The sequence below is a fragment of the Sphingopyxis sp. 550A genome, assembly GCF_053569535.1.
In genome coordinates, this window is sequence record NZ_CM131615.1 from 820583 (window position 1) to 878253 (window position 57671).

Below are 57671 nucleotides of genomic sequence, written 5' to 3' on the forward strand. Positions count from 1 at the left end.
CCAACGCGCCCGACATCACCTCGGCGATGCTCGCCGGGCTCGATACCTATCTCGCCACTGTGCCCGACAGCTATTTCGACAGCGGCAAGGGTGAGGATGTGAAGCAATTCTCGCAGGAATTGCGCCTGCGCTTCGACAATGGCGGGCCGTTGCGCGTCGAGGGCGGCGTCTATTATTTGCACGAGAATATCCGCCGCGCCGAGGATGTGAACTTCCTGTTCGCCGACTATCAGGCGATCGAGGAATTCGCCTTCGCCATGGCCTATGGCGGCACGCCCGCGACGCCGTCGCCGGGGTCGAACCACACGGTCACGACGTCGAAGAACGACAATGTCGGCGTCTTTGGCGAACTCAGCTACAGCATCACCGACAAGCTGACCTTCGAGGCCGGGCTGCGCTATGCCTATGACCACAAGCGCTATTCGAACAATCGCTCGGGCGTCTCGTTCGAGGGCGAGGCGGTCAATTTCACCGTCGGCGAGACGCGGAGCTGGGACGCCTGGCTGCCGAGCGCGACGCTGCGTTTCGAGCCCAGCGACAATGTCACCCTCTACGGCCGCTATGCCAAGGGCTACAAACCCGGCGGCTGGACCGGCGAGGATGCCAACACCCCGTCCGAAGCGCTGGTGTCGTTCGATCCCGAAACCGCCGACAGCTTCGAGGTGGGCGCGAAACTGGCGCTCGCCGACCGGCGCCTGTTCATCAACGCCGCGGCCTATTATACCAACTACGACAATCTCCAGACCAACCAGTTCCTGTCGCCGGGGCCGGGGATGCCGCCCGACAATTTCGTGTTCAATGCCAAGAACGGCACGCGCGCCTATGGCCTCGAGCTCGATTTCCAGGCGCGGATCACCGATGGCTTCACCCTGTCGGGCAACTATGCCTTCTCGAAGTGCAATTTCACCGGCGAACTGATCATCGATGACGAGGGGACCGACCTCGACGGCAACACTTGCCGCCGGACGCCGAAGCATGCCTTCAACGTCGCAGCCAATCTGGAACAGCCGGTCAGCGAAGGGCTGGTGCTCGTCCTCGGCAGCGACTTCCAGTACACGGGAGCCAATTTCTTCGACAATCCGAACACGCCCATTCTGAAGTTCGATTCCGAAATCCTGCTCAATGCGCGGATCGGACTGCGCGATGCCGACGACAAGTGGGAGCTGACGGCCTGGGCGAAGAACCTGACCAACGAGCTCAACTATACGAGCAAGCTCGAATTGTTCGGGACCATCTATTCGACCTATATCCCACCGCGCACCTATGGCGTGACCGCGCGGTTCCGCTTCTGAGCATCGACGGTTCGACGGATAACGGGTCCTTCCTCTTCGGGGGAAGGACCTATGAAAAGAAAGGGTTCGCAATGAAGCGCGGGATCAGGATCATGGCGGGCGCGGCAATCGCCGCCTGTCTCGGGGCGACGGCGCTCGCCGCGGCGGACTGGGGTGCGAAGGAACCCGGTCCGGTCGACATCCGCGACCCCTGGCTCAAGGCCTGGATCGCCGCGACCCCCGACAATCCGCCGCGCCCGCCCGTTCCCGGCGCCGATTACGGCATGAACCCCGACGGCAGCTTCCGCCATCCGGTCGCGACGCCGCTCACCAATGACGCGCCGGCATTTCCCGGCCAGCTCGATCATTGGGACCAGAACAGTTACGCGAAGAATGTGAAGGTCATCGCTTTCTATCCCGCGGTGACCTCGCCCTGGCACGCATGGGCGAACATCGCCGATTTCGGCGGCAAGCGCTATCTCTACGCCCACGACCGCGACTATCTGCGCATTCTCGACGTCACCGACCCGCGCAAGGCGAAGACGGTGTGGTCGCAGGGCGGCGTATGGGGTCCGAAAGGGTCGAGCGAGGATTGGGACGCGGCGGCGGTCACCGACTATTTCGGTGGCGTCACCATCGCCTGGAACAAGACGCTCCAGCGCAACATCCTCGTCGCGTCCTACGAGATAGGCCGATTCGGCCTGATGGAGGACAAGAAGCGCGAGCCGGACAAGGTGGCCGAGCAGCGCCATTATAATTCGCTCAAGGGTTTCAAGGTCTTCGTGATGGACGGCCCGACGCCCGACAAGTGGAAGCTGATCGCGACGCGCACCACCGATTACCAGCACCCCGACGCGCCGATCGGCGAGCAGCAGGGATCGGGCGCACTCGACTCGGTGGCGTGGTGGGGCGGCAAATATATGCTGCTCTCGGCGGCGCCCGACGACAGCTATTCGGCGACCGAATATCCCGACTATCTCTATTCGCCCGGCTATCAGGTCTGGGACATGTCGGACCCGGCCGATCCGAAATTTGTTTCGCAGATCACGGTCCCGGGGCAACGGCTCGGCGACAAGGAGAGCGAGGATGCCTATCGCGCCAATCCGCGCGCGGGCAACCGGACGAGCTGGATGGGGTCGCGAACCGCGTTGCTGCTCACCAGGCCGATCGAGGACGGCGGCAAGATCGGCTTCGGCGGCATGGGCGGTCTCGGCTTCTACAGCTTCGACCTCTCCGATCCCGCGAATCCGAAGACATTGGGCCATGTGACGGTGCCGCCGAGCTATGCCGGGACCGAGTTCGACAATGTCGACATCAGCCAATACGATCGCACTGGCTTCGTGTTCGGCAACGGCTATCCGATGAACGGCAATTGCTACGAGCCGTACAAGGACATTTATTCGATCGACGCGCGCGACCCCGCGCACCCGAAGATCGCGGCGCGCTTCCCGCGCCCGACTCCGCCGAAGGACGCGGGTTTCACCGATTATTGCCAGCGCCGCGGCAGTTTCGGCCCCAAAAGGTCGGGCGGGATGGGGCAGCCCGGCGAAGTCGAGGGGGGCCAGGGGCTCGCCATCTATGCCTTCTATACCGCGGGCATCCAGATCTTCGACGTCAAGGACCCGGCGAAACCGAGCATCGCGGGCTATTTCGTGCCGCGCTTCCCGACCGACGCCGAACTGCCCGACTATGCGAAGGAAAATTCGACCTTCGCGGTGTTCACCGAATATGACCGCAAGATCATCTGGGCCTTTTCGGTGAACGGCGTCTACGCGCTGTCGAGCCCGTTGCTCGGCAAGCCCAACCTCGGCGCGCCGAAGACGGTCTGGCCCGAGCGGAAATAGAAAGTTGTTCGTCACGCCGGCGAAGGCGGGGGTCTCGCCGATGAGGTGAGACGCGAGGTCGGGATCCCGGCCTTCGCCGGGATGACGGAAGCAATGTTTTAGAAGGACAAACCGATGCGTACAGCCATGATGGCGCTGGCGGGAGCCTTGCTCCTTGCCGGATGTTCGAACGCGGCCCCCGACAAGCCGGCGGCCAAGCCCGCCGAGCCCGCGGGCGACAATATCCTCCACATCAGCTGGGGCGGCATCGCCGAGGCCGATGCGGGCGAGGCGAAGCGGCACTGGTCGACCTGGACGATCAACCTCGTCGACGGCGGCCCCGCCTATGGCTGGCTGTCCGACAAGGGAATCGCCTTGCCGCATGCGCTGAATTTCGAGCTCGCGGGCACCGGCAAGATCGACGCCGTCGCGCTCGACAACCGCTTCGAGCCGGTGGTGCGCGAGGACGGGTCGATGTCGCAGACCGCCGAGGGGTCGCCGGTGCGGCGCTTCGCGCTGCTCGGCTCGACCGCGGGACCGGATGGTCCCTATGAAACGCTGGTCGAAGGCGAGGCAAAGGCCGACGCACAGACCGTCGTCAAGCTACCGAAGCCCGCGGCGGCACGCTGGCTGCGGCTGCGCATCGACAGCAATTGGGCGGGCAGCGGCCAGACGCGGCTTTCGGACCTCGCGGTCCTCGGCACGCTCGATCAGCGCGGCGGCGCGGCCATCGCCGAGGCCGGCGGCATTTACAGTCACGAATATGGCCCGATCCTGCTGCGGCAAAAGGGGAATGAGGTCTTCGGCTGTTATAACGACGGGCTCGGCACGCTGCGCGGCACGGTCTTCGGGCGGATCATGCGGCTCGCCTGGTATTCGAAGGCGGAAGGCAGCATCGGCGCGGCGACGCTGGTCGCGGCGAACGGCAAGCTCTATGGCTTCTGGTATCGCCCCGAAGACAGGATGGGCAGCCCGTGGAATGCGGTGAGGGAAAGCGGCCTCGAAGGCGCCGACCTCGGCAAATGCCGCGCGGCGCTCTATCCGCCAGCCTGAGGATTTGCCCATGCGTTTCGATGTCCCCGCTCCCACCGCCGAAATCGTCGGAAGCGGCGAGCGTTTTCCCGTCCGCCGGATATTCTGCGTCGGCAAGAATTACGCCGACCACGCGCGCGAGATGGGCGGCGATCCGACGCGCGAGCCGCCCTTCTTCTTCTCGAAGCCCGCCGATGCGCTGGTGGCGGGGACGGCCGATATCGCAATGCCGCCGCGCACCGCCAATCTGCATCACGAGATCGAGCTCGTCGTGGCGCTCGCGAAGGGTGGCGCGAATATCGCGTCCGACGAGGCGGCGGATTGCATCTTCGGCTATGCCGTCGGCAACGACCTGACCCGCCGCGATTTGCAGGCCGACGCCAAGACCGGCGGGCGGCCGTGGGACATGGCGAAGGGCTTCGACCATAGCGCCGTCCTCTCGCCGATCCGCCTCGCCAGCGAGATCGGCCATCCGTCGAGCGCGCGTATCTGGCTGTCGGTGAGTGGCGAGCTGCGGCAGTACGGCGACATCGTCGACATGATCTGGCCGGTCGCCGACATCATCGCCGAGCTGTCCACCTATGTCGAACTCAAGCCTGGCGACCTCATCTATACCGGCACCCCCGCGGGCGTCGGCCGCCTCGTGGCGGGCGATGTCGTTGAGGGCGGGATCGACGGCATCGGCACGATCGCGAACCGCTTCCTATAACTGGTTCGCCATATCATCGCGGGCATTTGATATTATTTGTGTATGGCGCCCGCGCCTAATCGGGGTGCGACTGCACTCTCGCATGAAGGATCGCGCATGACATCGACCACAGTGGCCCGCAACGTCGTGACGGGGCTGCGCGACTTGGGTGTGCGCCATATCTTCGGCGTGCCGAGCGGCGGCTGGGTCGACTATATGGAGGCGATCCGCACCACCGACGGCATCGATTTCGTGCTGACCAGCCACGAGGGCGGAGCGGGCTTCATGGCCGATGTGTGCGGGCGGCTGACCGGGGTGCCGGGGGCCTGCTTCGGCACCTTCGGGCCGGGCGCCACCAACCTTGCGACCGGAGTGGGCGGCGCGACGCTCGACCGTTCGCCGATGATCGCGCTGACCGACGAAATGCCCGCGCCGCTGCGCGGCCGCACGGTGCAGATGGCGATCGATCATCAGGCGCTGTTCGCGCCGCTGACCAAGGCGACGATGCGGATCGCGGCCGACAGCGCCGTCGACACGCTGGCCGAGGCGGCGCGTATCGCACTGTCGGGTCGCCCCGGTGCCGTGCACGTCGGGCTGCCGCAGGGAATGAGCGCGGAGGCGGTCGAGGCCGCGACGATCGGCGCGGTCGCCGCCGACCCGCTGCCGCTGCCCGATGCCGCCGCGATCGACGCGCTCGTCGCCGCCTTCGCCGCCGCCGAAAGGCCGGTGCTCGCGATCGGTCTCGGCGCCGTCCACGCACAGGCGCAGGATCGCATCGTCGCGCTCGCCGAGCGGTTCGGCCTGCCGGTGCTGCTGACCCCGATGGCAAAGGGCATGGTGCCGGAGGATCATCCCAATTACGCCGGCGTCCTCTTTCACGCGCTGTCCGACAGGGTCGGACTCACCCATGCCGAGGCCGATCTGGTCGTCGCGGTCGGTTATGACCCGATCGAGTTCAATTACGAAAGCTGGATGAAGGACGGGCTCGCGCTCGCCAGCGTCGACGTCGCGCCCGCCGACATCGATCGCGCCAAGCATCCGGTCGCCGCCGAGGTCGTCGGTGCGATCGCGCCCGCGCTCGACGCGCTGTTCGCGCTGCCCGCCGAAACCAAGGGCTGGGATCTCGCCGCGCTCGGCGAGCGCAAGGCGGCGATGTTCGCGAAGCTCGCGGGGCCGGGCGGGCGCTTCGGGCCCTGCGCGGCGCTCGACGTGCTCCGCGACGTCCTCCCCGACGACGGCATCATGACCTGCGATGTCGGTGCGCACACCCATCTGATCGGCCAGCATTGGCGCACGCCCCGACCGGGGACGCAGATCATGACCAACGGCTGGTCGGCGATGGGCTTCGGACTGCCCGCCGCGATCGCCGCGAAGCTCTGCCGCCCCGATACCCCGGTGTGCTGCGTCGTCGGCGACGGCGGCTTTCTGATGACCGTCGGCGAGCTCGCGACCGCGGTGCGCGAGAAATTGCCGATCGTGATCGTTGTCTTCACCGACAACGACCTCGCGCTGATCCGTATCAAGCAGGAAAAGAAGGCGAACCCCATCTATGGCACTCCGGTGCGTGCCGAGGGCACGATCGGCGGTCCGTCGCTGTTCGGCGTTCCCGTCACGGTCGCGCGCGACCCCGCCGAGTTCCGCGCCGCGCTCAATGCGGGTTTCGCGGCCGATGGCCCGGTGATCGTCGAGGCGCTGCTCGACAGCCGCGAATATGACGCGCTGGTGCTGCGCAAGGACAAGCCATGATGCATGTCGCGGTCGATACCGGCCGGTCGCTCCTGATCGGCGGCCGCTGGGAAGCGGCGGCCGAGACGATGCCGGTGGTCAACCCATGGTCGGGCGAAGCGCTTGGCGCGGTCGCCTGCGCCGATGCGAGCCATGTCGATCGCGCGGTGGCGAGCGCTCTGCGCGGCGCCGAGGCGATGCGTGACCTGTCGACCGGCGAACGGTCGTGCATCCTCCACGCCGCCGCGACGGCGCTCGCGGCCGATGCCGAGCGCTTCGCCGCCGCGATCACCGCCGAGACCGGCAAGCCGATCCGCGCCGCGTCGCGCGAGGTGGCGCGCGCGGTCAACACGCTCCGCCTCTCGGCCGAGGAAGCGGTACGGCTCGCGGGCGAGACGATCGCCTTCGACAGCTTTCCGGGCGGCGAGGCGCGGTCGGGTCATTATGTCCATGAACCCGTCGGGGTGATCGCGGCGATCACGCCGTTCAACGATCCGCTCAACCTCGTCTGCCATAAGCTCGGCCCCGCCTTCGCCGCGGGCAATGCGGTGGTGCTCAAGCCCGCCGAGCAGGCGCCGCTCGTGGCTGTGATGCTCGCGAAACTGCTGCTCGCGGCGGGATTGCCCGCCGAGGCGCTGAACCTCCTCACCGGGCGCGGGCGCGATTTCGGCGATGCGCTGACCGGGCATGGCGACGTGGCGATGGTCAGCTTCACCGGCGGCGCCAACGTCGGCCAGGCGATCTGCCGCTCGGCGGGGGTCAAGCGCGTCGCGATGGAACTCGGTGGCAACGGCCCGGTTATCGTGATGGACGATGCCGATGTCGAAAAGGCCGCCGCCGCCTGCGTCGCGGGCGCGTTCGGCGCGGCGGGGCAGAATTGCATCGGCGTCCAGCGCCTCTACGTCCACGATGCCATCTATGACGCTTTTCGGGAGGCGCTGATCGCTGCCACCGAGGCGTTGCGCGTCGGCGATCCGATGGACCCGGATACGGATGTCGGGCCGATGATCGGCGGCGACGAAGCGGCGCGCATCCTCGCCTGGGCCGACGAAGCCGTCGCGCGCGGCGCCACCCTGCTCGCGGGCGGCGAGCGTGCCGGGGCGCTGGTGCGACCGACTGTGCTCGCCGGCGTCCCCGACGACGCGCGCGTCGCCTGCCACGAAGCCTTTGGCCCTGTGGTCAGTCTGTTCCGCTTCGACGAGCTCGACGAAGCCATCGACGCCGCCAACCGGGCCGACTATGCGATCCACGCCGCCATCTTCACCGAATCGCTCGGGCACGCGCGCCACGCGGCGCGGTGGCTGCGCGCGGCGGGGGTGATGATCAACGATTCGACCGATTACCGCCTCGACGCCATGCCTTTCGGCGGTGCGGGGCGAGGGAATATGGGCCGCGAGGGCGTGCGCTTCGCCGCGCGCGAAATGTCGCAGACGAAGGTGATTTGTTTCCATGACGCTTGATACTCTCGACCGCGCCGCCTGCCTGGGCATGGACGCCGCCGACCCGCTCGCACCGCTCCGCGCCCGCTTCGACCTGCCCGAAGGGATGATCTATCTCGACGGCAATTCGCTGGGCGCGATGCCGAAGGGCGCGGCAGCGCGCGCCCACGAGGTGGTGACGCGCGAATGGGGCACCGACCTTATCAAAAGCTGGAATAGCGCGGGCTGGTTCGACCTGCCGGTGCGCCTCGGCGACAAGCTCGCGCCGCTGCTCGGCGCGGCGCCGGGCGAGGTGGTCGTCTGCGATTCGACGAGCCAGAATCTGTTCAAGCTGCTGTCGGCCGCGGTCGCGCTGCGCCCCGACCGCCGCGTGCTGATCCTCGAAGGCAGCAATTTCCCCACGAACAATTATATCGCTGAGGGCGTCGCCGCGGCGACCGGCGGGCGCGTCGAAGTGCGGCTCTGCGAAAAGGACGAGATTGCGGACGCGATCGACGAAGAGACGATCGCGGTCGCGATCACCCATGTCCATTACAAGTCGGGCCATGTCCACGACATGGCGGCGATCACCGCGCGCGCGCAGGCGGCGGGGGCGCTCGCGATCTGGGATCTGTGCCACAGTGCCGGGGCGATGCCCGTGGACCTCAACGGCTGCAATGCCGATTTCGCGGTCGGCTGCACCTATAAATATCTGAACGGCGGCCCCGGCTCGCCCGCCTTCCTGTTCGCGGCGAAGCGGCATCAGGGGCAGGCGCTCCAGCCCGTCACCGGCTGGTGGGGCCATGCCGCGCCCTTCGCTTTCGAGCCCGGCTACCGCCCGCAGCATGACATCCGCCAATTCCTGATCGGCACCCAGCCGATCGTGTCGATGGCGCTCGTCGAGGTCGGGCTCGACATCCACCTCGCCGCCGACATGGGCGCGATCCGCGCCAAGTCGATGGCGCTCACCGACCTCTTCATCCGCCTCGTCGAGACGCGCTGCGCCGGGCACGGCTTCACGCTCGCCTCGCCGCGCGACGCGGCGGCGCGCGGCAGCCAGGTGTCCTTCGCGCACGCCGACGGCTATCCGATCATGCGCGCGCTGATCGCCGCCGGGGTGATCGGCGACTTCCGCGCCCCCGACACGGTGCGCTTCGGCTTCACGCCGCTCTATGTCGGCTATGCCGACGTGTGGGACGCGGTCGACCGGCTGGTGGCGATCATGGACGGCGGCATCTGGAAATTGCCCGAGCATCAGGTCCGCGACGCGGTCACATGAGCGGCAGGGGAGGGGACGCAAACATGGACGAACAGGCCTATCTTGACCGCGAGGCCGGGCTCGAACGTGGGCTCAGCAAGGCGCAGATCATCATGATCGGCCTCGGCGGCGCGATCGGCACCGGCCTGTTCATGGGATCGGGGATCGCGATCGGCTATGCCGGGCCGGGCGTGCTCGTCAGCTATGCGATCGCGGCGCTGGTCGCGGTGATCATGGTGTTCAGCCTCTCCGAAATGGCGGTCGTCCACCCGACCGCGGGCTCGTTCGGCACCTATGCCGAAATCTACCTCGGGCCGATGATGGGCTTCATCGTCCGCTATACCTATTGGATCCAGCAGGTGCTGCTGATCGGCAGCGAGGCGGTCGCGGTCGGCATCTATATGGGCTGGTGGTTTCCCGACACGCCAGTGTGGATGTGGGCGCTCGGCAGCGCCGCCACCGTCGTCTGGGTCAACACGCGCGCGGTGCATAATTTCGGCTCGGTCGAATATTGGCTGACCGTGATCAAGGTGTCGGCGATCGTCGCCTTCATCGTCGTCGGGCTCAGCCGCATCTTCGGCGTCGTCGGCGATCCAGTGGGGCTCCACAATGTCACCGGGCTCGCGGGCGGCTTCCTGCCCAACGGCTTTTCGGGCGTCTGGCTGGCGGTGCTGATGGCGCTCTTCTCCTTCATGGGGCTCGAGTTCGTCGTCGGCACCGCGAGCGAGGCGAAAGACCCCAAGGTCGCAATCCCCGCCGCGCTCAGGACGATGGCGGCGCGGCTGTTCCTCTTCTACATCCTCGCGCTGTTCATCATCGTCGCCTTCCTGCCGTGGACGGAGTCGGGCGCGAAGGTCGTCACCGAAAGCCCGTTCGTGAAGATGTTCGCGAGCGCGGGCATCCCCTATGCCGCGGGCCTCATGAACTTCGTCGTCGCGACCGCGGCGCTGTCGGCGATGAACACCAGCATCTATCTGGGCTCGCGGATGCTCTTCTCGCTCGCGCGCGGCGGCTATGCGCCGCGAAAGCTGGGCGAGCTCAACGCGCAACATGTGCCGATGCGCGCGACGATCGTCACCGGCATCGGCATCCTCGCCGCCGCCTCGCTGTCGATCCTGACTCCGCTCGCTTATAATTATCTCTTCGGCATCGTGCTGTTCGGCGGGCTGCTCGTCTGGAGCGCGATCCTCGTCAGCCATTTGCGCTTCCGCCGCAAACATCGTGCGGCCGACCTGCCGGTGCGGATGCCCTTCTTCCCCTATGCGCAGATACTGGGACTGGGATTGCTCGGCGCAATCACGGTGACGATGGCGATCGACGCCGACTGGCAGGTCGCGGTGTTCGCGGGCGGGCCGTGGCTGGTGCTGATCACCGCCGCTTACTTCGTCTGGCGGTGCGTCGCGGCGGGGTCGGCGAGGACCTCCTGATCCTGACCCAGTTCGTCCCGGATCTCCGCGGCGACCTCGTGAACGACGCCCATGAAATAGGCGGCGGCGGCCGATAGCTCGACGTTCGCATGCGTCGTCGCGCCGATCCGCGAACCCGCGCCCTCCAGCGTCACCGGCAGCGCGACCAGCCCCGCCTGGCCGAGCCCGACCTGATGCGGCATCGCGGCGAGCATGTCGGTGCTGACCAGCAGCGCATGGTTGGTCAGGATCGACACCGATTCGATCACGTCGCGCGGCGGTTCCAGCCCTTCGTGGCGAAAGGCATGGTCGATCTGACGACGCAGCGACGTCTGCGTCGGCGGCATGACCCACGCCTGCTCGACCAACTCGGCAAGGGTGAGCGAAACGCGCGCCGCCAGCGGATGCCCCTCGCGCACCATGATGGACACCGTGTCGAGATAAAGCACCTCCTGCTTCAGCCCCTCGCGCTCGCGATATTCGGGCAGGCGGCCGAGCACGACATCGATGTCGCCGGTGCGCAGCCCCGGCATCAGCCGGTCGATCGTTCCCTCGGCGACCGTGACCGCGATCCCCGGCCGCCGTTCGCGGAGGAGCGCAAGCGCGCGCGGCAGCAGTGACGTCGACGCCGCGAGCAAGGTCCCGACATGGACGCGTCCCGACAATCCCTCCTCGAGCGATTGCAATTCCTCGCTCGCGTGGCGAAGCTGGGCGAGGATCAGCTTGGCGTGCTTGATCATCACCGCGCCGAAATCGGTCGGGCTGACCCCGCGCGACGAGCGCTCGAACAACTGGACGCCGAGCGCGTCCTCCAGCTCCTTGATGCTCTTGGTCGCGGCAGGCTGCGCGATGTTCAGCGCCTGCGAGCCCTTCAAAACGGTCCCCTCGTCGGCGATGGCGGTGAGCAGGCGGAGCTGGCGCAGCTTCAACCGGCTCAGCAGGAAATTCTCGTGAAATTTAGGCATGATGATCCTCCGCCATGCTCTGGCTTCGGCAACGGCCCGCTCCCCCACCCGACCTCCCATGGGCTATTATCATCGGGGAGGCCGGGTGGGGGGAGCGGGCCGGTGCCACTTCTGTTTGGATATAGCCGTTTTGTAATAGCTAGGGCAAGTCTCGGGATTATTGTTGATAGCTGACCCTCGTTACTCAACCGCATGGCCCGCGCGCTTCGGCGCGCCGCGGCAAGGCGAAATGGCGAGGATGCGGCGACAATCATGATGGACGAGGGTGCGACACAGGCGGCCGTGATCGACATGCACAGCCACTTCTTTCCCGCGATGGATGCCGCCTATCGCGCGCGCGCCGAGGCCGAAGGTCTGCCCTGGCTGCGGGACGATGGTGCGGGCAAGGGCTTCATCATGCAGGGTGCGAAGACGTTTCGCCCGGTCGAGGATATTTTGTGGGATCCCGCGCGGCGCGTCGAGGCGCTCGACGAGCAGGGGATCGATCTTCAGATCATCTGCGCCACGCCGATCATGTTCGGTTACAGCCGCCCGGCGGAGCAGGCGCTCGAATGCGCCAGGCGCTTCAACGATGCGGCGCTCGATTTTTGCGGCCACGCGCCCGGGCGGATGAAAGCGCTCGCGCAGGTGCCGCTGCAGGACATCGACCTGTCGTGCGCCGAGGTCAGCCGCGCGATAGAGGCGGGACATCTCGGCGTCCAGATCGGCAACCATATGGGGCTGCGCAATCTCGACGACGAAGGCATTTTGACCTTCCTCACCCATTGCGCGGAGGTTGGCGCGGCGGTACTCGTCCACCCGTGGGACATGATGGCGCGCGAGCGGATGCCCAAATATATGCTGCCCTGGCTCGTCGCGATGCCGGCCGAGACGCAGCTTTCGATCCTGTCGCTGATCCTGTCGGGCGCGTTCGAGCGCCTGCCCAGAAGCCTGCGCATCTGCTTCGGCCACGGCGGCGGCAGCTTCGCCTTCCTGCTCGGCCGGGTCGAAAATGCGTGGAAGCATCGCGACATCGTTCGCGTCGACTGCCCGAACCCGCCCTCGTCCTATGTCGATCGCTTCTTCGTCGATTCGGCGGTGTTCGACCCGCGCGCGCTCAGCCTGCTCGTCGACGTGATGGGCGAGGACCGCATCCTGCTCGGCTCCGACCATCCCTTTCCGCTCGGCGAACAGGACATCGGCGCGCTGGTGCGCGAGCATGGCGGCCTGTCGCCGGCGCAGAAGGCGAAGATCTTCAGCGGCAACGCGCGGACGTTCCTGAACCTGTAGCCATCGTCGGCATTGGGGTAGGAAGCGGTTGTTTCCCAACATTCGTCATTCCCGCGAAAGCGGGAACCCAGAGCATGCGTCGGCTGACCCCACACTGGGTTCCCGCTTTCGCGGGAATGACGAAGTGAGGAGGATGCAGCGCGTTTTCCATGCATCTTCGTCAAATCAAAAAAGGCCGCCGAAGCGATGGGCTTCGGCGGCTTTCGTCTGTCAGGATGGCTGCGATTTCACGCTGCCGGCGGTGTACCCTTGAAGCTCTCGGTGCCCGCCCAGCCGCGCTCGGAGACGTCGACCATGACATTCTCCGGCCCCGCCATCTTGTATTCGGCATTGTCCTTCGCGGGATTCTTGCCGAGGCCCTGCGCCAGGTTGACGTCGTGGCGCGGGGCATAGCCCGAATTCTCGAAGCGCTCGACGACGTCGGCGATATCATCGCACTGGAAGCCGATGTGATGGAGGCCGGTATAGCCCTCGGGGAACTCCATCCCCGCGGCGGGGCGGTTCTTGAAGCAGAGCAGGGCGATGTTGATGTGGCCGTCGGTGACATAATAGCCGCGCGCGTTGCGGCTGTCGATCTTGCCGGCGACGGTCCAGCCGAGGACGTCGGTGAAGAAGCCGACCGAATTGTCGGGGTCGGCGGAGGCGATCGCCACATGGCGGAGGCGGGTGGTCATCAGGAAACCTTTCTATGTTCCGATACGAATGGGGCTGACGAGATCGTTCAGCGCCGCGACGATGCTCTGCGCAGTGATGCGGCCGGTGCCGGGATTTTCGTCGGTCGGGATATTCTGAATCCCGAGTTCGAGCCGCGCGCTGTCCGAATCGACGACGATGCGGTGGGTATTGCGTTCGAGCGCCGGGTCGGCCCAGATTTCGAGCCGGGTGCGTTCGGGGCCGACGCCCGCAAGGCCGAGCGCCGCCGCGACGTTGACGTTGGCCGGAAAAGCGATCGCGCCCTCGCGCGCATTGCCCTCGAAGATCTTCAGCGGCTCGGTGATCGCGGTCAGGTCGATCTTGTTGCGCACGATATGCTCGGCCTTGATCAGTGATTTGACCGGCTTGCGCGTCACCATCGTCACCGAATGGATCGTGCCGATCGCCGCCGCGCGCACCGCGTCGAGCCCGAGCAGCGCGCCGGTCGCGAGGATCAGGCGGCCGCCGTGCGTACGAGCTAGGTCGGTGGCTTCGGGCCATTGCATCAGCGCTGCGCCGCTGACCGTGACGAGCGTCTTGCCGGCGCGGAGCGTCGCTTCGGCGATCTCGCGGAAGGCGGCGGTCGGCGCGCTGTCGACGATCACGTCGGACAGGGCGACGAGCTCGGTGGTGTCGACGATCGGAACCGGGCGTGCGAGCTTCGCCATCGCCGCCTCGGCGCGTGCGCGGTCGCCTGCGGACACCGCCGCGAGCGTCAGCGGCAGGTCGCTCGCTTCGATATGGCGCGCGACGACGCGGCCGATGGTGCCGAAACCGGCGATGCCAATGCTCTTCATATCCGCCGCGCTACGGCGTCGCTGTTATATGCGATAATATCGATTGTCCGGCCCGCTATCTCTGAACGGATATAGAGATGCCGATCGGCTGGAGCGCAATCATGCTCGATGGAATCGTCATCCCGGCCTTCGCCGGGATGACGGTGGGGGAAGCGCGGCGTTTCCGTCTGAGCTGATCATCCTCTGGCTATGTATTTTTGGTTATAGGTGGCCGCATTTTCTATCTTTGACTGCATATCGTCCGCCCCGCACAAGCAGGACTGCATTTTGGGGGAGCCATGCAGGCGTTTTTGAAACCGGAACGGGAACCAGTCGCGGCGGCGCGGATGCCGATCCGGGCCTTCGGGTGAAATGCGATGGCCGATGTCTCCCTCGACCGTCGCACCGCGCTGGCGGCGATCGGCGCCGGCTTTGCATTCGGCTGCGCCGCGCCCGGCTTCGCGCGCCATTTTGAGAAGGAAGATCGACGCATGACCCGCTTTGCCCTAGCCACCCGCGCCACGCCTGAGGGCGCGCGCCCGACGATCCGGGTCGGCGATGCTTTCCATGATCTGCACGATGCCGCCGACGCGCATGGCTTCGCGTCGGTGGCGGGCGACGTCACCGCGATCATCCGCGACTGGGACGCGCGGCGCGACGGGCTGTTCGCGCTCGCCCGCGCGCTGGAAGGCGCGGCGAGCGGAATCGACGCACCCGCGCTTGCGGCGCCGTTCGAGCCGCGCCGTATCTTCGCGGCCGCATCGAACTTCATCGAACATGCCGACGAGATGAAGACCAAGCTCGCCGCCAAGGCCGAGAGTGAGCCCTATGTCTTCCTGAAGACGGTCGAGAGCGTCGTCGGGCCGAACGAGACGGTCGTCGTCCCCCCACAGGTGTCGCGCCCCGATTGGGAGGTCGAGCTCGGCGTCGTGCTCGGCCGTGCGGGGAAAAACGTCGCTGTCGCCGACGCGCACGACCTCATCGCGGGATATACGATCGTCAACGACGTGTCGGCGCGCGACCGCACGCGGCGGACCGACTTTCCCTTTTCGCACGACTGGTTCCGCGGCAAGAGCTTCGACAGCTTCACGCCGCTCGGCCCGGTGTTCGTGCCGCGCGACTGCCTCGGCGATCCGCATGACATCCGCCTCGGGCTCAAGGTCAACGGCGAGGCGATGCAGGACGGCAACACGTCCGAGATGATCTTCAACATCTATGAGCAGATCGCCTATCTCTCGACGATCCTCGAATTGAAGGCGGGCGACCTGATCGCCTCGGGCACCCCCGCCGGGGTCGGCATGGGGCGCGGCGTCTTCCTGAAGGACGGCGACGTGATGGATGCCTGGGTCCAAGGCATAGGCGAGCTTCGCAACCCCGTCTCGGCGCCGCACCTGCCGTGCGCATGACGCCGAAGACCGCCTTTTCGCGCCGCGCGCTGATCGCGCCTTTGCTCGTCGTTGCAGCCATCGCCGCGCTGACGCTGTGGAGCGCGTTCGGCGGCAATGCGCCGCAGGTCGCGAAGCAGGCGGAGGGCGCGCGCGCCGTTCGCTTCAACATGGCGTGGCTGCCGCAGGGCAGCATGGCGGGCATCTTCGTCGCGATCGACAAGGGTTATTTCGCTGACGCCGGGCTCGCGGTCGAGCCGGTGCGCGGTTTCGGCGGGATGCGGACCGCGAACGAGCTCGACCAGGGCATGTTCGAATTCGCCTATATCGATCCGCTGTCGGTCGCGCTCAGCCGCGCGAAGGGCGGCAAGGTGCGGATGATCGGCGGCATCAACATGCGGCTTCCCGCCGGCGCCTGTTTCGTCAAGGAGCGGCACAATATCGCGAAGCCTGCCGACCTTGCAGGCCTGCGCTTCGGCGCCGGGCAAAGCTCGATGATTCAGGCGCTGCTCCCGGCATGGCTCAAGGATAATGGCGTTGACCCGGCGCGCGTCGAGCAGATCCAGCTCGACCCGGCGATCGTCGTCTCTTCGCTCGTCGAGGGACGGATCGACGCCGCCGAATGCTGGCTCGGCAATTCGATGGCGCTGTTCGACAAGGCGGCGAAGGCGAAGGGGGTGACGATCGGGCGCATCGCCTATGCCGACTTCGGGCTCGACGTTTACGGCAGCGGTTTCGCGACGCAGGACGCGCTGATCGAAAAGCAGCCCGATCTGGTGCGCGCTTTCCTGAAGGCCGCCTATCGCGGCTATGCCGACGCGGCGCGCGATCCCAAGGGCGCGCTCGCGATCATCCGCAAGGCCTATCCCTTGCTCGACGAGGCCGTCACCGAACGCCAGATCCGCGAAACCGCCGACCTGATGGCGGCCGAGGGCGGCTCGCACCGCCTCGCGCCCGAGAAGATCGAGCGCACCGTCACCACGCTGCAGGCGAGCGGCCAGCTTCAGGGCTTCGACCAGATGCCGCAGCTCTTCACCAACGCCTTCGTTCCGATGGGGAATCAGCCATGACCGATCCCGCTTCCTACCGCCCGCGCCCGACGCGGCTCGGCCACCTCGTGCTCAAGGTACGCGACATCGACCGCAGCCTCGCTTTCTATACCGAGGTGATCGGGCTCACCGTGTCCGACTGGATCGACCATCATATGGTCTTCCTGCGCGCGGGCGAGGATCACCACGACCTCGCGCTGCTCCAGCTTCCGCCCGGCCACAGCGCGATCCCCGAGGGGCATTATCCCGCGGTCGAGCATTTCTCCTACCGCCTCGAAACGATCGAGGAGATGGAGAAGGTCGCGGCGATGCTTGTCGCGCGCGGCATCTCCATCGACCGCGGCATCGGCAAGCACGGCCCGGGGGCGAACAGCTTCCTCGTCTTCCGCGATCCCGACGGCAACAATGTCGAATTCTACACCGACATGACACAGATCACCGCCGACAGCCCCTATGCGCCCTCGGTGTGGGACGGGAAAGATCTCGAAACCTTCGACCGCTGGCACCTCGAGAAATTCCTCGTGCCGCCGCCCGCGCGCATTCAGGCGCTGCTCGACAAGGGCGACGACGCGTGAGCAGACTGCTCAATCGCGATACCGCGATCAGCGCGGGCTTTTTTCTGCTGCTCGGGCTGGCGTGGGAATATGGCGTTCGCGCGTCGGGCATCGCCTCCTATCTGCTGCCGCCGCCGAGCGCGATCCTCGGCGAGCTCTGGCAGTCGCGCGGGCCGATCCTGTCGCAAAGCCTCGTCACGCTGACCGAAGTGTTCTGGGGGTTCCTGATCGCGGTCGCGCTCGGGGTGCCGATCGCGGCGCTGATCCATTTCTCGCGCACCGCGAAAAGCACCGTCTATCCGCTGTTCGTCGCGCTGCAATCGATCCCCAAGATCGGCCTCGCGCCGCTGATCGTCGTCTGGTTCGGCTATGGCCTCGCGTCGAAGCTGATCATGGCCTTCCTCTTCGCTTTCTTCCCGATCATCATCGCGACGCTCGGCGGGCTCGCCAGCACTCCGGCGCATCTCGAGGAGCATTTCCGGGCACTGCGCGCCACCCCGATGCAGGCCTTCTGGCGCCTCCGCCTTCCTGCCGCGCTGCCGAGCTTTCTCGACGGGTGCAAGGTCGCGATGCCGCTCGCGGTGATCGGGGCGGTGGTGGGCGAGTTCGTCGGCTCGAACGACGGCCTCGGCAACCTCATCCTCACCGCCTCGGGTTCGGGGCACACGACGCTGACCTTCGCCGCGCTGATCGCGGTGACGATCCTCTCTCTCCTGCTCTTCTACGGCGTCGCCTATTGGGAGCGCTTCATCTGGTGGCGCGCGGCATGAGCGTGGTGATTTCCCTCTCGAACGCCGGCAAGCTGTTCGGCGGCCGTCAGGTGCTGCAAGGCGTCAGCGCCGAGATCGGCGATGCCGAATTCGTCTCGATCCTCGGCCCCTCGGGCTGCGGCAAGAGCACGCTCCTTCGCCTGATCGCGGGGCTGGTTCCCTTCGAGGAAGGCAGCATCCGCTTCGGCGGCGCCGAGGTCACCGCGCCGACTGCCGACATGGGTTTCGTCTTCCAGACCTCGAACCTGCTGCCGTGGCGCAATGTCCGCGACAATCTGCTGCTCGGCGTCGACCTCGACCCGGCGGCGAAGCGCCCCGACGAAGCGGCAATTGCCGCGCTGGTCGAGACGCTGGGGCTGACGGGCTTCGAGGCGAGCTGTCCCGGCGAACTGTCGGGCGGGATGCGCCACCGCGTCGCGATCGGGCAGGCGCTGGCGCGCGGGCCGCGGGTGCTGCTGATGGACGAGCCGTTCGGCGCGCTCGACGCGCTGACCCGCGACCGGCTCAACATGGAACTGCTCCGCATCTGGCAGCGCGACCGCAAGACCGTGCTGCTCGTCACCCACAGCATTTCGGAAGCCGTGCTGCTCTCCGACCGCGTGCTGGTGATGTCGGAGCGGCCGGGGACGATTATCGAGGATGTCCGCATCGACCTGCCGCGCCCGCGCGACCCCAGCGCGACGCGCGAGGACCCGGCGTTCGGCGACTATGTCGTGCGGCTCAGCAAATTGATGGGAGTATCGTGATGGACAGCGGGATTCTGGCGACGGCGGGCGCCGAAATCTGGTGGCAGACGCACGGAGAAGGACCGGCGGTCGTGCTCGCGCACGGCATCGGCGGCAATCATGCGATCTGGTATCGGCAGATCGATGCGCTGGCGCGCTCGAACCGCGTCGTCACCTTCGACCATCGCGGCTTCGGCCTGTCGCGCGACCATGACGGGCGTGGGCGCGACGCCTTTGTCGACGATCTGACCGCGCTGCTCGATCATCTGGGCGTGGAGAAGGCGGCGTTCGTCGGCCAGTCGATGGGCGCGGGCACCTGCGTCGGCTTCGCCCACCGCACCCCGGAGCGCGTCGCGGCGCTCGCCATCTGCGACAGCCTGCACGGCATCGCCGAGACGGGCGAGATCAAGACGATCATGGACGCCGCGCGGGCAAAGACCGCTGACCTGTCGCAGATTGAACGCGTCCTCGGCGCCGGCGCGCCGCGCGAGCTCGCAGCGCTCTATAGCCAGATCGCGAGCTTCAACGCCGCCGATCGTCACAGCCTGGCGGGCCGTTTCGAGGCGCGCCCGGCGGCCGATCTCGGCGGCAAGGGGTTCCCGATCCTCTTCCTTTGCGGGGTCGAGGATGGGCTTTTCCCGATCGAGGCGGTGCGCCTTGCACAGGCCGATGTCGCGGGCTCCTTCCTCGTTGAGGTCAACGACGCCGGTCATTCGGCCTTCCTCGAAGCGCCAACCCAGTTCAACGACACCATATTGTCGCTGTTCCAGATGGCGGGCCATGTCGGCAAGGCCGGCCCCGCGCACAGCAATGCCGCGGGCTATGTCGCCGTCGGGGGCGCGGCATGAGCGCCTATCCCTTCGCTGCGCGGCCGGTGCTCAACTATGTCGATGGAGCCTTCGTCGAGGGCGACGGCTGGTTCGACAATGTGAACCCGGTCGACGGCAGCGTCGCGGGCCGCGTGTCGCTCGCGAGCCGCGACCTCGTCGATCGCGCCGTTGCGGCGGGCCGCGCCGCGCTCAAGGGGCCGTGGGGCAGGATGTCGCAGGCCGAGCGCTGCAAGCTGCTCGTCCGCATCGCCGAGGGGATCGAGGCGCGCTTCGACGAATTCGCGGCGGCGGAGATCGCCGACACCGGCAAGTCGCTGCACCAGGCGCGCACGATCGACATTCCGCGCGGCGCGGCCAACTTCCGCGCCTTCGCCGCGCTCGCCGAAGCGCGCGCGATGCCGAGTTTCCGCACCGACCTGCCCGACGGGCGCAGCGCGATCAACTATGCGGTCGCGCGACCCTTGGGCGTCGTCGCGATCGTTTCGCCGTGGAACCTGCCGCTGCTGCTGATGACATGGAAGGTCGCGCCCGCGCTAGCCTGCGGCAATGTCGTCGTCGTCAAGCCCAGCGAAGAAACCCCCTCGACCGCGACTTTGCTCGCCGAGGTGATGGACGCGGCGGGAGTGCCGCCGGGGGTGTTCAACCTCGTCCACGGCTTCGGTGCGGACTCGACGGGTGAGTGGCTGACCGCCAACCCCGCCATCGACGCGATCACCTTCACCGGGGAATCGGCGACCGGCGGCGCGATCATGCGCGTCGCGGCAACAGGCGTGAAACCCGTCTCCTTCGAGCTCGGCGGCAAGAATGCCGCGCTCGTCTTCGCCGACTGCGATTTCGACGAGGCGGTTGCGGGGACGGTACGCTCGGTCTTCTCCAACTGCGGGCAGGTGTGCCTGTGCACCGAGCGCATCTATGTCGAGCGGCCGATCTTCGGCCGCTTTGTCGCCGCGCTCGCCGAACGTGCGAAGGCGCTGACCGTTGGCGACCCTTGGTCAGGCGCAGACATGGGTCCGCTGATCTCGCACGGCCACCGCGAGAAGGTGCTGTCCTATTATGCGCTCGCGCGCGACGAGGGGGCGACGGTGGTGACCGGCGGCGGGGTGCCCGAACTCGACGGCGCGCTCGCGGGCGGGGCGTTCGTCCAGCCGACGATCCTCACCGGCCTCGGCCCCGATGCGCGCTGCGTACGCGAGGAGATTTTCGGTCCCGTCTGCCATATCGCGCCCTTCGACAGTGAAGAGGAAGCGATCGAGCTTGCAAACGATACCGACTATGGCCTTGCCGCGGCGATCTGGACGCGCGACGTGGGACGCGCGCACCGCGTCGCGGCGCAGATGGAGGTGGGCATCGTCTGGGTCAACGAATGGTTCCTGCGCGACCTGCGCACGCCCTTTGGCGGCATGAAGCTGTCGGGCATCGGGCGCGAGGGCGGCGAGCATTCGCTGAATTTCTATTCCGAACCGACCAATATCTGCGTGAAACTGTAAGAGGATATCATGGCCGACATCGCCGCCATCGCCGCAAGGCTCGACACCGCCGCCCGCGAGGCCAGGGCGATCCCGCAGATCACGGGGGAGGCGGGCGACCTGCCGCTCGCCGACGCCTATGCCATTCAGCGCGCCGCGATCGACCATCGTCTCGCGCGTGGCGCGACGCTGGTGGGCGTCAAGATGGGCTTCACCAGCGAAGCGAAGATGGCGCAGATGGGCCTCAAGGACCAGATATGGGGCCGGCTCACCTCTGACATGGTCGTCGTCAACGGCGCCGCGATCGACCGCGCGCGCTTCATCCATCCGCGCGTCGAGCCCGAGGTTGCGGTGCGGCTGAAGGCGCCCTTGTCGGGCGAGGTGACGCGCGACGAAGCTCTCGCGGCGGTCGATGCGGTCGCAGCGGCGCTCGAGATCATCGACAGCCGTTACGAGAATTTCCGCTTCGCGCTTGGCGACGTGATCGCCGACAATGCTTCCTCGTCGGCCTTCGTTACCGGCCCGTGGCTCGCCGCCGATACCGACGTGTCCGACGTCGCGATGGCGATGCGCGTCGATGGCGAGGTGGCGGAGACGGGGACGAGCGCCGCGATCCTCGGCGACCCGCTCCGCTCGCTCGTCGCCGCGGCGCGGCTCGCGGGCGCGGCGGGCCTCACCCTCCAGCCGGGCTGGACGGTGATGCTTGGCGGCGCGACCGCGGCGGCGGCGATCGGCGCGGCGCATAGCGTCTCGCTCGACGCGGGGCATCTCGGCCGCGTCGGCTTCACCATCGAAGGAGGTGCGGCATGAACGGCGATAGCGAAGGCAGGGTGATCCCCGGCAAGGCGCGCCCGCGCGGCCGCTTTCCGCACTATCGCCGCGCGGGCGATTTCGTCTTCGTCTCGGGCACGAGTTCGCGCCGCACCGACAACAGCTTCGCGGGCGCCTCGGCCGACGAATATGGTACGGTGTCGCTCGACGTCGCCGAGCAGACGCGCGCGGTGATCGAGAATATCGGCGCGATCCTCGCCGACGCGGGCGGCTCGCTCGCCGATGTCGTCGACGTGACGAGCTTCCTCGTCAACATGAACGACTTCGGCGGCTACAACGCCGTCTATGCCGAATATTTCGACGAGGCCGGTCCCGCGCGCACCACCGTCGCGGTCCACCAGCTTCCCCACCCGCACCTGCTGATCGAGATCAAGGCGACCGCCTTCATCCCGCGCGCATCGAAAGGATGACGCCATGCTGACCTATGGACTGCCCTTCAACTTCCGCGAATGGATCGAGGATCATCGCGACGTGCTGCAACCCCCGGTCGGCAATGCGCAGATCTGGGAGGACGCCGATTTCATCGTCACCGTCGTCGGTGGTCCCAACCAGCGCACCGACTATCATGTCGATCCGCTCGAGGAATTCTTCTACCAGATCGAGGGCGATATGAACCTGCGCCTCTGGACCGACGACGGACCAAAGGACATGCCGATCCGCGCGGGCGACATCTTCCTGTTGCCGCCGAACGTCCCGCACTCGCCGCAGCGCCCCGTCGCGGGCAGCGTCGGGCTGGTCATCGAGCGCAAGCGGCCCGAAGGCGTGACCGACGCCTTCCAATGGTATTGCGACGATTGCGGCCATATCGTCCACCGCGTCGAGGTTCAGCTTCAGAGCATCGTCCGCGATCTGCCGCCTTTGTTCGAGGCCTTTTACGCCAGCGAGGAGCTGCGCACCTGCGGCCAGTGCGGCACGGTCCATCCGGGCAAAGCGCGATGACGACGACATATGAAGCCGTCGCCCGCCGCTTACGCGACGCCTATGCGGGCGGGGTGGTGGCGCCTTTGCGCGATACGCTGGAGCCGACCGACGCAGAGGGCGCCTATGCGATACAGACGATCAACGCCCGCTTCTGGGAAGCGCAGGGCCGCCGCATCGTCGGGCGTAAGGCCGGGCTGACCGCGAAGGCGGTGCAGGCGCAACTCGGCGTCGATCAGCCCGACTTCGGGGTGCTGTTCGACGATATGCGGGTCGCCGATGGCGGGACGCTCGATCCGGCGCGGACGATCCAGCCGAAGGCGGAGGTGGAGATCGCCTTCATCCTGGGCGCCGATCTGCCCGATACCGACACGACCGCCGAACAGGTCGCGAAGGCGGTCGCCAGCGTCCATGCGGCGATCGAGATTGTCGACAGCCGTATCGCCGACTGGAAGATCAGCTTCGCCGATACGGTCGCGGACAATGGCTCGTCGGCCTTCTTCGTGCTGGCGGATCAGGGCCTGCCGCTCGCTGGGCTCGATCTCGAAGGCGCGGCGATGGAGATGGCGATTAACGGCGTGATCGCGTCGACCGGCCTCGGTGCGGCAGCGCTCGGCAATCCGCTCAACGCCGCGGCGTGGCTGGCGCGAACGCTCGCGGGTCGCGGCGAGCCGCTCAAGGCCGGCGATATCCTGCTCGCGGGCGCGCTGGGGCCGATGGTCGCGCTGGCGCCGGGCGATCATGTCGAGGCACGCATCGCCGGCATCGGTGCGTGCAGCTTCACCTATCAGGACTGAGACGATGGCAAAAACCAAGGTGGCGATCATCGGATCGGGTAACATCGGCACGGACCTGATGATCAAGATCATGCGCCTGTCGGACGTGCTGGAGATGGCCGCTTTCGTCGGCATCGATCCCGAGAGCGACGGGCTGAAACGCGCCGAAAGGTTGGGTGTGCCGATCACCGCCGAAGGGCTGGACGGCCTGATCGCGATGCCGGGCTTCGCCGATATCGGCATCGTCTTCGACGCGACCTCGGCGGGCGCGCACAAGCGGCATAGCGAAGCGCTGATCGCCCATGGCAAGCGCGTCGTCGACCTGACCCCGGCGGCAATCGGCCCCTATACGATCCCGCCGGTCAACGGCGATGCGCATCTGGATGCGGCGAACGTCAATATGGTGACGTGCGGCGGGCAGGCGACGATCCCGATCGTCGCGGCGGTGAACCGCGTCGCGAAGGTGCATTATGGCGAGATCGTCGCGTCGATCGCGTCGAAAAGCGCCGGTCCCGGCACGCGCGCGAACATCGACGAGTTCACCGAGACGACGAGCGAGGCGATCATCAAGGTCGGCGGTGCGACGCGTGGCAAGGCGATCATCGTCCTCAATCCCGCCGAACCGCCACTCATCATGCGCGACACCGTCTATTGCCTCTGCGACGACGGCGACCGCGCGGCGATTGCGGCGAGCGTCGAGGCGATGGTCGCCGAGGTGCAGGCCTATGTTCCCGGCTACCGCCTCAAGCAGGCGGTGCAGTTCGAGAGCATCGGCGGCAACGCGCCGCTGCACATTCCCGAAATGGGTGGCAGCTTCACCGGCCTCAAGGTCAGCGTCTTCCTCGAGGTCGAGGGCGCCGCGCATTATCTGCCGGCCTATGCGGGCAATCTCGACATCATGACCTCGGCGGCGCTGAAGACTGCCGAGAAGATCGCGACAAGGATGGCGGCATGACCTTCGATCCGACCACGACCAAGCTCTATATCCAGGACGTCACCCTGCGCGACGGGATGCACGCGATCCGGCACCAATATGGGCTCGATCATGTACAGGCGATCGCGAAGGCGCTCGACGCCGCAAAGGTCGATGCGATCGAAGTGTCGCACGGTGACGGGCTGCAGGGGTCGAGCTTCAACTACGGCTTTGGCGCCCACACCGATTGGGACTGGATCGGCGCGGTGGCCGAGGTGCTTGAGCATAGTGTGCTCACGACGCTGCTGCTTCCCGGCATCGGCACCGTTCATGATCTCAAGCACGCCTATGAGATGGGCGTCCGCTCGGTGCGGATTGCGACGCACTGCACCGAAGCCGACGTGTCGAAGCAGCATATCGAGGCCGCGCGGAACCTCGGCATGGACGTCGCGGGCTTCCTGATGATGAGCCACATGTCGGAGCCCGAGCCCCTCGCGAGCCAAGCGAAGCTGATGGAGGAATATGGCGCGCATTGCGTCTATGTTACCGACAGCGGCGGCGCGCTGACGATGGACGGCTATGCGGCGCGGTTGCAGGCCTACGACCGGGTGCTGAACCCCGAGACGCAGCGCGGGGTCCACGCGCACCATAATCTCAGCCTCGGCGTCGCCAACAGCCTCGTCGCGGTGCAGAACGGTGCGGGGCGCGTCGACGCCAGCCTGGCCGGGATGGGGGCAGGGGCAGGCAATGCGCCGCTTGAAGTCTTCATCGCCGCCGCCGATGTATATGGCTGGAACCATGGCTGCGACCTGTTCGCGCTGATGGACGCCGCCGAGGAACTGGTGCGCCCGCTTCAGGATCGTCCGGTGCGCGTCGACCGCGAGACGCTGACATTGGGTTATGCGGGGGTCTATTCCTCCTTCCTGCGACATGCCGAGAAAGCCGCCGCCGAGCATGGCCTCGATACCCGCGCCATCCTCGTCGAGCTCGGACGCCGCAAAATGGTCGGCGGGCAGGAAGACATGATCGTCGACGTCGCGCTCGACATGGCGAACGGTCGATAATCTCTACATCCGCCGGTTGCTGCGCATCGCGAAGCTCGACATGATCCGCGAGACGCCGGGCAGTCGCGAGAGCACGTCGCGGTGGAAGGCGCCATAGGCGTCGATCCCGTCGATCTGCACCCGCAGGACATAATCGCCGCTTCCCGACATCAGATACCATTCCTGAATCTCGGCGTGATCGCGCACGGCTTTTTCGAAGCGGACGAGATATTCCTCGGTCTGCCGTTCGAGCTCGATCTGGACGATCGCGGTCGTCCCTTCGTGCGGGGCGGCGTGCGAGACGATCGCGGCATAGCCGCGGATCACCCCCGATTGTTCGAGCAGGCGCACGCGGCGCAAGCAGGCCGAAGGCGACAGTCCGACCTCGCTCGCAAGCGCCTGATTGGTGATCCGGGCGTCGAGCCGCAGGCGGTTGAGAATGCGCCGGTCGATGGCGTCGAGGGACTGCATATTCTGCGATACCTTCGCATATTATTCGAATCGATACGCCGATTATGCCGGTTTCTACTCGAGATAAATGACAAAGTGGAAGAGTCTTTGCCTATCTCCGGTTCCGGGAGATAGGGATCATGCCGCAAATCCTGTCGTCGAGCATCCTTCGGATCGATCTCGACGCAATCCGCGCCAATTATCGAACGATCGCGGACCGTGTCGCGCCGGCGCGCGCCGGCGCGGTGGTCAAGGCCAACGGCTATGGCCTTGGCGCCGAACGCGTGGCGGCGGCGCTGTATCGCGAGGGATGCCGGGCCTTCTTCGTCGCGCGGCTCGTCGAGGCCGACACCTTGCGCGCGGGGCTGGACGCCGATGCCGACATCTTCGTACTGAACGGTCTCGACCCCGGTGCTGAGCCGCGTTGCGCCGACGCGGGCCACATCCCGGTCCTTAATTCGTCTTCGCAGGTGGCGGCGTGGCGCGGGCTCGCGGTGGCGCGGGGGATGGCGCTTCCGGCGGCGCTGCAACTCGACAGCGGCATGTCGCGCCTCGGCCTGCCGCTCGCCGAGGCCGAACGGCTGGCGCGCGATGCCGCTTTCGCGGACGAGATCGACCTGCGCCTCGTGATGAGCCATCTCGCATGCGGCGACGAACCCGATCATCCCGCCAATGCGGCGCAGCTCGATGCCTTCGCTGCGGGCCGCGCGCTGTTTCCGGGCGTCCCGGCCTCGCTCGCCAACAGCGGCGGATCGTTCCTGCCGAAGAGATTCCATGGCGATATCGTCCGCCCCGGCGTGGCGCTGTTCGGCGTCGATCCCGGACCGGCGGCCGCGGGGTTGCAGCCCGTCGCGACGCTGCACGCCCGCATCCTGCAAACCCGCGAGATCGAACCGGGCACCGGCGTCGGCTATGGGCTCGATCATATCGCGAGCGACCGGCAGCGGCTGGCCACGATCGGCATCGGCTATGCCGACGGCTGGCCGCGCAATCTCGGCGGGGTCGGCCGCGTCTGGTGGAACGGCGTGCCGCTGCCGATCGCGGGGCGCGTGTCGATGGACAGTCTGACGATCGACATCAGCGACCCGCGCGCCGCGGCGCTTGCCGAAGGCGATCTGGTCGAACTGATCGGGCCGTCGCAGTCGCTCGCCGACGTCGCCCGCGACGCGGGGACGATCCCCTATGAAATCTTGACCCGCCTAGGATCGCGCCATGCGCGGATTTTCGTCGAGGCCGGCCAATCGCTCGATGTGGGAGACAGGGCATGAAGATCGTGGTTCTCGGCGCCGGAGTCATTGGCGTCACGTCGGCCTATTATCTGGCCGAGGCCGGGCACGAGGTCGTGCTGATCGACCGCCAGCCGGGGCCGGGGCTCGAAACCAGCTTTGCCAATGCCGGTGAAATCTCGCCGGGCTATGCCTCGCCCTGGGCGGCGCCGGGCATTCCGGTCAAGGCGCTGCGCTGGCTGTTCATGCATCATGCGCCGCTGATCCTGAAGCTGCGCTTCGATCCCGCGATGCTGCGCTGGGTTTTCGCGATGCTGCGCAACTGCACGGCGGGGCGCTATGCGCTCAACAAGAGCCGCATGGTCCGCCTCGCCGAATATAGCCGCGACGAGCTTGTCGCGCTGCGGACGAGGCTGGGGATCGATTATGACCATCGCTCGCAGGGGACGCTTCAGCTTTTCCGCACCCAAAAGCAGTTCGACGACAGCGCGAGCGACATCGCGGTCCTGAAGGATTATGGGGTCGCTTATGAGCTGCTGGAGCGCGACGGCTGCGTCGGCGCGGAGCCGGGGCTCGCGGCGACGCGTGATCGCTTTGTCGGCGGCCTGCGACTGCCCGGCGACGAGACGGGCGACTGCCACCTGTTTACGCGCGCGCTTGCGGATCGCCTGCCGACGATGGGCGTCGAAATCCTCTACGACACCGCGATCGAAGCGCTCGAAACCGAAGGCGGGCGGATCGTCGGGGTGCGGACCGATCGCGGGACGATCCGGGGCGATGCCTATCTGGCGGCGCTGGCGAGCTTTTCGCCGGGGCTGCTGCGCCCGCTCGGGCTCGACGTGCCGATCTATCCGGTCAAGGGCTATTCGGTCACCGTTCCGATCGCCGACGAAAGCCGCGCGCCGGTATCGACGCTGCTCGACGAAAGCTACAAGATCGCGATCACCCGGTTGGGGAGCCGCATCCGCGTCGGCGGGATGGCCGAACTGTCGGGGTTCAACCGCGCGCTGTCGGAGCGCCGCGAAGAGACGCTGCTGCACTCGCTGAACGACCTGTTTCCGGGCGCTGCCGTCCAGGGCGCGGAGACGAATTTCTGGAGCGGGCTGCGGCCGATGACCCCGGACAGCACGCCGATCGTCGGCGCGACGCGACTGCCTAATCTTTTCCTGAATGCCGGCCATGGCACTTTGGGCTGGACGATGGCATGCGGTTCCGGGCGGCTGATCGCCAGCCTGATCGGCGGAACGCCGCCGCCGATCGACCATGCGGACCTGGCCCTTTCGCGCTATGCGCGCTGACCGTTTCAATCGAAGGAGAATGAAGAGTGACCATCGAACGCCTGCATAGCGGCCCGCGCATGAGCCAGGCCGTTATCCACAACGGCATCGTCCATCTCGCGGGTCAGATCGGCGCCCCCGGCGAGGATGCGACCGCGCAGACGCGCGCGGTGCTCGCGTCGATCGACACGCTGCTCGCCGAGGCGGGAACCAGCCGCGACCGCCTGCTCACCGCGACCATCTGGCTCGCCGACATGGGCGACTTCGCGGCGATGAACGCCGTCTGGGAAGACTGGCTCGGCGGCGCCAATGCGCCGACCCGCGCCACCGGCGAGGTGCGGCTCGCGACCGATGCGTACAAGGTCGAGATCATCGTGACCGCTGCGCTGCCCTGATAGTTCAAGTCCGGCGGGCGAGGCGCGCGACGGCGCGTCTCGCCTCAGCCCGGCGTGCCGGCGACCGCTTCGACCAGCCGCCGAAATCCCTGTGCCGCAGCGATGGTTGCGGGAGCGTCGAGGCAGCGTTCGTCATCGTCGGCGACATGATGGAAGCGATGGATGCCGAAGACCCCGGCCGCCGGGGCATAGCCGGCCTTGATGACCTCATCGAGCTCGCCCGCTGACAGTATTTCGCTCGAAACCGGAGCTTCATAGCCGATCTGACCGGCGAAAACGGCACGCGCCAGCGGGAGCAGCGCCGGTGAGATCGACAGGAAGCGCTGGCTGTCGACGCTGGGCAGCGGGGTCAGATAGCCCGGGAGGTCGTGCCAGTCGCGTGCCGCGACATTGGCGCCGATATGCAGCCAGAAACGTGTCGCGGCGGGCGGCGGCGCGATTTGCTTCATGGCTTCGGCGGCGCCGAGATATTCATATTCATGGCCGGTGTTGCAAATGAGAGCGAGGTCGTGATCGGGCAGCGCTTTCGGTGCCCAGCGCGCAAGGTCGAGCCACGCTGCGACGCCCGGCCCGCGCTCGGCGGCGCAGCCGAACCAGCCCGACCGCGGCGTCGAGATCGCCAGCCAGCGCCCCTTGCCGCGATCGATCCGGCCGACGAAATTGAAGGCCGGGCGCGTGCCGCCCCGGCCGTCGATCGTCAGGCGTGCCTCGCCCCCCCGCATCGCGGCCGCAAGGAAGGGATCGGCGTCCTCGGGAGCGATAAGCGCCACCGGCCCCGCGAACATCGGCTTGCGGCCATCGGCGTTGAGCGCGATCAGCTTGCCCGTCGGGCCGTTGGTGATCGCCACCGCGGCTTTCGCGCCACCGGCAAAAGCCGCCTCGATCGGTCCGCGCGCCGCCTTGGCGAGCATCGACGACCAGCGCGCGTGCGGCAGGTCGACGAGTGCGATCGCACCTTGCAGCGAGGCGGCGGCGCGGCCGTGCGGATCGACGCGGACCAGCGGTCCCGAAACGCCGCCGGGGCCGGTCGGGATAACGACCGGTTGGGGATAGACGGGGGTCGTCCGGTCTCCGCACACCAGTTCGGCGACGGCCGCGTCGAACCAGGGGGCTGCGAAATCCTGTCGCTCGACGGCATAGCCCACATTCCTGAGCTCATCCGCCAGCCACGCGCCGCACGCCATGTCGCCGGGGCCGCCGGCGCGCTTGTTGCCGAAACCGACATAGCGCAGCAGGTCGGCCTCGATCGTGCTGCTTGCAGGAGAAGCGGCCTGAACCCCCATGCTTGCCAGCGGCAGCAGCGCGCCCGCGCCCAGAAAGCTTCGTCTGCTGCCGTCGACCATTGCCTTGCCTCTCGCCGTTTCGGACGGAGCATGGCGCGACCCGTTTGCATTGGTCAACCCGCCATGCAACGATAAGGGCAGGAGCGAAACAAGGGAGAGCTATGTGCGGCGAATTTCGGGCCTCGCGGCGGCCGTCACGGCTTGCTGGCTCGCGGGATGCGACCCCGCCGTCACCGATGCGTCTCCTGCCGTGGCTGCGACGCATGCGGTGCCCGATCGGGACGCGGCGATGCGGGACTTGCTCGATTATGCGCGCGGGCAGCGCAGCACCGGCTTCCTCGTCGTGCGCGGCGGGCGGACGCTGGTCGAGGAAAATTGGCCGGCGCCCGACGACCGGACCTTTTCGATCTTCCTTTACGGCAAGACCGCGAGCGGCGCGCTGCTCGAGGATGTCGCATCGCAGCAGAAAAGCTTCATCGCGGCGCTCGTCGCCGTCGCGGTCGACAAGGGATTGATCGACGTCGACCGGCCGGTCGACGACTATCTCGGCGTCGGCTGGTCGAAAGCCTCGCCCGCGCAGGAAAAGCAGATCCGGGTGATCAACATCCTGCAGATGAATTCTGGGCTCGACGAGAAATTCGGTTATGTCGCTCCGCCCGGGACGCAATTCTTCTACAACACCGCGGTCTATGCGGTCTCCAAGCGCGTCCTGATCGCGGCGAGCAAGCTGCCGCTCGACGAGTTGACGCGCGACTGGCTGACCGTGCCCGCCGGCATGGCCGAAACGGCGTGGCGGGAGCGGCCGGCGGCGCTCGCCGACGTCGGCAATGCCACGGGACTCGTCACCTCGCCGCGCGATACCGCGCGCTTCGGGCAAATGATCCTGAACGGCGGTATCGCCGAAAACGGCACGCGCATCGTGTCGAAGGCCGGCCTGAAAGCGATGTTTGAGCGCTCGCCGACCAATCCCGCTTATGGGCGGCTTTGGTGGCTCAATGGCGGTGCCTATGCGGTTCGTGCGACCGAAGGACGCCGAGCCGGACCATTGATCGCCGCGGCGCCTTCCGATCTGGTCGGCGCCTTCGGCTTTCTCGACCGCCGACTCTATGTGGTGCCGAGCCTTGATCTGGTCGTCGTCCGCACCGGCGCCGATGCGCCCGACGCCGATTTCGATCAGCAACTCTGGCTGCGCCTGATGCGCGTCATCGGCTGAGCTTTTCCCGAAAGCGCTTGACCCGCTGCCGTGGAAGGCGTTGGAGCGCTCGCGATGGTCCGCCTGCGCAAATCCGCTCTCGTGATCGCCGCGGCCCGGCAGCGGCGACGGCTGCGCGAAAGCGAGGCGGCTTTCATCCTGCTGGCGGCGGTCGCGGGGCTGGCGGCGGGGGCGCTGACCAACGTTCAGCAGCTCATCGCGCATGGAATCCAGAGTCTGCTTTATGGCGTGACGATCAACCGGCTCAGCGCGCTCGGCATGATCCACCATCCGTGGAAGTTGCTGGCGCTGCCGGTGGGCGGGCTTATGCTGATGCTCTTCGCGCGCGGACTGCGCAACCGTCAGCGCATTCCCGTCGACGTGGTGGAGGCCAATGCGCTGCACGGCGGACGGATTCCCTTCGCCGACAATCTGGTCATCGCGTCGCAGACGATCATCTCGAACGGCGCGGGGGCGTCGGTGGGGCTGGAGGCCGCCTATGCCCAGATGGGCGGGGGCGTCGCGTCGCAGCTCGGGCAGTGGTTCACGCTGCGCCGGGGCGACCTGCGCACCCTGGTCGGCGCGGGGGCGGGCGGGGCGATCGGCGCGGCTTTCGGCGCGCCGCTGACCGGCGCCTTCTATGCCTTCGAGATCGTCATCGGCAATTACACCCCGGCCGCGATCGCGCCGGTGATGGCGGCCGCCCTGTCCGCGGTATTCGTGAGCCGCGCGCTGGGCGCCGATCCCTATCTGATCGCGACGACGGCGGGGCGGGCCTTTTCGGTGTCCGACTATCTGCTTTACGCGCTGCTCGGTCTGCTCTGCGCGCTGTTCGGTATGCTGATCATGCGCCTCGTCGCCTTCACCGAGCTGCGCGTCCATGGCTGGCGGCGCATCGCGGGATGGAAGCCGGTCGTCGGCGGGCTTCTTCTCATTCCACTGGCGATGCTGTCGCCGCAGACGCTGTCGGCGGGGCATGGCGCGCTCCATCTCGATCTGGTGCTGCGCCCGGCGCTGAGCTTTCTCGCGATCGTCCTGCTGCTCAAGATCGCGGCGTCGGTCATTTCGCTCAGCTTCGGGTTTCGCGGCGGACTGTTCTTTGCCTCGCTTTTTCTGGGGTCGCTGATCGGGCAGATTTTCGCGGGTCTCGTCAATCTGGGCCCGCTGGGCGCCTTCATCGATCCGAACGACGCCGCGCTCGTCGGCATGGCGGCGCTTTCGGTCTCGATCGTCGGCGGGCCGATGACGCTGGCGGTGCTGATGCTCGAGACGACGCATGATTTTGCCCTGATGGGCGTCGTGCTCACCGCGACATTGGTGTCTAGCGCCTTCACGCGCGAGATGTTCGGCTATTCCTTCTCGACCTGGCGGCTGCACCTGCGTGGTTCGACCATCCGCAGCCCGCGCGACATCGGACGGCTGATGACGCTGACCGCCGGTCGCATCATGCGGACCGACTGGACCGCGGTGAGTCAGGATATGACCGTTGCCGAATTCCGGGAACGCGTGCCGTTGGGCAAGACCGCCAAGGTCATCCTGATCGACGCCGAGGGGCATTATCGCGGAATCGTTCCGACGGCCGCCGCCTTCCATCCCGACCTCGACGAGACGTCGGCGGTCGCCGGGCTGGCGACCCAGTCGGGCATCGTGCTGCGCCGGGCGATGGACATCCGGTCGGTGCTGAAGCTGTTCGACGAGGCGTCGGCGGACGAACTCGTCGTGATCGACGACGACGAGCAGGTGATTGGCGTGGTGACCGAGCGACATGCCCGCCGCCGCTACTTCGAGGAACTCGAAGCCTCGCAGCGCGAGCTGTTCGGCGAGAGCGGCTAGGGTCGGCTCACGGCCCGGTCACCCGCGCTTGCGACGGGGCGCAGGCGATGATCCCATATTCCCCGGCTTTGCGCCGCCGGCAGAGCAGGATGTAAAGAAACGTCGAACGCGGCCACAGCGCGACGACGCGGCCGGTGATATCCTGATACCAGCTTTGGCAGCCGCCCCGCGCCCAGACGCTGGTGCGCAGCCGGCGCTGGGTATCGCGGTCGAAGGCGGTGGCGCGTGCGGCCGAAACCTCGATCGCCGTTGCCCCCGAGCGCCGCATCCAGCGCAGCGCCCGGATGATATGCTCGGCCTGCGCCTCGATCATCAGGATCTGCGAATTATGCCCAAGCCCGGTGTTGGGACCGAGCATCAGGAAGAAATTCGGGAAAGCCGGAACCGACAGGCCGAGATAGGCGGCGGGTCCATTCCGCCAGGCCTCGGCCAGCCGCGCGCCGTCCACTCCCCGAATATCGAGCCGCTTCAGCGATTCGACGACCTGAAAGCCGGTTCCGAAGATGATCGTATCGACGGTGACGCGGTCGCCGCCCGCGGTCACGACCTGATTATGCTCGACCCGCGCGACGCGGTCGGTGCGGACCGAAACATCCGGGGCGGCGAGCGCTGGATAATAATCGTTGGAAAGCAAGGTGCGCTTGCAGCCGAGATCATAGGCCGGGGTCACGGCGGCGCGAAGCCCCTTGTCGGGGATCGCGCGGGCGATGATCCGTTCGCCGTGCCGGCGCGCGAGACGGCGCAGCCGTGTCCCGCCGGTAAAGACCAGCAGCCGCGCTTCGTGCAGCCAATAGAGGCCGGCGCGCAGCAGGCGCCGATAGCCCGGAAGGTGCCGGAGCGCCGTGCGTTGCAGCGCCCCGATCGGCCGGTCGAATTTCGGCAGCACCCACGGCGCGGTGCGCTGGAACAGGGTGAGCGAGGCCGCCTCTTTCGCCAGCTCGGGCACGAACTGAATCGCGCTGGCGCCGGTTCCGACGACCGCGATGCGCCGGCCGGTCGCATCGAAATCGGCCGGCCATTCGGCGGAATGAAAGACTGCGCCCGGAAAGGTTTCAATCCCGGCGATGGCGGGCTTTTCGGGCACATGCAGCGCCCCGATCGCCGAGACGAGAACCGCTGCCTTGAACAGCCGCCCGTCGCGCGTGCGCACCCGCCACACGGACTCGCTCGCATCCCATTCGGCGTCGGCGAAGGCGGTGTTCAGCCGCAGGTGCGGGCCAAGATCGAAGTGGCGCGCCACCTCCTCCAGATAGGCGAACAGTTCGGGCTGGGTCGGATAATAGCGCGACCAGTCGGGCCGCGGCCCGAACGAGAGCGAATAGAGATGCGAGGGAATGTCGCAGGCGCACCCCGGATAGCGATTGTCGCGCCAGGTGCCGCCGACGCTGTCGCCCTTTTCGAGGATGACGAAATTCCGTTGCCCCTCGCGAATGAGCCTCGCGCCGAGGCAGAGCCCGCTGAACCCCGCGCCGACGATCAGCACCTCGACGCGGTCTTCGGGTTCGATGGGAGTCACGACGCCTCGCCCCCGCGCGTCATCGTCCCGACATGCTCGCGCATTCCGCCCATCAGGGCGCGCAGCACATGCCCGTATCGCGCGGGGGCGAGGCGCGCGAGCAGATCGCCGAACACGGCGTCGCCGCCGATCAGCAGGCGCGGCTTCCCTTTTTCGATGGCGCGAACGATCAGGGCGGCGGCGCGATCGGGCTCCATCCGCAGCAGTTTTCCGAACGCCGCCGTTGCCGCCTCCGCGCGGTCGGGGTCGATCGCGCCCGCGATCTCCGCATTGCGCGCGATCGCGGTGCGGACACCGCCCGGATGGATCGCGGTGACCTTGATCCGGGTCTCGGCCAACTCGTGCCGCAGCGCTTCGGTGAAACCGCGCACCGCGAACTTGCTGGTCACATAGGGAAGCTGGCCCGGCGGCGCGATCAGGCCGAACAGGCTGGAGATATTGGCGATCCGGGCATCGGAGCCGAGGTGCGGCAGAAAGGCCCTGGTCATCGCCAGCACGCCGCCGAAATTGACCGCCATCACCCGGTCGAACTCGTCGAGGCTGAGCTGGTCGAAACGGCCCATCGCCGCGATGCCGGCATTGTTGATGAGGATATCGACATGCGCGATGCCGTCGCTGCCCAATATCTCGGCGGGCAGCGTCGCGACGGCCGCGCGGTCGGTCACGTCGACGCCGTGGAGGCTCGACACCGCCGTCCCCAGCGGCGCCGCGGCCAATTCGAGCATGGTCCGGTCGCGGTCCACCAGCGCCAGCCGGCAACCGCGCGCGGCGAGATTGCCCGCCAGCGCGGCGCCGATGCCGCTCGCGGCGCCGGTCAGGACGACGGTGCGCCCCGCAAGATCGTAGCGCATCAGGCTGCGGCCAGCCCGTATTTCGCTTCGGTCGCGGTCAGCAGGTCGCGGTCGTCATGGTCCCAGGGATGAAAGCCCGGCCGGTAATATTGCAGATAGGGAAAGAAGCAGCGGCGGAGCACGCCGGGCTTGCCCAGCAGATATTTGGCGGTCTTCCACCAGGTTGCGGGCGTGTTGATGCGGTCCTCGCGATAGAGTGAAGCCATATTGGCGCCGATCGTCCAGAAGAAGAGCAGGGTGCTCGCGACCATCGTGACGGTGCGCAGGAAATAGCGGCGCAGCGACGACCAGTTTCGCGTCGCGACCATCATCGTGTCGAAGGCGACTGCCTTGTGCTCGAGTTCCTCCATCGCGTGCCAGCTCCACATGCGCTTCGCCTCGTCGGGCGCGCCGGCGAGGTCGGTGCTTTCCGCTTCGAGCAGCGCGTGGGCGAGGATCGCGGTGAAATGTTCGAGCGCGCAGGTCGCCGCGAGCTGTCGTATCTTCGCGTTGCGCTTGCCGAGCGCGATGACGCGCTGCGTTCGCGCCTCGAGCCTGGCGATGTCGTAACCCGCATTGGTGGCGAGCGCATTGAATTCGCGATGTTCGCGGCTATGCACCGCTTCCTGGCCGACGAAATCCTTGATCTGCGAGCGCAGCGGCTCGCTGGTCAGGTGGCGATATTCGCGCACGCTATCCATGAAGAATTTCTCGCCGTCGGGGAAGGTTGCCGACAGCGCGTTGAAAAAGGCGGTCGCGACCGGATCGCCCCCGTGCCACCAGCGCCGGTCGCGCGCGTTGCCGTCCCTGGCGGCGGCGTCCCCATCGAACCGGAAGCGGAGGTTGCGGATGGTGATCGACAGATCGTCGGGGCTCTTGGAGGAAAGGCGTTTTTCGAGGGTCATGGGCTCGACTCCGTTTTGACAATAATGTTAAAATAGATTCGTTTAGACATTGATGTCAACAGGAATCAGAGTGCATCGGCGGGCGCCCGCCCGCTGCTATCCAGAAAACCATGCATTTCCCGCGACCCTGGCCTCGATTTTCCGGGCACTATAGTTCATGTTTCGGCAATCGGGATTTTGATATTGACATCAAAGTCAATTTACGAAACCATGATCGGGCAACAAGAACAGGCGGACCAGATTCCGCCGTCTTCAGGGGAGAGTATCATGGGGTCGAGAAGCGTCTCGCGGGCCGGTGCGGCCGTCAGTCTGATCGCGGTTTCGATGTGTCTGGCAATGCCGGCGCTGGCAGATGAGGCTGCGGATCAGAAACCGGCAGCCGAGGAGGGGCAGGGGCGCAGCAACGAGATCGTCGTCACTGCGCGCAAACGCGCTGAATCGATCCAGGACGTGCCCGCGGCGGTGACCGCAGTGACGATGGAGGAACTGACGACGCGCCAGGTGACGGGCGGACCCGACCTGATGACGCAGGTCCCCAACATGACCTTCACCAAGACCAATTTCTCGGGCTATTCGATCCAGATTCGCGGCATCGGCACGCAGGCGATCTCGGTCACCACCGACCCGGCGGTCGGCGTGGCGCTCAACAATACCCCCTTCATCCGCAACCGCTTTTTCGAACAGGAATTCTTCGACCTCGAGCGGGTCGAGATTCTGCGCGGTCCGCAAGGCACGCTCTATGGCCGCAACGCCACTGCGGGCGTCGTCAATCTGGTGACTGCGAAACCGAAGTTCGAGCCGGGGGCGAAGCTGTCGGTGGACGTCGGCAGTTACAACCAGATCCGCACCGAGGGGATGATCAACATCCCGATCGTCGACGACAAGGTCGCGCTCCGCCTGGCGGGTGCGTGGACGAAGCGCGACGGTTATGTCCACAACAGTATCACCGACAAGCAGATCGACGGCCGCGACCTCTGGTCGACGCGCGCCAGCCTGCTGTTCCGCCCGACCGACAATTTCGAAGCCAATTTCGTCTGGGAGCATTTCAACGAGAAGGACGACCGCCTGCGTTCGGGCAAGCAATTGTGCAAGACCGATGAAAGGACCGAGGTTGCGGGGTTTCCGGTGACGCATTTCCAGGAGCTTCCCGAAAAAGGGCAGAGCGTATTGTTTTCGGGTGTCCAGGCGAGTTTCAGCCAGGGATGTCTGCCTTCGAGTTTCTACTCGGATGAGAGTTACCAGACGCCCAACGGCGTTTCGGCCCCTTACTATCTGCCGCTCGGAGGCATTGGTTTGCCTGCCGTCCTGGATGATCCCTATCTCAGCCGGTCACAATCGCGCAATCTGCGCGAGATCGAATCGACCATCGAGCCTGACTATCGCGCGCGATCGAATATCTTCGAGTTGCAGCTCGGCTGGGACGTGGCGGATAATCTGAAGCTCAGTTCCGAAACGGCTTATTCGACCGACAAAATCTTCTCGACTCAGGACTTCAACAGATTCAACACGGCGCCCGGCGCATGGGGCTATGGCGGTAATGGAACTGCCCGGCCGGGCGTGCTCGAACTCGGTCCGGTTGAAGTTCCCGATCGTCTCCATCCAGGCGAGATGTTCCAGACAGGCATTTTTTGCGACCCGCAGATTGGCTGTACCGACAGGTTGGCCGGCGTCGATCTTTCGGTCGCCAAGTCGACCCAGTTTGCCCAGGAGTTCCGCCTGACATCGAGCAATGAAGGGCCGTTCAACTTCAATATCGGCGCAAACTTCCTGCGATATAAAACAGACGAGAAATTCTACGTATTCTTCAATTCGTTTGGCCTCCTGGGGGCAATGGGGCCGCTTCAAGGCAATCTTGAGATGCCGCCCTATCAGGCCGGCGTCAGCGACAACCGCGAATGTTTGCAGGACGGGCTGCAGCCGCCGGATCCCAATCGTGCCTATTCCGTCGCAGGCTGTATCTATATGGATCCCAATTCGTTGGATAATCTCAACGGACAGGGCCATAATTATTTTCTTAGCAATAATCCCTATGCGCTGAGTTCCTGGTCCGCGTTTGGCGAAGCCTATTACGACCTTGCGGACAATTTGAAGCTGACGGTCGGGGGACGACTGACAGTGGACCGGAAGAAGGCGCCGCGCATCCCGAGTTGGATACTTGGGGGCAACACGGCGGGCTATTCGGTCGCGACAACGATCCGCCAGCAATGGATCAAGCCGAGCGGTAAGGTCAGCATCGATTGGAAGCCTGAACTTTCGTTCACTGATAGCACGCTGCTCTATGCTTCCGCTTCGCGCGGATACAAGGCGGGCGGCGCGAATCCGCCCCCTACAGGCACCGTTGCCTATACATTTGGTGTAGGTGGCAAAAGTGATGTAACCGATGCTCTAGTCCGGCAGTCGGCGACCAGCCCCGCGACCTTCGCGCCCGAATATGTCAATGCGTTCGAGGTCGGGATCAAGAACGAGCTGCTGGACCGCACGCTGACGGTGAACGCGGCCGCCTTCTTCTACGATTACAAGGGCTATCAGATTTCGCAGATCGTCAATCGGTCGGCGGTCAACCTGAATTTCGACACGCTTGTGTGGGGCGCTGAGTTGGAAGCGGCGTGGAATCCGACACGCAATTTTCAACTCGGATTGAAACTCGGCTATCAAGGCAGCAAGTTGAGAAAGGGATCGCAAGCAATCGATCTGATGGATCGTACGGCGGGCAATTCCGATTGGGTGGTCGTGCGCCCCTTTCCCGCCTATCCATCGAACTGCATTCTGCCTGCCGCCCTGTTTCAGGGAGTCGTACCGGCGGGAGAGTCCCCTCAGTGGGGAGCGGCTGGCGATCCGGCGCTGATCAATCTGGGTGGCAAGGGCGGCGGGAATGCCGGTCCGTGCGAACTTGCCTATCAACTCGGCTATGATCCGGTGACTGCGGCTCCCTATGTCGCCAATCCGACGACGGGCAACGGGCTTTCGATGCTGGCGTGGAAGCCCGGTTATGCCGGATGGGACCCCTCGACCGCTCCCAATAATGGTGAGGGCTTCTATACCGACCTGTCGGGCAATGAACTGCCCAACGCGCCGCACGTCACCGTGTCCGTCAACGCCGATTACACTGTCCCGCTTGGTGGAGACTGGTTGGCGACGCTGCATGGCGATTATTATTACCAGGGAAAGAGCTGGGCACGTATCTTCAATCGCCCCGACTACGACCGCATCCGGCCCTATTCCACCGTCAACGCCGCGCTGTTGCTGCATAACGAGGCAGCAGGCTGGAACATCATGGCCTATGTGAAGAATGTCTTCAACAAGACCGCGATTACCGGCGCCTTCCTGCTTAGCGACGATACGCAACTCGTCACGAATATGTTTCTGACAGAACCGCGCCGCTACGGGCTGCGCGTCACCAAGGAATTTTCGGGGCTTCCCTTCGGTTTCGGCGGAGCTAACCGGCCGCATACGCCGGGGACGCCGTGGGATGTGACGCTGGAAGGTGGGGTGGAATTGCTGCGGCATAGTGGTGGCAATGCGCCCTATCGCCCGGCATTCACCAATGACTTTCCGACGGGCTTTGATTCTTTCGCGGCGGTTCAGAACGATCGGCGGATGTCGTGGCGCGATAGCACTGATCTAGCGTTGATCTTCCAGCCCAACGATGGCCCATGGAAACTGACTGCCGAACTGCGTCACGGCAAGGATGGGTCGAGCCGACGTCTCCGCGATGAAGAGGTGGGAGCGCCGGTTTGCCCCTACTCGGATACCTGCGACCTTAATTTTGCCTTTCGCCACACAAGCTTTGCCGATGCTGCGGCGGTCGATCAGGAAAAGCATTTGATCCTGGATTTCATCGCGAGCCGCGATATTCCGATTGGAAAGAACATGCGCTCCTCGTTCGGTCTCGGCGCACGCTATGCCGACTTTGCTTCGGACACGTCGCTCGACATTCTGGCGACGCCGGACAATGTTCAGGGTAACAATATCCTCGCGAATGGTTTCAATACCTTCCATCGCTATCAAAGCTATGCAGCGATAGAGAGGGATTTTCACGGCGTTGGTCCCGTCGCGAAATGGGATGGCACGATAGATTTGTTCGGCTCGCCCGAAACGGGTGCCGTTGGTTTCGACTGGGCAATGTCGGCGGGATTGTTGTTCGGCCGTCAGGCGTCCCGCATAACGGCGGACGAAAGCATCGGCGAATTCCGCGACAACGCTACGGGAGACTTTTTGACCGATTTGCAGAAGCGCCTGTTTGTCGCGCTTGCGAATATCACCGGACCGACCAGCACGACCACCAACCAGGTCAGCATTACCCGCCGTAACAGCGTCACCGTCCCGACGCTCGGCGCTGCAGCCGGCCTGTCCTACAGCATCGGGCGCGTCGGCGTGAAGGCGGGGTATCGCTGGGATCGCTATTTCAACGCCATCGATGGCGGCGACGCAAGCGGGCCCGGCAAATATGACCGCACGATCCACGGTCCCTACATCAAGCTGAGCATCGGTTTCGGGAACTGATCCAACCGCTCTCCCACCCGCACTCCGGGAAGCGTCCACTGGGGGGCGGGCCTTGGTCCGCCCCGCTTTTTTGGAAGAAGATGGAGGCTACAGCGGCCCGATGACGAACATCGGCAGCAGTTTCGCCGCCAGGCTGCGCATCGCGTCCTCGTCCTGGCCCAGCATGTCGCGCAGGTGCGGGCCGATCACGGCATCGCCAAACGCACAGGTCGCGACCATCAGCACGGCGGAGCGAACGCGCGGGTCGGCGTCCTCGTCGAGGAATTTGTCGCGAAAGGCGACGACCAGGCTGTTCACCGCCTCGCGCACCGGCTCCAGATGCGAAAAGTCGCGCGACAAAGCGATCCAGGCGGCAAGCTGGCCGGCGCCGCCCTCGCCGAAGGCGTCGAACACCTGATCGACGATGACCCGCGGCGCGGCGCCGTCGGTCTTGATGCGCTCGACCGCGCTGTCGAGCGCGTCGGTCAGGTCGCGGATCATCGATCCCATCAGCGCCGACTGAAGGTCGGCGGCCGAGCCGAAATGATAGAGGACATTGGCGTGCGACATACCGATCGCCTCGCCGACATTGGCGAGCGTCACCGCGCCCGGCCCGCCTTCGAGGAGCAGCTTGCGCGCGGCGATCAGCCCTTCCTCGCGCGCCTTGTCCCCCATCCACTTGCGCCGCCGGACCCGGGGTTCCTTTGGAACTTTCGCCACTTCGGTCAATGATGGTCCCTCTATTCCCCCGGTGCGTGGGACGGCGGCGCGTCGGCGCGGCGGGGTGGCCGCCGACGGCGCAATGCCGTGACTCCTGAACCGCCGCCGCGCGTTCGTCAATATGACAGCGCGCACGAAGGCGCCGCCGGACCGGAAGAGGGAGGGTCAGGCGGGGATGGCGGCCAGCCTCTGCGCGAGCCAGCAATGGCCGCGCTCGCGGACCTTCGCGGCATAGGAGCCGGGAAAGTGGATGATCCCGTGCGGCGCCTCGGGCAGCAGCGCCAGCTCAGCCTCGACCCCGGCGCCTTGCAGCCGCTCGGCGAGCTGGATGCTGTCGTCGCGCAGCGGATCGATGTCGCCGACGACGATCAGCGCGGGCGGCAAGCCGGTCAGATCGCCGTAAAGCGGTGAGAGATCGGGCCGGCGCCTTTCCTCGCGGGTCAGGCCGGGACACAACCGCGCGATCTGGCGTTCGAGCGTGGGGCCGTGGAGGACGAGACTGTCCTTGCCCGCCGTCATGGCGCTGGGCGTGCCGCCGAGGTCGTAGACGCCATAATGCAGGACCATGCCGCGAAAACGGCTGCTCCACTCCGGCCGGTCCCTGAGCATCAGCGCGACCGACAGCGTGAGATGGCCGCCGGCGGACTCGCCGGTGAGGAATATCGGCAAGTGCGCGACATCCTGCCGCTCGGCGATCGCCAGCGCCGCCGCCGCGCACTCGGCCTGGATCGCCGCGATCGAGCGCGGCATCGCGAGCCTGTAGTCGACCGAGAAGACCAGCAGGCCGCACGCCGCGGCAAAACCGGCATTGAGCTTGTCGTCCATCGCGGCGAGGCCCACCGCCCAGGCGCCGCCGTGGAAATCGATCAGCACGCCCCTGGGCGGACCGTCGGGCCGGAGGATGCGAACGGGCGTGCGGTCGGGCGTCGGGAGACGCGACAGGGTCAGGGCGATGCCGCGGCGGCGGACTCGCGCGGCCGAGCCGATCGTCGTGGCGCGCAGAAAGCCTCGCGTGAGCCACAGCCGCACGCCGCCGGTCACTTTCAGCCGCGGCGCCCAGCGGAGCAGGTGATTCCGTCGTCGCTGCACCCGGATATCCTCTTCGCTCACCATCGGTGCACCCCATGAATTTGACATTGTATTATATTCATACCCATCAGAGCGGAGCAGATCGCCAAAAATTACGCTCCATTCAACGGAATGGCGGCGCGATCACTATTTATAATTGACATCAATGTCAAATACAGGCAATCCAATCTCGAACAGGGCAACCGACGGGAGTTTTCGACATATGCATAAATCGACTGCCTTTCTGGGCGCCGCCGCGATCGTTCTCGCCGCGCCTGCCGTTTCGGCCGCGAGCCCGCGCGCCACGCTCGTCACCGCCGCGTTTCAGACCGGCGGCAAGACGCAGGCGCTGGCGTTGGTGAACCAGGCCATCAAGTCGCTCGACGCGACGCTGGCGAAGGAGCCTGCAAATCGCGACGCCCAGCTTCAGCAGGGGATCGCTTATGGCTATCGCGGCAAGCTGACGCGGTCGCTGGGCGACGCGCGGCGCGGACGCGATTTGCTGACGACCTTCGCGAACCGTCATCCCAGCGATCCCGAAGCGCAGATCGCGCTCGGCGGATGGCATCTGACTGTGATCAACGAGGTCGGCGGGTTCGCCGGCGGCTCGGCGCTCGGTGCGAGCAAAAGTAAGGGGCTGGCGGCGCTGAACAAGGCGGTGAGCCTTGGCGGCAACCGCGCCTTCTTTCCCGCTTACGCGGGGCTGGCGCGCGTCGCGCTCGACGCGAAGGACGCCCCGGCAGCAAAGCTGCTGCTCGACAAGGCGGTACGTGCGCCGGCCCCGGCCGAAGTCGACCGGATCACGCAGGCGGCCGCGAAGCGTGTCGCCGCGCTGATCCAGGCGGGCGACCACAAGGGCGCCTCTCGCCTCGCCGAGCAATTATTGCCGTTCGGGCGGATATCCTGACGCGGCGGTAGGGCAGGGAGGTTGCGACGCTATTCGGCCGCGAGGCCGACCGCCGCGAGCGCTTTCGTCGCGACCTCCATGTCCTGATGATAATGGCCGCCGCTGATGCCGAGGCCGCCGATGACCGCGCCGCCCTCCTTGACCGGATAGCCGCCACCGAAGGTGACGAGGCGGTCGGTGTGGACGATGCCGTGGAGTAGCGGCGGGTCGTTCTTGATGAACTCGTGCCACGCATGCGTCGCCATGCCGAAACCAGCGGCGGTATAGGCCTTGTTGATCGCGATGTCGGTGCTGAGCAGCGGTGCGCCGTCCATGCGCAGGAAATGAAGGAGATTGCCCGCGGCGCAGGAGACCGCGATGCACATCGGCACGCCGATTTCCGCAGCGGCCGTCGCCGCTGCGTCGGTCAATTCGCGCGCGGACGCGGCGGATATGGTGGCGATCGGGCGGCTGTGCGTCATCCAGAAACTCCTTAGTAAGCTAATTACTCAGGGGCCTCCATTGCCAGCTTCGTCGGCCTTGCGCCAGCCCCGCCGTGTGCCGCGACGCAGGCAAGCACGCTTGCGATGACGAAGCCGAACGCCGCTGCTTCGAGTGCGGTTGGGCCGCGCTGTTCCCACCAGAAGGCGTAAAGAAGCGCGAACAAGGTCTCGAATAGGATCATCTGCCCGGTGAGCGCGAGCGGCAGCAGTCGGCTCATCCGGTTCCAGAGTGCGTTGCCCGCGATCGATGCCAGTAGCGCGACCCCGACCGACACGCCCGCGAACAGCAGCCACGCACCACCGTCGTGACGCCAATTCTCGAGAAGGAGTGCGAGCGGAAGCAGCAGCAGGCACTGAGCGCCCGTGGCGATTCCGATGAGCAGGCTCCAGTCGTGGGCGGAAATCGCGTCGAGACGGGCGAGCGCGCGACTGTTGCGGACCGCATAGGCGGCCCACGAGGCGAGCGCGCCGATCGCGCAAACGAGGCCGATCAACGGCTCGATCGATGCGCTGCCGAGCAGCGCGAACGCCTGCCACCCGACGCAGATCGCTCCAGCGCCACAGAGAAGCAGCGAGAGAAGCAGCCGTCGGAGTGGCACGGCATCGGCGTCGCGCCGGCCGATGATCGTCACCGCGACCGGCAGGAAGCCGATGACGAGCGAGGTCATCGCGATGCCGCCTGCCTGCACCGCCGCCGACAGCAGCACATAGTAGAGCGTGTTGCCGAGCAGCGCGAGCAGGGCGAGTTCGCGCCAGTCGCGCCGAGCGAGATGCGATGCGAGCACCCGGCGGCGCGGTGCGATCAGGACGAGCGACAACAGGCCATAAGCCAGATAGCGCCCGATCGTCAGTTGCAGCGGCCCGAAGGCCGAGGCGAGCTGCGGCGCCAGAAAGACGAGACCCCAGAGCGCGCCGGCTCCCATGCCATATGCCACCCCGGCGAGAGTCGCCTTTCCGCCTTGCGCCATGGCCCCGATTCCTTTGCTATCGAACGGCGCGGCGATAGCATCGACGGGGCGAGCGAAGCGCTCTTGATCGCACCGGTAAATGCAACAAAAGTGCATCCATGTCCCGTCCCGCCAACCGTTCCCCGCGCGCGCTCGATTCGTTCGACAAGGCGATCCTTCGCCTCGTCCAGCGCGACAACAAGATGCCGCAGCGCGAGATTGGCGAAGCGGTCAACCTCTCCGCGGCGGCGGTGCAGCGACGGATCGCGGCGATGGAGGCGGCCGGAATCATCCGGGCGAATGTCGCGCTCCTTGATCCGGCGGCGGCGGCGCTGACTATCACCTCGATCGTCGAGGTGCGGCTGATCGACGAACATGCGGCGACGGTTGAGGCCGCCAAGACACTGTTCCGGGCCACGCCCGAAATCCAGCAATGCTATTATGTCACCGGCGGGATCAGCTTTGCGCTGGTGATCGTCACGATCGACATGCCCGCCTATGAGGCGCTGACGCGGCGCCTGTTTGTCGAAAATCCTGCCATCGAAAGCTTCCGCTCGCTGATCGCTCTCGACCGCGTGAAGACCGAAACTGGCGTCATCATTCCCTGATCGGGAGCGTCAGGCGGGGCGCCTGGCGCGCAAGAAATGTCAAATCTCGTTGCAGGCGAGGCTAAAGCCACGCGGGGGGCGCCGAACTAATTCTTTCCCATGAGGTTCGCAGAGGCCTCGATCGGGAGAGATGATATGGCAAGCATGGCCTTTTCACGCGCGCTTCTCGCCGCGCTCGCAATTTCGACATCGACCGCCGCGCTGGCGCAAGAGACGGGCGGCGCGCCCGCCGGGACCGACGCCGCCGACGGCGACATCGTCGTCACCGCGCAGCGCCGCGAACAATCGCTGCTCGACGTGCCGCTCGCGGTCACCGCGCTCGGCGGCGATACGCTCGCCGAACGCGGCATCACCAATTCGGCGCAGCTCGGCGATGCGGTCCCCAATCTTCAGATCAACAGCCCCTATGGCGATACGCAGCCGAATTTCTCGCTGCGCGGCATCGGGGTCGCGAACGAGTATAACAGCAATCAGGCGTCGCCCGTGGGGGTCTATCTCGACGACGTCTATCTGGCGCCGCGCACCAGCCACGGCATGGGCCTGTTCGACCTCGACCGCATCGAGGTGCTGCGCGGGCCGCAGGGAACGCTGTTCGGGCGCAACACCACCGGCGGCGCGATCAACTTCATCACGAAGAAGCCGGGGCTGTCGGGTGCGAACGGCTATGCCCAGCTCGGTTACGCCAATTTCGACACGATCACCGCGCAGGGCGCCGCTGAGGCGACGCTCGCCGAGGATGTCGCGGGGCTTCGCCTCGCGGTGAATTATGCGAAGGGCGACGGACAGATCAAAAATGTCTTTCCCGGCGGGCGCGACGCGGCGTCGGTCGACACGCTGCAAGGCCGCGCGTCGCTGCGGTTTAAGCCGGTCGAGACGCTCGACATCGTGCTGCGCGCCTATGGTGGGCGTGATCGCGGGACGCAGGCGGCGGTCCACGGCCTGGGCGCCTTTCGCACCGGGCTCGGCTTCTTCGAGACCGACGAGAATCGCATTGGCGAGAACCGTACCGACGCCTGGGGCTTCTCGGCCAATATCGCGCTCGAACTGAACGACCGGCTCAGCCTGACCTCGATCACCAGCTACGACGGCGGCAAGCAGGACCTGCAGCAGGCGGCCGACGGGTCGCCGCTTGATCTGCTCGATATCAACTGGCGCTCGCGCTACCGCCAGTTCAGCCAGGAATTGCGCGCCAATTACGACGGCGACGGCATCACCTTCGTCGGCGGGCTCTTCTATGGCTGGGACCGCAACATCACCGACAACCGGTTCAACCTGCCGCTGCCCCCGGCGGGCGGCTTCTTTCAGCATTACCGGCAGGTGCGCAAAAGCTATGCGGCGTTCGGCCAGGCCGACATCGACCTCTCCGACCGGCTCGTGCTGACCTTGGGCGCGCGCTACACCACGGACAAATCGCGCTACGACGACGCCTTCGCCTATCTGTTCGTCGGCGGGGTCGACGATCCTGACACACCGATTGCGACGACGGTGCCCTGCGCGGGCGTCGCGGGCACTTGTCCCTATGATCCCGCCGCACGCTTCGCGCTCGCCGACACCAACCATGCGCTGACGGGGCGCGTTGCCCTGAGCTATACTTTCGACAGCGGGATGCTGCTCTATGCCAGCTACAACCGCGGCTATCGCGCCGGGGCGGTCAACGGCGGCGGCTATACCTCGTCGAGCGGCATTTCCTATATCGAGCCTGAGCGGGTCAACGCCTATGAGGTCGGGATCAAGGGCCGCGCGGGCGGGCGTCTGCTCACCTATGCCGCATCGGCTTTCTACTATGACTATTCCAACCAGCAGCTTCAGGACACGCGGGCGGGGCCGGTTTCCTTTCTCGTCAATGCGCCCTCGTCGGAAGTCTATGGCCTCGAAGTCGAAACGACGCTGCGTCCTGTCGATGGCTTCCGCATTGATGCGTCGCTCGGCTGGCTGCATTCCAAATATAAGGAGCTGACGCTGCAAGGCGCCGACCTTTCGGGCAACCAGCTTCCCTTTGCGCCCAAGCTCACCGCGCAGCTCGGCTTCGAGTGGGACATGGTCGATATCGCGGGGGGCACGCTGACCTTCGCGCCGAATATGGCCTATTCGAGCCGCCAATATTTCTCGCCCTTCAACGAGATCGACGCGCCCGGCACGCCGCAGGTGAACAGCGAGTTGCAGCAGGGCGCGAACGCCAAGGTGAACGCGGCGCTGAGCTGGTCGAACGACGCGCTGACCGTCCGGCTGTTCGCCAACAATCTCTTCGATCGCAAGACCTATGGCTATGGGCTTGACCTGCGCGGCGCGGGTTTCCCGTTCAACTTTCTCGTCCCATCGGCGCCGCGCACCTATGGCGTCAGCCTGCGCTACGGCTTCTGACCGTGGCGGCCATCGACCTCAAGGACCCCGATCTCTATGTCGGCGCCATGCCCTATGCCGAGCTTGCGGCGATGCGCGCCGCAGGCCCGGTCCACTGGAACCCGGAGGTCGATGGCGCGGGCTTCTGGGCGGTGCTGGGGTTCGACGACATCATCGCGGTATCGCGACAGGCCGATCTCTTCTCCTCGGCGCATGAAAATGGCGGACACCGCATCTTCAACGAGAATGAGGTCGGGCTGACCGGGGCAGGCGAGGCGGCGATCGGCATCCCCTTCATCTCGCGCGATCCGCCGACCCACACCCAATATCGCCGCTTCGTCATGCCCGCGCTCTCGCCCGGGCGGCTCGACGGGATCGAGGCGCGGATCGCCGAGCGGGTCGAGCGGCTGTTCGCCGACGTCCCCTTGAACGAGACGGTCGACATCCTGCCGCTGCTGACCGTTCCGCTCCCGCTGCTGACGCTCGCCGAACTGCTCGGCGTGCCCGCCGACATGTGGCACGATCTCCACCGCTGGACCGACGCTTTCGTCGGCGAGGACGATCCCGATTTCCGCCAGTCGCCCGAAGCGATGGCGGCGATCATGCAGGAATTCATGGGCTTTGCCGCCGCACTGTTCGACGAACGCCGCGCGAGGCCCGGACCCGACATCGCCTCGCTGCTCGCGAACACCGAAATCCGTGGCGAGCCGGTGCCGCTCGGCGATTTCATCGGTAATCTGATCCTCGCGCTCGTCGGCGGCAACGAGACGACGCGCAACTCGATCAACCACAGCCTGATCGCTTTCGCCAACAACCCCGACCAATGGGATGCCATCCGCGCCGACCCCGATCTGCTGCCGAACGCGGTCAAGGAAATGGTGCGCTATGCCAGCCCCGTGATCCACATGCGCCGTACCGCGACGCGCGACACCGAACTCGGCGGACAGGCGATTCGCAAGGGCGACAAGGTCGTCGTCTTCTATCCCGCCGGCAACCGCGATCCGGCAATCTTCGCCGATCCCGACCGCTTCGACGTGACGCGTCCGATCCGTCAGCATCTCGCCTTTGGAGCGGGGGTGCATGTCTGCGTCGGATCGCGGCTGGCCGAGATGCAATTGCGGCTGGCCTTTGCGTGGATGGCGCGGCATGTTCGGCGCTTCGAGGTCGTGGGAGCGCCGCGCCGCGTGCGGTCGAACTTCATCAACGGCTTCAAGCGGCTCGAGGTCAGGCTGGTGACGTGAAACAGGACAGCGTCTGGGATAATAAGGAGATCATCTGCGACGTCCTCGGCCGCGCGCCCGATGTCGAGATGGGATCGTTCGGCGACGGCTGGTCGCTCTGCCGCTGGCGCCAGTTCGTTGGCAGCTACACCTTGCCCGCGCTGCCGCAGCCGATCTTCACCGTCCATGTCGCGGGCAAGCCGCAGGTCAAGACGTGGGATAGGGACGGCTGGACCGAGACCAGCTCGATCCCCGGCTGCGCGACGATCGTCCCCGCGGGAATGCCGACCGGCTGGCTCGTTGATGGCGAACTCGATGTCGTGACGCTGTCGATGTCGTCGGACGTGCTCGCGGGGCAGCCGCACGCCGATCAGTTCAGCCGGATGCGCTTTGCTTTCGCCGATCCGCTAGGGGTCGCGCTGACCCGCCAGATTCTCGCCGAGCTCTACGCGCCGCAGGCCGAGGAGCGCACCGCCTATGTCTCGGCGATGGTCAATGCGTTGAAAGCGCATATTCTTTCGGGACCGCCCGCGCATGGCAATCCGACTGAAATCCCCGTGTCGGATTTTTCGGCCTACCGCCTCCACAAGATCATGAACGCGGTGCTCGCCAACCCGGCGGAAGAGCACAGCCTTGACGCGATGGCCGCGGTCGCGGGGGTCACGCCGTCGCATTTCTGCCGCCTGTTCAAGAAAGCGACGGGCATTTCGCCGCATCAATATGTGATGAAGGCGCGGCTCGACCGCGCGCAGCAGATGCTCGTCCAGACCGACCTCAGCCTCGCGGCACTGTCCGAGGCGACGGGTTTTACCAGCCAGAGCCATTTCAGCCGCGCCTTCCGCGCCTGGTTCGGCATGGCACCGAGCGACTATCGCCAGCAGGAGCGGCGCGGGCTTCATTGAACGGAGAAGGATATGACCGAAGCGACGGCCGCCGTGGTGCGACAGCCCGGCGGCGATTTCACGATCGAGACGATTGCGGTCGAGGCGCCGCGCGCGGGCGAGGTGCGGGTGCGGATCGCGGGGGTCGGGCTCTGCCACACCGACCTGATCTTTCGCGACCAGTTCGCGCCTTTCGCGCTGCCCGGCGTGCTCGGTCACGAAGGCGCGGGGGTGATCGAGGCGGTGGGCGAGGGCGTCGAAGGCCTCGCCGTCGGCGACGCGGTCGTCGTCGGCTTTTCGAGCTGCGGTGCCTGTCCGCGCTGCGACGAGCATCTGCCGAGCTATTGCCAGAGCTTCGTACCATTGAACTATGCCGGGATGCGGCTCGACGACGGCTCGACCGCCTATGCGAAGGGCGATGAGCGGATCACGTCGCATTTCTTCGGTCAGTCCTCTTTCTCGGCGCTGACCGTCACGCGCGCGCGCAACGTGGTGAAGGTCGATACGTCGAAGGTCGCGCTCGAACTGCTCGGGCCTTTGGGGTGCGGGTTCCAGACCGGCGCGGGCGGCGTGATGAACTCGCTCGCCTGCCCCGCGGGGTCGAGCATCGCGATCTTCGGCGGCGGCCCGGTCGGGCTGGCGGCGGTGATGGGTGCGGTGATCCAGGGATGTTCGACGATCATCCTCGTCGAACCGATCGCCGCGCGGCGCGACATCGCCGGGAGGCTCGGCGCGACGCATGTCGTCGATCCGGCCGAGGCCGGCGATCTGGCCGAAGCGCTGCGCGCGATCGTTCCGGCCGGGCTCGATTTCGCGTTCGACACTAGCGGCGTCGTGCCCGTCATCGAGGCGGGGCTTGCCGCGCTCGGCAGCCATGGCGCGATCGGGCTCGTCGGCGTGCCCGCGCAACGCGACGCCGCGATCAGCGTCAACATCGCCGCGCTGATGACTCCGGGGCACCGCATCATCGGGATCATCGAGGGCGACAGCGACCCGCAAAGCTTCATCCCCGAACTGATCGCGCATCACGCCGCGGGACGCTTCCCCTTCGACACGCTCATCCAGACCTTTCCGCTCGCCCGGATCAACGAAGCCGTCGCCGCGCAGGCGCGCGGCGAGTGCATCAAGGTCGTGCTGATACCCTGAGAAACCGACAAAGCTGGAGAGAGACGATGGAATTCGACCGCGACTATGCGATGCTGATCGGCAGCAAGCTGGAGGCCGGTAGCGCGCGCTTCGATGTACGCAACCCCGCGACCGAAGCGGTGATCGCCAGCGTTCCCGATGCGAGCCGGGACGATCTTGACCGCGCCATTGCCGCTGCGCGCGGCGCTTTTCCCGGCTGGGCCGCGACACCGATCGCCGAACGCAAGGCCGCGCTGAACGCGATGGGGCAGGCGGTGCTCGCCAACGCCGACGCTTTCAAGCGCCTGCTCACCGCTGAGCAGGGCAAGCCGCACGCCGAGGCCGAGGGCGAGATCATGGGCGCGGGCTATTGGCTGATGGGCGCCGCGAGCCTTGATCTGCCGGTCACGGTCAACGAGGACAGCGACGAACGCTATAGCGAGACGCGCCACGTCCCGCTCGGCGTCGTCGGCGCCATCGCGCCGTGGAATTTTCCGATGATCCTCGCGATGTTCAAGGTCGGTCCGGCGCTGCTCGCGGGCAATACGATGGTGCTCAAACCTTCGCCGTTCACGCCGCTGGCGACGCTCAAGTTCGGCGAACTGGTCAGGGACATGCTGCCGCCGGGGGTGCTCAATATCGTCACCGGCGGCGATGCGCTCGGCCCGTGGATGACGAGCCATAAGGGCTTCGACAAGATCAGCTTCACCGGCTCGACCGCCACCGGGCGCCGGGTGATGGAATCGGCGGCGCCGACGCTCAAGCGCGTGACGCTGGAACTTGGCGGCAACGACGCCGCGATCGTCATGCCCGACGTCGATGTCGAGAAGGTTGCCGAGGAGCTGTTCTGGGCTGCATTCCGCAACAATGGCCAGATCTGCATCGCGACCAAACGCATGTATGTTCACAAGGACATATACGAGCCGCTGAAGGAAGCGCTCGTCGCCTATGCGAAGACGGTGAAGGTCGGCGACGGGTCCGAACAGGGCACGCAAATCGGCCCGATCAACAACGAGGCGCAATATCGCCGCGTGCTCGACCTGATTCAGGATGCCAAGGACAAGGGCTACAAGTTCCTCGTCGGGGGTGAGGCGGCGGAGGTGCCGGGCTATTTCATCCCCGTCACCATCCTCGACAATCCGCCCGAGGACAGCCGGATCGTGCAGGAGGAGCAGTTCGGTCCCGTGCTGCCGCTCCTCAAATTCGATGATCTCGACGAGGTCGTCGCACGCGCCAATGCCACCGATTACGGCCTCGGCGGTTCGGTCTGGGGCGCGGACGAGGACAAGGCGTTCGCGATTGCCGAGCGCATCGCGAGCGGCACCGTCTGGGTCAACGAGGTCCAGCATCTGTCGCCCACCGCGGCGTTCGGCGGCATGAAACAGTCGGGTGTCGGGGTCGAGGGCGGAGTCGAAGGCCTGCTCGAATATACCAATGCCCAGACGATCGTCCGGCGCAAGAAGGCGACGCAGCCCGCCTAGCGTCAGGTGGCCGCGAAGGAATCGCGCTGCTGCGCCATCTCGACGCGGTCGCGTCCCATCGCCTTCGCGCGCAGCAGCGCGGCATCGGCGGTGCGCACCAGCCGGTCGGGCGGGCAATGAAGCGGCGTGATCGCGATCCCGATCGAGACGGTGACGGGGCCGAGATTGCCGGCTTCGCTGCCGAGCTGCAGGCCGGCAATCCGCTGCCGGATCTCCTCGGCGCGCGCGTTCGCCTGCTCGGCGGAAAACCCCGGCAGCAGAACCATGAACTCCTCGCCGCCATAGCGGAAGGCGAGCCCCGCTTCGCGCGTTGAACTCGCCAGCACGCGCCCGACCTCGCGCAGGATCATGTCCCCGGCATCGTGGCCGTGGACGTCGTTGAAGCGCTTGAAATGATCGACGTCGACCATCAGGCAGCCGAGATCGCGGCCGAGCCGTTCGGCTTGCGCGAGCTGCACCTCCAGAAGCTGGTCGAGCTGCCGCCGGTTCGGCAGGCCGGTGAGCGGATCGGCGAGCGCCATCTCGCGCAGCGTTTCGCGGAGCTGGAGGTTGGCGACCGCGAGCCCGATATTCTCCGCCAATATGTCGAGATAGATTTCGGGGCCGGTCAGGCCGTCGCCCTCCGTATCCTTGGGTTCGAGATAGAGCAGCCCCAGCGTCTCACGCTGCGCGATCAGCGGCAGGCACAGCGTGTCGAGCGGTGCTTCGCCGACGCGCTCGACATGATCGCATGGCACGTCGATGCTGGCGCCCGCGGGCCGGTGCGGAACGCCGCGCCGCAGCGCCCAGCAGGAAAGCGCCGAAAATTCGGGCCTCGAATGAACGGGATCGAGCCAGTTGGTCGCCTCGACCACCATGTTGCGCCGCCGGTCGAGCAGATAGAGGCGCCCGGCGAGTCCCGGCGCGATCTCCGGCATGAAGCGGCCGACGACCTCTTTCAGATCATCCATCGTGTCGCAGCCCTGCAGCCGCTGCGTCATCCGCGACAGCAGGTCGCGCATCGACCGGTCGGCATCGCGCTCGGCCTCCAGCCGCAGGCGTTCGAGGCCGTTCTCGCGGAAGATGCGGATCGCCTGCGCCATGTCGCCGATCTCGTCGATCTGGTCGATCGCGGGTGGTTCGGCCTCGAAATCCTGCCGGGCGAGGCGGTTGACGACGTCGCTCAATTTGACGACCGGATGCAGCACGCGCTGCTTGAAGACGAAATAGAGGACGCAGAGCACGAGCAGCGCGGTCAGCGCGAGCACGATCTCCGAAATGCGCTTCCACAGCCGCGACAGGTCGGTGGCGGCCGCGACCTGCCGCTCGGTACGGCTTTCGAGCCGGTCCTGAAAGCGCCTGAGGTCCATTTCGGCGCGGTCGAGCTGCCGCTCATATTCGGCGCCGAACAGGATCTGGCGCGCCTGTGCTTCATCGCCCTTTTCATGCGCCGCCAGCGCCGCGCTCTGCTCGTCGCGGAGCAGGTCGGCAATCCGCACTGCCTCGCCGAGCGCCGCGAGCTCGCTTTCGGAAGCACCTGCATCGCCGATATGCGCGATCCGCTGCTCGACGGGTTTGAGCGCCGCCGCTTCGGCGCGGTAACCGACCAGATAGGTCGCGTCGCCGCTGTTCACATATTGGCGCGCGCGGTCACTCAGCGCGAAAATGTCGTCGCCCAGCGTCGCGGTCGCCTGATCGAGCCGGTAGCGTTGCTCGACCGCCTCGCGCTCGCGCTGCTGCGCGTTCGAGGCGAGCAGCATCGTCGTCGACGAAGCGATCGTCAGCACGACCGTCGCGCCATAGGCCCAGTTGGTGATGGTCGCGAGACGCATGACCTCCGCTTAATCGCATCGCGATCTTATGGAAGGGGGAAATGCGCGCCCGGTCAGATGGACGCGGTCGCCGCCATCACCTGCCGCCCGTCGGCCGCAAAGGCCCCGAGCTCGATCGCATCGCCGCTGCCGCGCAGCGCAAGGTACAGCTTCTCGCCGCAGATCGCGGGCGAGGTGCCGCGAAAGTCGAAGCGCCTGACGGCATTGTCGCCGAACCGCCGCTGCGCGAGGTCGAGTAGAAGGGTGGCGGTGAGTGGGCCGTGGACGACGAGGCCGCGATAGCCCTCTTCACGCGTTGCATAGGGAAAGTCGTAGTGGATGCGGTGGCTGTTGAAGGTCAGCGCCGAGTAGCGGAACAACAGCGCCTCCGACGGAATGAGTATCCGGTGCGCGTCCCACGGCGACGGATCGAAACTGTCGTCGCCGGGCGGCGGTGGGGCGGGCGGCGCGCCGGCGGGCGCGGGCTCGCGGAAGACGATCGACTGCGTCTCGCGCACCGCCAGTTCGCCGTCGCCGCGGGTTTCGTGGGCGACCTCGGCGAAGACGAGCGTGCCGCTGCCGCCCTGTTTCTCGGTGATCGCGGCGACGCGCGAGCTGCGCACCACCGATTGGCCGGGATGCAGGGGGCTGAGAAATTCGACCTTGCTCGCCGCCCACATGCGGCGCGGCAGAGGGATCGGCGGCAGGAAACTGTCGTCGCTGTCATCGCGCACCGGATGGCCGTCGGCGCCGAGGCTCGCGGTCGGCGCATCGGGCAGGCCGAGGCACCAGTGATAAGCCTGCGGGACGCTGCCGTCCGCCGGGGCGGGGCGGTCAAGCGTCGCGAGCCAGCGCGCCACCGCGGCCGGATCGATATGGTCGCGGCGCTCATCCTCGCGGCCGATCCATGCGCTCCAGTCGGTCATCAATTGCGTCCTCCGGTCAGCCCGCGCGCGATCACCTGCGCCTGAATCTCCGCCGCGCCCTCGAAGATATTGAGGATGCGCGCGTCGCACAGCACGCGGCTGATCTCATATTCGAGCGCATAGCCGTTGCCGCCGTGAATCTGCAGCGCCGCATCGGCGTTCGACCAGGCAGCGCGTGCGCCGAGCAGCTTCGCCATTCCCGCCTCGATATCGCAACGCTTGCCCGAATCCTTGGCGCGCGCGGCGGCGTAGGAGAGTTCGCGCGCCATGATGAAATCGACGAGGCTCATCGCGAGCTTGTCGGCGACGCGCGGGAAATGGACGATCGTTTTTCCGAACTGCTTGCGGGCGAGCGCATAGTCGAGCCCGAGTTCGAGCGCCCGGCGCGTGACCCCGACCGCGCGGGCGGCGGTCTGAATGCGCGCGCCCTCGAAGGTGCGCATGAGCTGCTTGAAACCTTGCCCTTCCTCGCCGCCGAGCAGCGCGTCGGCGGGCGTGGTCATGCCGTCGAACTGCAACGCATATTCGCGCATCCCGCGATAGCCGAGCACTTCGATCTCGCTGCCGGTCATGCCGATAGCTGGAAAGGGATCGGCCTCGGTCCCGCGCGGCTTGGGGACGAGCAGCATCGAGAGGCCCGCATAGCCCTTGGCGTCGGGGAGGGTGCGCGCGAGCAGGGTCATCAGGTCTGAGCGGCTCGCATGGGTGATCCAGTTCTTTGCGCCATCGATGACCCAGTGGTCATCTTCGCGCCGGGCGCGCGTCTGGAGCGAGCCGAGGTCGGAGCCGACGTCGGGTTCGGTAAACACCGCTGTGGGCAATATCTCGCCGCTCGCGATCTTCGGCAGCCATTCGGCCTTCTGCGCGTCGGTGCCGCCCATCGCGATCAGCTCGCCCGCGATTTCCGAGCGCGTACCGAGCGAGCCCGCGCCGATCCAGCCGCGCGACAGTTCCTCGGTGACGAGGCACATCACGAGCTTGCCAAGGCCGAGGCCGCCAAATTCCTCGGGGATACAGACGCCGAAGGTGCCGAGTTCGGCCATCGCCTGCACGGTGGCGTCGGGGATCAGGTCATTGGCGAGGTGCCAGCCGTGCGCGTGGGGGATAATCGCGGCATCGGTGAAACGGCGATACTGCTCGCGGATCGCGTCGAGGTCGGCGTCGTGCAGCGTCTCGCTCGGCCAATGGCCTTCGGCGAGCGCGGCGGCGACCGCGGCGCGCGTTGCGGCATGGTCGGTGTCGAGCAGGTCGGCGCAGGCGTCCGCCAGCGCCCGCGCGGCGGCGGTGAGACCGAGGTCGGCGGGGCGGAACATCTCGTTCTGCCCCATCGGCAGGCCACCGGTGAGCTGGCCAATGCCTTCGGCGAAGGCGAGGGTAGCTATCTTCGCGTCGAGCGGGTTCGCGGCATTGCCCGCTTCAAACCAATCCAGTGTCGCTTCTAGCGCTGCCACCGTCGTCGCAACCCAGGCAAAGCCGTGCGCCGCGCGCTGCTCGCGATCGATCGGCCGCACCGCTAGTCGTTCGGCGAGCGCCGCCTGTGCCGCACCGCGATAAGTCTGTGCCGCTTGCAGGGCGGAGCGCAAGTCCATCAGGCGCGCTCGAAGATCGCCGCGATGCCTTGGCCGCCGCCGATGCACATGGTTTCAAGACCATAGCGGCCGTTCCTGCGAACCAGTTCGCGCGTCAGATTGGCGAGGATGCGCCCGCCGGTCGCGCCGATCGGATGGCCGAGCGAGATGCCCGATCCGTTGACGTTCAGAATCTCGTTCCGGCTGTCGTCGTCGGACCAGCCCCAGCCCTTGAGCACCGCGAGCACCTGCGGCGCGAAGGCCTCGTTGAGCTCGACGAGGTCGATGTCGCTCCAGCCGAGGCCGTTCCGCGCGAACAGCCGTTCGACCGCGGGAACGGGACCGATGCCCATACGGCTCGGGTCGCATCCTGCCGCTGCCGAGCTGTGATACCAGGCGATGGGTTCGAGACCGAGTTCTTCGAGCTTGTCTTCGGCGACGACGAGACAGGCGGCGGCCGCATCATTCTGCTGGCTCGCATTGCCCGCCGTGACCACGCCGCCTTCCAGCGCGCGCAGCTTGCCGAGCGTTTCCATGCTCGCGTCGGCGCGATAGCCCTCGTCGTGCGCGAAGACGATGGGATCGCCCTTCTTCTGCAGCACCGACACCGGCACCAGTTCGTCGTCGAACAGGCC

The 57671-nt window shown here is 66.4% G+C and carries 52 protein-coding genes (2 of these 52 running past the window's edge); 35 read left to right on the forward strand and 17 right to left on the reverse strand.

Annotated features, from left to right (window positions below):
- From ACVENA_RS03970 to ACVENA_RS04005, 8 genes are all read left to right on the forward strand, one after another.
- A protein-coding gene (locus tag ACVENA_RS03970; RefSeq protein ID WP_449327742.1) for a TonB-dependent receptor crosses the window boundary here: on the forward strand, positions 1–1292 show its 3' portion. The gene continues 1099 nt to the left of window position 1, outside the view; the window shows 1292 of its 2391 coding nt (coding positions 1100–2391); its start codon lies beyond the left edge, outside the window; its stop codon occupies positions 1290–1292.
- Positions 1293–1363: 71 nt separating this feature from the next.
- On the forward strand, positions 1364–3115 hold the full coding sequence (locus tag ACVENA_RS03975) for a hypothetical protein (protein ID WP_449327743.1): 1752 nt from the start codon (positions 1364–1366) through the stop codon (positions 3113–3115).
- Between the two features lie 114 nt (positions 3116–3229).
- Positions 3230–4147 carry a hypothetical protein gene (locus tag ACVENA_RS03980; protein ID WP_449327744.1) on the forward strand — a complete coding sequence of 306 codons (918 nt, stop codon included), beginning with the start codon at positions 3230–3232 and terminating at the stop codon, positions 4145–4147.
- 10 nt (positions 4148–4157) lie between these two features.
- Positions 4158–4835, forward strand: coding sequence for a fumarylacetoacetate hydrolase family protein (locus tag ACVENA_RS03985; RefSeq protein WP_449327745.1), 678 nt, complete (start codon positions 4158–4160; stop codon positions 4833–4835).
- 96 nt (positions 4836–4931) lie between these two features.
- The gene (locus ACVENA_RS03990; RefSeq protein WP_449327746.1) at positions 4932–6560 is read left to right on the forward strand and encodes a thiamine pyrophosphate-binding protein; all 1629 of its coding nucleotides are present in this window, start codon (positions 4932–4934) and stop codon (positions 6558–6560) included.
- Positions 6557–7999 carry an aldehyde dehydrogenase family protein gene (locus ACVENA_RS03995; protein ID WP_449327747.1) on the forward strand — a complete coding sequence of 481 codons (1443 nt, stop codon included), beginning with the start codon at positions 6557–6559 and terminating at the stop codon, positions 7997–7999. The genes ACVENA_RS03990 and ACVENA_RS03995 overlap by 4 nt, the downstream gene beginning before the upstream one ends.
- Positions 7989–9236, forward strand: a complete 1248-nt coding sequence (gene kynU / locus ACVENA_RS04000) for a kynureninase (RefSeq protein WP_449327748.1) — start codon at positions 7989–7991, stop codon at positions 9234–9236. Before ACVENA_RS03995 ends, kynU begins: the two co-directional genes overlap by 11 nt.
- 23 nt (positions 9237–9259) lie before the next feature.
- Positions 9260–10642, forward strand: a complete 1383-nt coding sequence (locus tag ACVENA_RS04005) for an amino acid permease (RefSeq protein WP_449327749.1) — start codon at positions 9260–9262, stop codon at positions 10640–10642.
- Here ACVENA_RS04005 and ACVENA_RS04010 read toward each other — a convergent pair.
- Entirely contained in the window at positions 10594–11586 is a 993-nt protein-coding gene (locus ACVENA_RS04010) for a LysR family transcriptional regulator (protein ID WP_449327750.1), read from the reverse strand. The genes ACVENA_RS04005 and ACVENA_RS04010 overlap by 49 nt on opposite strands.
- Positions 11587–11778: 192 nt before the next feature.
- Between ACVENA_RS04010 and ACVENA_RS04015 the strand changes: the two genes are divergently transcribed.
- The gene (locus ACVENA_RS04015) at positions 11779–12855 is read left to right on the forward strand and encodes an amidohydrolase family protein (RefSeq protein ID WP_449327751.1); all 1077 of its coding nucleotides are present in this window, start codon (positions 11779–11781) and stop codon (positions 12853–12855) included.
- A gap of 227 nt (positions 12856–13082) precedes the next feature.
- On the opposite strand, the gene ACVENA_RS04020 is transcribed toward ACVENA_RS04015, so the two are convergent.
- From ACVENA_RS04020 to ACVENA_RS04030, 3 genes are all read right to left on the reverse strand, one after another.
- The gene (locus tag ACVENA_RS04020) at positions 13083–13529 is read right to left on the reverse strand and encodes a VOC family protein (protein ID WP_449327752.1); all 447 of its coding nucleotides are present in this window, start codon (positions 13527–13529) and stop codon (positions 13083–13085) included.
- 12 nt (positions 13530–13541) lie between these two features.
- On the reverse strand, positions 13542–14345 hold the full coding sequence (locus ACVENA_RS04025; protein WP_449327753.1) for an aspartate dehydrogenase: 804 nt from the start codon (positions 14343–14345) through the stop codon (positions 13542–13544).
- Between the two features lie 176 nt (positions 14346–14521).
- A complete protein-coding gene (locus ACVENA_RS04030) occupies positions 14522–14794 on the reverse strand; it encodes a hypothetical protein (protein ID WP_449327754.1) in 273 nt (90 codons plus the stop codon).
- Between the two features lie 21 nt (positions 14795–14815).
- Here ACVENA_RS04030 and ACVENA_RS04035 point away from each other — a divergent pair, with 21 nt between their 5' ends.
- The 13 genes from ACVENA_RS04035 to dmpG are packed head-to-tail and all read left to right on the forward strand — an operon-like array spanning position 14816 to position 25605.
- On the forward strand, positions 14816–15730 hold the full coding sequence (locus ACVENA_RS04035; RefSeq protein WP_449327755.1) for a fumarylacetoacetate hydrolase family protein: 915 nt from the start codon (positions 14816–14818) through the stop codon (positions 15728–15730).
- The gene (locus ACVENA_RS04040) at positions 15727–16779 is read left to right on the forward strand and encodes an ABC transporter substrate-binding protein (RefSeq protein WP_449327756.1); all 1053 of its coding nucleotides are present in this window, start codon (positions 15727–15729) and stop codon (positions 16777–16779) included. Before ACVENA_RS04035 ends, ACVENA_RS04040 begins: the two co-directional genes overlap by 4 nt.
- Positions 16776–17333: a VOC family protein gene (locus ACVENA_RS04045; protein ID WP_449327757.1), complete on the forward strand. Its 558-nt coding sequence runs from the start codon at positions 16776–16778 to the stop codon at positions 17331–17333. Before ACVENA_RS04040 ends, ACVENA_RS04045 begins: the two co-directional genes overlap by 4 nt.
- Positions 17330–18082: an ABC transporter permease gene (locus ACVENA_RS04050; protein ID WP_257548353.1), complete on the forward strand. Its 753-nt coding sequence runs from the start codon at positions 17330–17332 to the stop codon at positions 18080–18082. The genes ACVENA_RS04045 and ACVENA_RS04050 overlap by 4 nt, the downstream gene beginning before the upstream one ends.
- Positions 18079–18828 carry an ABC transporter ATP-binding protein gene (locus ACVENA_RS04055; RefSeq protein WP_449327758.1) on the forward strand — a complete coding sequence of 250 codons (750 nt, stop codon included), beginning with the start codon at positions 18079–18081 and terminating at the stop codon, positions 18826–18828. The genes ACVENA_RS04050 and ACVENA_RS04055 overlap by 4 nt, the downstream gene beginning before the upstream one ends.
- Complete coding sequence (locus ACVENA_RS04060; protein ID WP_449327759.1) at positions 18828–19655, forward strand: alpha/beta fold hydrolase; 828 nt, start codon at positions 18828–18830, stop codon at positions 19653–19655. The genes ACVENA_RS04055 and ACVENA_RS04060 overlap by 1 nt, the downstream gene beginning before the upstream one ends.
- On the forward strand, positions 19652–21124 hold the full coding sequence (locus tag ACVENA_RS04065; protein ID WP_449327760.1) for a 2-hydroxymuconic semialdehyde dehydrogenase: 1473 nt from the start codon (positions 19652–19654) through the stop codon (positions 21122–21124). Before ACVENA_RS04060 ends, ACVENA_RS04065 begins: the two co-directional genes overlap by 4 nt.
- Before the next feature lie 9 nt (positions 21125–21133).
- Complete coding sequence (locus tag ACVENA_RS04070; protein ID WP_257548359.1) at positions 21134–21913, forward strand: 2-keto-4-pentenoate hydratase; 780 nt, start codon at positions 21134–21136, stop codon at positions 21911–21913.
- Positions 21910–22344, forward strand: coding sequence for a RidA family protein (locus tag ACVENA_RS04075; protein ID WP_449327761.1), 435 nt, complete (start codon positions 21910–21912; stop codon positions 22342–22344). The genes ACVENA_RS04070 and ACVENA_RS04075 overlap by 4 nt, the downstream gene beginning before the upstream one ends.
- A gap of 4 nt (positions 22345–22348) precedes the next feature.
- Entirely contained in the window at positions 22349–22873 is a 525-nt protein-coding gene (locus ACVENA_RS04080) for a 3-hydroxyanthranilate 3,4-dioxygenase (protein ID WP_449327762.1), read from the forward strand.
- Positions 22870–23649, forward strand: coding sequence for a 2-keto-4-pentenoate hydratase (locus ACVENA_RS04085; RefSeq protein ID WP_449327763.1), 780 nt, complete (start codon positions 22870–22872; stop codon positions 23647–23649). Before ACVENA_RS04080 ends, ACVENA_RS04085 begins: the two co-directional genes overlap by 4 nt.
- Positions 23650–23653: 4 nt before the next feature.
- Positions 23654–24583 carry an acetaldehyde dehydrogenase (acetylating) gene (locus tag ACVENA_RS04090; protein WP_449327764.1) on the forward strand — a complete coding sequence of 310 codons (930 nt, stop codon included), beginning with the start codon at positions 23654–23656 and terminating at the stop codon, positions 24581–24583.
- Positions 24580–25605: a 4-hydroxy-2-oxovalerate aldolase gene (gene dmpG / locus ACVENA_RS04095; protein WP_449327765.1), complete on the forward strand. Its 1026-nt coding sequence runs from the start codon at positions 24580–24582 to the stop codon at positions 25603–25605. Before ACVENA_RS04090 ends, dmpG begins: the two co-directional genes overlap by 4 nt.
- A gap of 3 nt (positions 25606–25608) precedes the next feature.
- Here dmpG and ACVENA_RS04100 read toward each other — a convergent pair whose 3' ends face one another.
- The gene (locus ACVENA_RS04100; RefSeq protein WP_329629068.1) at positions 25609–26055 is read right to left on the reverse strand and encodes an Lrp/AsnC family transcriptional regulator; all 447 of its coding nucleotides are present in this window, start codon (positions 26053–26055) and stop codon (positions 25609–25611) included.
- Between the two features lie 119 nt (positions 26056–26174).
- Between ACVENA_RS04100 and alr the strand changes: the two genes are divergently transcribed.
- From alr to ACVENA_RS04115, 3 genes are read left to right on the forward strand one after another with little or no spacing between them, the layout of a single operon-like run.
- Positions 26175–27302 (forward strand): alanine racemase, encoded by a 1128-nt coding sequence (gene alr / locus ACVENA_RS04105; RefSeq protein WP_449327766.1) that lies wholly within the window; start codon positions 26175–26177, stop codon positions 27300–27302.
- Entirely contained in the window at positions 27299–28558 is a 1260-nt protein-coding gene (locus ACVENA_RS04110) for a D-amino acid dehydrogenase (protein ID WP_449327767.1), read from the forward strand. The genes alr and ACVENA_RS04110 overlap by 4 nt, the downstream gene beginning before the upstream one ends.
- A 26-nt stretch (positions 28559–28584) precedes the next feature.
- Complete coding sequence (locus ACVENA_RS04115; RefSeq protein WP_257548373.1) at positions 28585–28932, forward strand: RidA family protein; 348 nt, start codon at positions 28585–28587, stop codon at positions 28930–28932.
- A 44-nt stretch (positions 28933–28976) separates the two neighbouring features.
- Here ACVENA_RS04115 and ACVENA_RS04120 read toward each other — a convergent pair whose 3' ends face one another.
- Positions 28977–30275, reverse strand: coding sequence for a hypothetical protein (locus ACVENA_RS04120; protein WP_449327768.1), 1299 nt, complete (start codon positions 30273–30275; stop codon positions 28977–28979).
- Positions 30276–30378: 103 nt separating this feature from the next.
- Between ACVENA_RS04120 and ACVENA_RS04125 the strand changes: the two genes are divergently transcribed.
- Both ACVENA_RS04125 and ACVENA_RS04130 read left to right on the forward strand, forming a co-directional pair.
- A complete protein-coding gene (locus ACVENA_RS04125; protein WP_449327769.1) occupies positions 30379–31428 on the forward strand; it encodes a serine hydrolase domain-containing protein in 1050 nt (349 codons plus the stop codon).
- A 54-nt stretch (positions 31429–31482) separates the two neighbouring features.
- Positions 31483–33240, forward strand: coding sequence for a chloride channel protein (locus ACVENA_RS04130; protein WP_449328887.1), 1758 nt, complete (start codon positions 31483–31485; stop codon positions 33238–33240).
- 7 nt (positions 33241–33247) lie between these two features.
- On the opposite strand, the gene ACVENA_RS04135 is transcribed toward ACVENA_RS04130, so the two are convergent.
- The 3 genes from ACVENA_RS04135 to ACVENA_RS04145 are packed head-to-tail and all read right to left on the reverse strand — an operon-like array spanning position 33248 to position 36491.
- Positions 33248–34756 (reverse strand): flavin-containing monooxygenase, encoded by a 1509-nt coding sequence (locus tag ACVENA_RS04135; RefSeq protein ID WP_449327770.1) that lies wholly within the window; start codon positions 34754–34756, stop codon positions 33248–33250.
- On the reverse strand, positions 34753–35607 hold the full coding sequence (locus tag ACVENA_RS04140; RefSeq protein ID WP_449327771.1) for an SDR family NAD(P)-dependent oxidoreductase: 855 nt from the start codon (positions 35605–35607) through the stop codon (positions 34753–34755). Before ACVENA_RS04140 ends, ACVENA_RS04135 begins: the two co-directional genes overlap by 4 nt.
- Entirely contained in the window at positions 35607–36491 is an 885-nt protein-coding gene (locus tag ACVENA_RS04145; protein WP_449327772.1) for a metal-dependent hydrolase, read from the reverse strand. Before ACVENA_RS04145 ends, ACVENA_RS04140 begins: the two co-directional genes overlap by 1 nt.
- Positions 36492–36758: 267 nt before the next feature.
- On the opposite strand from ACVENA_RS04145, the gene ACVENA_RS04150 reads away from it, so the two are divergent.
- On the forward strand, positions 36759–40994 hold the full coding sequence (locus tag ACVENA_RS04150) for a TonB-dependent receptor domain-containing protein (RefSeq protein WP_449327773.1): 4236 nt from the start codon (positions 36759–36761) through the stop codon (positions 40992–40994).
- A gap of 87 nt (positions 40995–41081) precedes the next feature.
- Here ACVENA_RS04150 and ACVENA_RS04155 read toward each other — a convergent pair whose 3' ends face one another.
- Positions 41082–41648, reverse strand: a complete 567-nt coding sequence (locus tag ACVENA_RS04155) for a TetR/AcrR family transcriptional regulator (RefSeq protein WP_329629080.1) — start codon at positions 41646–41648, stop codon at positions 41082–41084.
- Between the two features lie 210 nt (positions 41649–41858).
- Complete coding sequence (locus ACVENA_RS04160) at positions 41859–42782, reverse strand: alpha/beta hydrolase (protein ID WP_449327774.1); 924 nt, start codon at positions 42780–42782, stop codon at positions 41859–41861.
- A 202-nt stretch (positions 42783–42984) separates the two neighbouring features.
- Between ACVENA_RS04160 and ACVENA_RS04165 the strand changes: the two genes are divergently transcribed.
- Complete coding sequence (locus ACVENA_RS04165) at positions 42985–43668, forward strand: hypothetical protein (RefSeq protein WP_449327775.1); 684 nt, start codon at positions 42985–42987, stop codon at positions 43666–43668.
- Positions 43669–43697: 29 nt separating this feature from the next.
- Here the strand turns inward: ACVENA_RS04165 and ACVENA_RS04170 are convergent, their stop codons facing one another.
- The gene (locus tag ACVENA_RS04170; RefSeq protein ID WP_257548391.1) at positions 43698–44129 is read right to left on the reverse strand and encodes a GlcG/HbpS family heme-binding protein; all 432 of its coding nucleotides are present in this window, start codon (positions 44127–44129) and stop codon (positions 43698–43700) included.
- A gap of 23 nt (positions 44130–44152) precedes the next feature.
- Positions 44153–45118 (reverse strand): DMT family transporter, encoded by a 966-nt coding sequence (locus ACVENA_RS04175; RefSeq protein WP_449327776.1) that lies wholly within the window; start codon positions 45116–45118, stop codon positions 44153–44155.
- A gap of 98 nt (positions 45119–45216) precedes the next feature.
- On the opposite strand from ACVENA_RS04175, the gene ACVENA_RS04180 reads away from it, so the two are divergent.
- The 6 genes from ACVENA_RS04180 (at position 45217) to ACVENA_RS04205 (ending at position 52752) form a co-directional block, all read left to right on the forward strand.
- The gene (locus tag ACVENA_RS04180; protein WP_449327777.1) at positions 45217–45705 is read left to right on the forward strand and encodes an Lrp/AsnC family transcriptional regulator; all 489 of its coding nucleotides are present in this window, start codon (positions 45217–45219) and stop codon (positions 45703–45705) included.
- A gap of 135 nt (positions 45706–45840) precedes the next feature.
- A complete protein-coding gene (locus tag ACVENA_RS04185; RefSeq protein ID WP_449327778.1) occupies positions 45841–48066 on the forward strand; it encodes a TonB-dependent receptor in 2226 nt (741 codons plus the stop codon).
- Between the two features lie 2 nt (positions 48067–48068).
- Entirely contained in the window at positions 48069–49286 is a 1218-nt protein-coding gene (locus ACVENA_RS04190) for a cytochrome P450 (protein ID WP_449327779.1), read from the forward strand.
- A complete protein-coding gene (locus ACVENA_RS04195; RefSeq protein WP_449327780.1) occupies positions 49283–50167 on the forward strand; it encodes a helix-turn-helix domain-containing protein in 885 nt (294 codons plus the stop codon). The genes ACVENA_RS04190 and ACVENA_RS04195 overlap by 4 nt, the downstream gene beginning before the upstream one ends.
- A 12-nt stretch (positions 50168–50179) precedes the next feature.
- On the forward strand, positions 50180–51292 hold the full coding sequence (locus tag ACVENA_RS04200) for an NAD(P)-dependent alcohol dehydrogenase (RefSeq protein ID WP_449327781.1): 1113 nt from the start codon (positions 50180–50182) through the stop codon (positions 51290–51292).
- Between the two features lie 26 nt (positions 51293–51318).
- Entirely contained in the window at positions 51319–52752 is a 1434-nt protein-coding gene (locus ACVENA_RS04205; protein WP_449327782.1) for an aldehyde dehydrogenase family protein, read from the forward strand.
- 2 nt (positions 52753–52754) lie between these two features.
- Here ACVENA_RS04205 and ACVENA_RS04210 read toward each other — a convergent pair whose 3' ends face one another.
- The 4 genes in view from ACVENA_RS04210 to ACVENA_RS04225 are tightly spaced (at most 53 nt apart) and all read right to left on the reverse strand, a layout consistent with a single transcriptional unit that may run on beyond the window.
- The gene (locus ACVENA_RS04210) at positions 52755–54563 is read right to left on the reverse strand and encodes a diguanylate cyclase (RefSeq protein WP_449327783.1); all 1809 of its coding nucleotides are present in this window, start codon (positions 54561–54563) and stop codon (positions 52755–52757) included.
- 53 nt (positions 54564–54616) lie between these two features.
- Positions 54617–55468 carry an FAS1-like dehydratase domain-containing protein gene (locus ACVENA_RS04215; RefSeq protein WP_449327784.1) on the reverse strand — a complete coding sequence of 284 codons (852 nt, stop codon included), beginning with the start codon at positions 55466–55468 and terminating at the stop codon, positions 54617–54619.
- On the reverse strand, positions 55468–57057 hold the full coding sequence (locus tag ACVENA_RS04220; RefSeq protein WP_449327785.1) for an acyl-CoA dehydrogenase family protein: 1590 nt from the start codon (positions 57055–57057) through the stop codon (positions 55468–55470). The genes ACVENA_RS04215 and ACVENA_RS04220 overlap by 1 nt, the downstream gene beginning before the upstream one ends.
- Positions 57057–57671, reverse strand: the 3' portion of a protein-coding gene (locus ACVENA_RS04225) for an acetyl-CoA C-acetyltransferase (protein WP_449327786.1). It continues 597 nt past the right edge of the window; only the last 615 of its 1212 coding nucleotides appear in the window; its start codon lies beyond the right edge, outside the window — the gene reads right to left on this strand; its stop codon occupies positions 57057–57059. Before ACVENA_RS04225 ends, ACVENA_RS04220 begins: the two co-directional genes overlap by 1 nt.

Coding starts and splice junctions, on each gene's coding strand:
- ACVENA_RS03980 (WP_449327744.1), top strand. CDS start 3,230: ATGCGTACAGCCATGATGGCGCTGGCGGGAGCCTTGCTCCTTGCCGGA.
- ACVENA_RS04025 (WP_449327753.1), bottom strand. CDS start 14,345: ATGAAGAGCATTGGCATCGCCGGTTTCGGCACCATCGGCCGCGTCGTC.
- kynU (WP_449327748.1), top strand. CDS start 7,989: ATGACGCTTGATACTCTCGACCGCGCCGCCTGCCTGGGCATGGACGCC.
- ACVENA_RS04070 (WP_257548359.1), top strand. CDS start 21,134: ATGGCCGACATCGCCGCCATCGCCGCAAGGCTCGACACCGCCGCCCGC.
- alr (WP_449327766.1), top strand. CDS start 26,175: ATGCCGCAAATCCTGTCGTCGAGCATCCTTCGGATCGATCTCGACGCA.
- ACVENA_RS04210 (WP_449327783.1), bottom strand. CDS start 54,563: ATGCGTCTCGCGACCATCACCAACTGGGCCTATGGCGCGACGGTCGTG.
- ACVENA_RS04180 (WP_449327777.1), top strand. CDS start 45,217: ATGTCCCGTCCCGCCAACCGTTCCCCGCGCGCGCTCGATTCGTTCGAC.
- ACVENA_RS04200 (WP_449327781.1), top strand. CDS start 50,180: ATGACCGAAGCGACGGCCGCCGTGGTGCGACAGCCCGGCGGCGATTTC.
- ACVENA_RS04015 (WP_449327751.1), top strand. CDS start 11,779: ATGGCCCGCGCGCTTCGGCGCGCCGCGGCAAGGCGAAATGGCGAGGAT.
- ACVENA_RS03995 (WP_449327747.1), top strand. CDS start 6,557: ATGATGCATGTCGCGGTCGATACCGGCCGGTCGCTCCTGATCGGCGGC.
- ACVENA_RS04020 (WP_449327752.1), bottom strand. CDS start 13,529: ATGACCACCCGCCTCCGCCATGTGGCGATCGCCTCCGCCGACCCCGAC.
- ACVENA_RS04080 (WP_449327762.1), top strand. CDS start 22,349: ATGCTGACCTATGGACTGCCCTTCAACTTCCGCGAATGGATCGAGGAT.
- ACVENA_RS03985 (WP_449327745.1), top strand. CDS start 4,158: ATGCGTTTCGATGTCCCCGCTCCCACCGCCGAAATCGTCGGAAGCGGC.
- ACVENA_RS04155 (WP_329629080.1), bottom strand. CDS start 41,648: ATGGGGGACAAGGCGCGCGAGGAAGGGCTGATCGCCGCGCGCAAGCTG.
- ACVENA_RS04090 (WP_449327764.1), top strand. CDS start 23,654: ATGGCAAAAACCAAGGTGGCGATCATCGGATCGGGTAACATCGGCACG.
- ACVENA_RS04150 (WP_449327773.1), top strand. CDS start 36,759: ATGGGGTCGAGAAGCGTCTCGCGGGCCGGTGCGGCCGTCAGTCTGATC.
- ACVENA_RS04205 (WP_449327782.1), top strand. CDS start 51,319: ATGGAATTCGACCGCGACTATGCGATGCTGATCGGCAGCAAGCTGGAG.
- ACVENA_RS04005 (WP_449327749.1), top strand. CDS start 9,260: ATGGACGAACAGGCCTATCTTGACCGCGAGGCCGGGCTCGAACGTGGG.
- ACVENA_RS04130 (WP_449328887.1), top strand. CDS start 31,483: ATGGTCCGCCTGCGCAAATCCGCTCTCGTGATCGCCGCGGCCCGGCAG.
- ACVENA_RS04060 (WP_449327759.1), top strand. CDS start 18,828: ATGGACAGCGGGATTCTGGCGACGGCGGGCGCCGAAATCTGGTGGCAG.
- ACVENA_RS04035 (WP_449327755.1), top strand. CDS start 14,816: ATGACCCGCTTTGCCCTAGCCACCCGCGCCACGCCTGAGGGCGCGCGC.
- ACVENA_RS04010 (WP_449327750.1), bottom strand. CDS start 11,586: ATGCCTAAATTTCACGAGAATTTCCTGCTGAGCCGGTTGAAGCTGCGC.
- ACVENA_RS04030 (WP_449327754.1), bottom strand. CDS start 14,794: ATGGCGCGCGAAGCCGGGCGCGGCGCAGCCGAATGCAAAGCCGGCGCC.
- ACVENA_RS04140 (WP_449327771.1), bottom strand. CDS start 35,607: ATGCGCTACGATCTTGCGGGGCGCACCGTCGTCCTGACCGGCGCCGCG.
- ACVENA_RS03990 (WP_449327746.1), top strand. CDS start 4,932: ATGACATCGACCACAGTGGCCCGCAACGTCGTGACGGGGCTGCGCGAC.
- ACVENA_RS04085 (WP_449327763.1), top strand. CDS start 22,870: ATGACGACGACATATGAAGCCGTCGCCCGCCGCTTACGCGACGCCTAT.
- ACVENA_RS04220 (WP_449327785.1), bottom strand. CDS start 57,057: ATGGACTTGCGCTCCGCCCTGCAAGCGGCACAGACTTATCGCGGTGCG.
- ACVENA_RS04075 (WP_449327761.1), top strand. CDS start 21,910: ATGAACGGCGATAGCGAAGGCAGGGTGATCCCCGGCAAGGCGCGCCCG.
- ACVENA_RS04040 (WP_449327756.1), top strand. CDS start 15,727: ATGACGCCGAAGACCGCCTTTTCGCGCCGCGCGCTGATCGCGCCTTTG.
- ACVENA_RS04100 (WP_329629068.1), bottom strand. CDS start 26,055: ATGCAGTCCCTCGACGCCATCGACCGGCGCATTCTCAACCGCCTGCGG.
- ACVENA_RS04065 (WP_449327760.1), top strand. CDS start 19,652: ATGAGCGCCTATCCCTTCGCTGCGCGGCCGGTGCTCAACTATGTCGAT.
- ACVENA_RS04120 (WP_449327768.1), bottom strand. CDS start 30,275: ATGGTCGACGGCAGCAGACGAAGCTTTCTGGGCGCGGGCGCGCTGCTG.
- dmpG (WP_449327765.1), top strand. CDS start 24,580: ATGACCTTCGATCCGACCACGACCAAGCTCTATATCCAGGACGTCACC.
- ACVENA_RS04055 (WP_449327758.1), top strand. CDS start 18,079: ATGAGCGTGGTGATTTCCCTCTCGAACGCCGGCAAGCTGTTCGGCGGC.
- ACVENA_RS04045 (WP_449327757.1), top strand. CDS start 16,776: ATGACCGATCCCGCTTCCTACCGCCCGCGCCCGACGCGGCTCGGCCAC.
- ACVENA_RS04175 (WP_449327776.1), bottom strand. CDS start 45,118: ATGGCGCAAGGCGGAAAGGCGACTCTCGCCGGGGTGGCATATGGCATG.
- ACVENA_RS03975 (WP_449327743.1), top strand. CDS start 1,364: ATGAAGCGCGGGATCAGGATCATGGCGGGCGCGGCAATCGCCGCCTGT.
- ACVENA_RS04185 (WP_449327778.1), top strand. CDS start 45,841: ATGGCAAGCATGGCCTTTTCACGCGCGCTTCTCGCCGCGCTCGCAATT.
- ACVENA_RS04145 (WP_449327772.1), bottom strand. CDS start 36,491: ATGACCCTCGAAAAACGCCTTTCCTCCAAGAGCCCCGACGATCTGTCG.
- ACVENA_RS04110 (WP_449327767.1), top strand. CDS start 27,299: ATGAAGATCGTGGTTCTCGGCGCCGGAGTCATTGGCGTCACGTCGGCC.
- ACVENA_RS04215 (WP_449327784.1), bottom strand. CDS start 55,468: ATGACCGACTGGAGCGCATGGATCGGCCGCGAGGATGAGCGCCGCGAC.
- ACVENA_RS04165 (WP_449327775.1), top strand. CDS start 42,985: ATGCATAAATCGACTGCCTTTCTGGGCGCCGCCGCGATCGTTCTCGCC.
- ACVENA_RS04170 (WP_257548391.1), bottom strand. CDS start 44,129: ATGACGCACAGCCGCCCGATCGCCACCATATCCGCCGCGTCCGCGCGC.